Source organism: Pseudomonas gessardii, from assembly GCF_001983165.1.
GTDB lineage: Bacteria > Pseudomonadota > Gammaproteobacteria > Pseudomonadales > Pseudomonadaceae > Aquipseudomonas > Aquipseudomonas gessardii.
This window is the reverse complement of sequence record NZ_MNPU01000009.1, coordinates 1-56,860: the sequence shown is the minus strand read 5'-3', so window position 1 is coordinate 56,860 and position 56,860 is coordinate 1. Positions and strand designations below refer to the sequence as shown.

The following is a 56,860-nucleotide window of genomic DNA, read 5'->3' as shown; positions in this document are numbered from 1 at the left end:
AAGCCTTCGTTGACCTCCAGCAGCAGGCCATCGTGCTGGCGAGTCAGCAATAAGCCGTCGGGCGAGGCGTGGAAGGCTTTGGCGAATTTCTCTTCGGAGGTTTGCAGCCGTTGCTGGGTTTCTTTGAGCTGGGTGATATCCCGTACCACGACCACTAGCGCTTCGATGGTATCGAGCTGGAAGGGTTCGGCAGAAATCAGCCCGATAAACGCCTGGCCGTTACTGCGCAGGAACGGCATCTCCAGGTTGCGGATGCTGCTGCTCTGCACGCGCTTGAGCAGGTTGGGGCCCACTCCCGGGATGCCCCAGATGTTCAGCTCGGTGGCGGTCTTGCCGATGACGTCTACGGCGCTCAGGCCAATCTGGTCCTCGAAGGCTTTGTTGACCTCCAGCAGGCAGCCATCGGACAGGCGGGCGATCACCAATATGTCCGGGCATTGCTGGAACACCGAGGCAAACTTCTCTTGCGAAAGCTGCAGCGCTTCCTCGGTGCGCTTGGCTTCGCTGATATCGATCATCAGGCCACGCATGACGGGCTCATGCCCATGTTTGATCAGGCTGACAATGTCCCTGACCCACAGGCAACGGCCGTCGGCAGTGATCACCCGGTAATCGATGCTGTGATCACGGTGGGCGTGGGTTTCCTGCTGGCAGAAGGTATCGGCGCGGGTCAGGTCGGCGGGGTGGATGATGTTGCGCCAGAAACCGGGGATCAGCCAGTGAGCACGGGGGTAGCCCAGGAGTTCCTCGGCATGGGGTGACACATAGCTGTAGGTGAAGTCGCTGATGTCCGCTTCCCAGGCGATGGCGGACAGGCTTTCCACCAGTCCCCGGTAGTGGTATTCGCTGCTGCGCAGTTCTTGTTCGAGGGCCACCCGGCGGGAAATTTCCGAACTGAGCCGGCGGTTGATCCGAATGACGATGGCCAGCACGGTACTCAACAGCAGTACGGCAGGCAGGCCGTAGAGCAGCAAGTCGCTCCAGAAGGTCCGGTGATCGATGACATTGCCGACCCAGCGCTCCTGGATCTCGTCAACTTCGCTGAGGCTGAGGTCGGCGAGAACTTTATCCAGGATGCCAATCAGCATTTTGTTTTCTTGGGGCGCGGCCATTGCCAGTTGGTAGCGATAAGGCGTTTCGCCACTGACATATAAGCCGTCGAGCTTGAGTTGGCGCAGGCTCCAGACACTGGAGGCCAGGTCCCCGACAACGGCGTCCACCTCATCGGTGGCCAGGGCCTGCAAGGTCGAGCTGACGTTGGGCAGTGCTACCAGGTTCAGGTCGGGATGGTGGGTACGCAGCAGCTCGTGGGGCGCGTAGTTCTCCACCACGGCGATCTTCAGCCCATACAAGTCCTTGAGGGCGCGGGGCTGGGCACCGCCTTCGTGGGCGAGAATGACGATGGGAAAGTCGAGGTAAGGCCGGGAAAATGCCAGGAAACCCTGGCGCTCCGGGGTGGACATGATGCCCGGCAACAGGTCGAGCTGGTTGTTCTTGGCCTGCTCCAGAAGCGCGCTCCAGTTGGCGGGCTCGATCAATTTGATCTTGATGCCCAGACGTTCCTGGATCAGTCGTACATAGTCAGCGGCCAGGCCCTGGTAGCGGCCTTCTTCATCACGATACTCAAACGGCGGCCATGACGCATCAACGCCAAGGCGCAACTCAGGGTGGGCCGCCAACCAGCCATGCTCTTCATCTGTGAGAGTCAACGCGCCAGCCGTTGCGGTCCAGGTCAGCAGCGACAGCAGTAGCACGGCCGGCAGTCTGGGCATAACGGTCTCGTTATGGCACGGGGAATGTTTCGAGTGTAGACGGGCATTGCGAGGGGGAGTGAAGCGGGGAGGATTTAATCTGCACAAAGCAAAACCCCCAGGCCAGGGCCTGGGGGTTTTGTGATCACTCGTCGAGGAAGGAGCGCAAATGCTCGCTTCTCGTCGGGTGGCGCAACTTGCGCAGCGCCTTGGCTTCGATCTGGCGGATCCGCTCGCGGGTCACGTCAAACTGCTTACCGACTTCCTCAAGGGTGTGGTCGGTATTCATATCGATGCCGAAGCGCATGCGCAGTACCTTGGCTTCACGGGCAGTGAGGCCGGACAGTACGTCGCGCGTCGCTTCCTTGAGGCTCTCAACGGTGGCGACATCGATTGGCGACTGCATGGTCGAGTCTTCGATGAAGTCACCCAGGTGGGAGTCTTCGTCATCACCGATCGGGGTTTCCATGGAGATCGGCTCTTTAGCGATCTTCAATACCTTGCGGATTTTATCCTCAGGCATTTCCATGCGTTCGCCCAGCTCTTCCGGGGTCGGTTCACGACCCATTTCCTGCAACATCTGTCGGGAAATACGGTTGAGCTTGTTGATGGTCTCGATCATGTGCACCGGAATACGGATGGTGCGGGCCTGGTCGGCGATCGAGCGAGTGATCGCCTGACGGATCCACCAGGTGGCATAGGTCGAGAACTTGTAGCCGCGACGGTATTCAAACTTGTCCACAGCCTTCATCAAGCCGATGTTGCCTTCCTGGATCAGGTCGAGGAATTGCAGGCCACGGTTGGTGTACTTCTTGGCGATGGAGATCACCAGACGCAAGTTCGCTTCAACCATCTCTTTCTTCGCGCGGCGGGCCTTGGCCTCGCCGATCGACATGCGACGGTTGATGTCCTTGATCTCGGCAATCGTCAGACCGGTTTCGGTCTGCAATGCAGTCAGCTTCTGCTGGCAACGAACGATGTCGGCCTGGAAGCGACCAATGGCTTCAGCGTATTTGCTTTTGCCCTTGGCCAGTGCGTCGGTCCAGCTTTCGTCGACTTCATTGCCCGGGAACTGGCGCAGAAAGTCGGCACGCGGCATGCGCGCATCACGGACACAGAGCTGCATGATCGCCCGCTCTTGTGCACGCAGACGCTCAAGGGCGCTACGAACCCGCTCAACCAGGCCCTCGAATTGCTTCGGTACCAGTTTGATCGGCATGAACAGCTCGGCCAGGGCCAGCAGTTCGGCGGTTGCCTGCTTGCTACCACGACCGTGCTTCTTCAGGGCCTTGCGCGCCAGTTCCATCTGATCGGAGACCGCGCCAAAGCGCTGGGCTGCGATGATCGGATCCGGGCCGCTTTCGACTTCTTCTTCGTCGTCGGTGCTGGCTTCAGCCTCGTCGTCGTCGGTTTCGTCGTCCGCTTTCACGGCTTTCGGGTCGACAGGCGGCGGAATTTCGGCAGCCGGCGGCGTAATGCCGTCGTCCGGGTCGATATAACCGCTCAGGACGTCGGACAGGCGGCCACCTTCGGTGGTCACGCGGGTGTACTCGGAGAGAATGTGGTCAACCGTGCCTGGGAAGTGCGCGATCGCGCCCATCACTTCACGGATGCCCTCTTCGATACGCTTGGCGATTTCGATTTCGCCTTCCCGTGTCAGTAGCTCTACCGTACCCATTTCGCGCATATACATGCGCACAGGGTCAGTCGTGCGACCGATGTCGGTCTCCACCGCTGCCAGCGCGGCAGCTGCTTCTTCAGCGGCTGCCTCGTCGGTATCGGAGTCGGCCAACATAAGGGCGTCCGCATCCGGAGCACTCTCGTGTACGGGGATCCCCATGTCATTGATCATGCGGATGATGTCTTCCACCTGCTCTGGATCTGAAATATCTTCAGGCAGGTGGTCATTGACCTCTGCGTAAGTCAGATACTTCTGCTCACGACCAAGGAGGATCAAATCTTTGATACGAGACTGCTGTTGCGCTTTTCCGGACATAACACCCTATCCACTGAAGGTCTTGGCGGGCAAAAAACAAGCCGAGGATTATACCCGAGCTATGACCTCACACGCCAGCTGAGGTCGGGTTTGATGCGGAAACATTCTGTTTTAAGAGGTCGCGCATCTGTTTTGCTATCTGAATTTGCTCTTCAGCCGACAATCCCGGCTGCCTTGCTCTCTTGATGAGCTCATCGAGGGTCTGCGTATGTTGACCCGCAGATAACCTTGTAATGGTGTCTAAAAACTGTTGTTCAAGGTTGTCGCCGTCAATTAACCATTCCTTTTCTGCGAGTGCTTTCAAAAGACGCCCTTGCTCGGTGCCATGCCAGCGGGCCATCAACTGGATTGAGTTTAGCTTAGGATTTTTCTGCACGGCCTCGATCAGGGCAATCAGCACCTGGGCATAGGTATTGCTCTCATTGGCAAAATGTTCGGCGCTTTCCACCCGGCCCGCCAATTGCGGGTGGTGGATCAGGGTGCGCAGGGCAATCAGCGTCGGGGCCTCTACGGCCACCGGCGTGCGCGGGGCGTAGGCCTCGTCGCGGTCGCCACGCTTGCCGTTTTTGCTCCAGGGCTTTTTGTCCCATTTCTTGCCGCCGGCACCGGGTTTCTTCGGTGTCCAGTCCTGTTGAGGCACAAAGGCTTCTTGAGGCTGGTGAAAGTCGGCGTAGTCCGGCATGGCGTCGTAGTCAAAGCCCGGGTCGTAGGCCGGTGGTGCCTCCTGGGGCGCGCTATGCACCAGCTGGCTGACCGCCTCGCCGCTCAGGCCGGTGATTTCCAGCAGGCGCTGGCGCATCAGGGCCTTGAGGTTGGCGCCGGGCACCTTGTCGATCAGCGGTGCTGCGAGGGTGGCCATGTGGGCCTTGCCTTCGAGGGAGCGCGGGTCGGCCTCTTCGGTCAATTGCTGGAAAAAGTAATCGGCCAGCGGTTGTGCGTGCTGGTGGATACGTGCGCGAAACGCATCGGTGCCTTCGGAGCGCACCAGGGTGTCCGGGTCTTCGCCTTCGGGCAGGAACAGGAAGCGCGCGCGGCGCCCATCCTGCAGGCTCGACAGGGTGGCTTCGAGGGCACGCCAGGCGGCATTGCGGCCGGCCTGGTCGCCGTCGAAGCAGAACAGCACGCTGGGCACCACGCGAAACAGGCGCTTCATGTGTTCTTCGCTGGTAGCGGTGCCGAGGGTCGCCACGGCATTGCGCAGGCCTTGCTGGGCCAGGGCGATGACGTCCATATAGCCTTCGACCACGATGATTTCATCGAGGTTGCGGTTATTCTTGCGCGCTTCAAACAGGCCGTAGAGTTCCTGGCCCTTGTGAAACACCGGGGTTTCCGGGGAGTTCAGGTATTTGGGTTTGTCGTCACCCAGTACCCGGCCGCCAAAGGCGATGATGCGGCCACGGCTGTCGCGGATCGGGAACATCACCCGGTCGCGGAAACGGTCATAGCGCTTGCCGGTCTCGGCGTTTTCCACCAGCAGGCCGGCGTCGATCATGGCTTTTTGCTGCAGGGTGTCGCTGCTCAGGTGTTTGTACAGGTTGTCCCAGCCTGGCGGGGCGAAGCCCAGGCCGAAGTCGCGGGCGATTTCCCCGGTCAGGCCACGGCCCTTGAGGTAGTCCACGGCGGCCTTGCGTTGCGGATGGCTTTTCAGGGCCTGGCGATAGAACTCGGCGGCGGCGGTGAGCAGCGGGTACAGCGGCGAGTCGGTGGGTTGGCGCGGTTTGTGCGGTCGACCACTTTCTTCGCGGGGGATTTCCATGCCGGCGGCTTTGGCCAGTTCCTCGACGGCCTGGGGGAAGTCCAGGTTGTCGTGGTCCATGATAAAGCCCAGGGCATTGCCGCCCGCGCCGCAGCCGAAGCAGTAGTAGAACTGCTTGTCAGGGCTGACGCTGAACGATGGGGTCTTTTCTTTGTGGAACGGGCAGCAGGCGGTGTAGTTCTTGCCGGCCTTTTTCATTTGCACGCGCGAGCTGACAACATCGACGATGTCGGTGCGGTTCAGAAGGTCGTCAATAAAGCTCTGGGGAATTAGCCCGGCCATGGCGTTCTCGTCATCACTGCGTGTAAATGAGGGCCCGTGACGCACTCAAGGCGCCCGATAGCGGCGGCTTGATCATCGATTGTCTGTTTGGGCTGTCAGGAAGTGTATCTGTCGAGCATTCACTGACGTTAGTTCCAATCAGTCTTCGACGTGTTTGAAAGTGTTGCCCTGGAGTCCGGTCACGGCCAATGGCGGCCTCGGAAGCTCATCATGGGGCACAGTCGACCTATTGATCGCCTGCCTGGAAAATAAGTGTGCTCGTCAGTAGCCTTGATAGGCTCGTCAGAAGAGACGTGCACCGCTGGCAAAAGAGCCAGTCCTGACGTGTGAAGCTTTGTCTCGGTCGCATGGGCGGCGTCGACGGTGAAGCATCAAGCGATATCCGCAAATGCCAACAGCCCGGCTGAGGGCCGGGCTTGGCAGAAGCTTGCTACGAACGTCTGTGTATTAGTACAGACGAACGGCGCGGCGCTGTTCGCGCTGAACTTTCTTGGCGTGACGCTTAACAGCGGCTGCTGCCTTACGCTTACGCTCAGAAGTTGGCTTCTCATAAAATTCGCGGCTACGAACTTCAGCCAGAACACCGGCTTTTTCGCAGGAGCGCTTGAAACGACGCAGAGCTACGTCGAAGGGTTCGTTCTCTTTTACTTTGACGGCTGGCATCCAGAGCTACCTTCTTTCATTACCGGGAATCAACGTTCTCGTCGCAAAAAATTCGCGGCTGAGGTCGTCGGTTTTTAAGGGTTGCGGATGTTAACCCCTCATTGCCCGGAATGCAAAGCCTCTGATCGAAAACCGCTAGTCGGGAAGGGAAGTGGCGACTATTATGCGCGCCTTCAAATTCAGCCTCTACAAGGCGCAAACCCATGTTAGTACTGGGCTTAGAAACCTCCTGCGACGAGACCGGCGTCGCGCTTTACGACAGTGAACGCGGGCTTTTGGCCGATGCACTGTTCAGTCAGATCGACTTGCATCGGGCCTATGGCGGCGTGGTGCCGGAGCTCGCCAGCCGTGATCACGTCAAACGCATGTTGCCATTGATTCGCCAGGTGCTGGACGAGGCCGATTGCGTTGCCACCGAGATCGATGCCATCGCCTACACCGCCGGCCCAGGATTGGTCGGGGCCCTGCTGGTTGGGGCTTCCTGTGCCCAGGCGCTGGCATTTGCCTGGGGCATTCCAGCCCTTGGCGTGCACCATATGGAAGGCCATTTACTGGCACCGATGCTGGAAGAAAACCCGCCTGGGTTCCCGTTCGTCGCTTTGTTGGTTTCGGGAGGCCATACGCAGCTGGTTCAGGTCGACGGAATCGGTCAGTACACGCTTTTGGGCGAAACCCTGGACGATGCTGCCGGTGAAGCGTTCGACAAGACCGCCAAGATGATGGACCTCAATTATCCCGGCGGCCCGGAAATCGCGCGCCTTGCCGAAAAAGGCGTGCCCGGGCGCTATACCTTCCCGCGTCCGATGTGCGATCGCCCTGGCCTGATGTTCAGCTTCAGCGGCCTGAAAACCTTTGCCTTGAACACCTGGCAGCAAAGCGTCAGTGCCGGGGACGACGGCGAGCAAGCCCGTTGCGACATCTCTCTGGCGTTCCAGCAGGCGGTGGTGGAGACTTTGACCATCAAGTGCAAGCGCGCCTTGAAGCAGGCCGGCATGAAGCGCCTGGTCATCGCTGGAGGCGTCAGTGCGAACAAGGCGTTGCGCCTGTCACTGGAAAAGATGCTCGGCGACCTCAAGGGCGAGGTGTTCTACGCGCGCCCCGAGTTCTGCACCGATAACGGCGCGATGATTGCCTTCGCCGGCTGCCAGCGCTTGCAGGCTGGCCAGCATGAGAGCCTGGCCATCAGCGTGCAGGCGCGCTGGCCGATGGAGCAGTTGCCGCCGTTGTGAGCGACGAACATGAGCCGGGTTCAGCGGGCGTATTTAAAAATGCCGTTCGCGCCCGGCAAACAGGTCGCGTAAATTGCCGCGATGGCGCCATACAATCAGCAGGGTGAGTACGCTCATCGGCAGCAGGGCCGCAGGCTCCTGCCAGGCCAGCAATGGCAGGGTCAGGGGGGTGGCGATCAAAGCCGCGAGGGAGCTGGTGCGGGTCAGGTAGAACGTCAGCAGCCAGGCGAGCACCGCCAGCAGCGCCGCCGGTGGATAGATCCCCAGCAGCATGCCGGCCGCCGTCGCGACGCCCTTGCCACCGCGAAAGCGAAAGTACAGCGGGAACAGATGGCCGAGCACGGCACACACGCCGATCCAGGCCTGTTGTTGCAGGGAAAGGCCGGCGAGGTCGGCGATCAGTACGGGTAAAAGGCCTTTGCAGACGTCGCCAAGCAGCGTGAGTACGGCGAGTTTCTTGCCGGCCAGGCGCAACATATTGGTGGCGCCGGCATTGCCTGAGCCACCCATGCGCGGGTCGGGACTTCCCGTCAGGCGGCTGAGCAAGATGGCAAAGGACAGCGAGCCGAGCAGGTAGGCGAGGGTCGCCAGTAACCAAGACATGCTAACTATTCCGGGCGAGGACGCCTTGATTCTAACGGGGCATTGCGCCCTTGTCGTGCTGTGGAGAAGAGTGCTTGGACAGAGTGTTTATCGAAGGCCTGGAAGTCGACACCGTGATCGGGGCCTACGACTGGGAGCGAGGTATCCGTCAATGCCTGCGCCTGGACCTGAGTTTCGCCTGGGATAATCGCCCGGCCGCAGCCGGTGATGACCTGACCCTGGCCCTCGATTACGCCAGTGTTTCCACGCGCATCCAGGCCTTTGCCGCGCAGGCGCAATTCCAACTGGTGGAAACGTTCGCCGAACGCCTGGCGCAGGTCTTGATGGAAGAATTCCAGATCCCCTGGCTGCGCCTCAAGTTGACCAAGCCCGGTGCCGTCCCGGCTGCCAAGGGCGTGGGCGTGGAGATCGAGCGCGGATGTCGCTAACTCAGGTTTACCTTGGCCTTGGCAGCAATATCGAGCGCGAGCCCCATTTGCATGCGGGTCTTGAGGCGTTGGATGGCTTTTTGACCGATATGCGCTGTTCCGCCGTATTTGAAAGTCAGCCGGTGGGGATCAAGAGCGGGCCGTTCTTCAACCTGGTGGTCTCGGCGTACACCGATTTGCCGTTGATGGAGCTGGATCGCCGCTTGAAATCCATCGAGGCCGACAATGGCCGTTATGCGCCAGATCGCAAGGGCCTGCCCCTGGATATCGATGTGTTGCTGTATGGCGACCTGACGGGTAATTTCGATGGGCTGGTGTTGCCACGCGCAGAAATCCTGAAGAACGCCTTTGTGCTGTGGCCGCTGTCGTTGATGGCGCCCGAGCGCGTGCATCCCGAAGTGGGCAAGACGTTTGCCGCGTTGTGGCGCGACGCGCAGATCGATCAGGTGCTGGCCCCGGTTGCCTTCAAATGGCGCGACCAGCAGCTCACCCCGGACCTGTAGGCGTCGGCTTGCCGGCGATGGCGCCCGCTGGCTTGCGGTGATACTCCTGACGCCATCGCGGGCAAGCCCGCTCCTACACTGAATGCTGTTCTTTGTAGGCTTTCAGGGCGTTGAGCCGTTCGCGCTTGAGGGCTTCGCCCAGTTGCGGGCCCTTGAAGCCTTTCTCCAGCAGTGGCGCCACTGCAACGCCTCGTGCCACCTGTGCGGCACCCCGTAAATAATCCGCCTGTGGATAACTTCGCTGCTCAAGGCCCTTGCGGCCTCGCGCGTCCATTTCGCAGGCGACGACAAACTCTTCAAAGCGCTGTGGCCGGCGGAATACGTCAAAACTCTGCAGCAACTCCAGCAGGGTCGAGGCTTTCAGCTCCAGTGCCCGATGGCCATGGGTGTGATACTCGCCGACCAGTAGCGCCAGTTCCTGGCAGTCTTTTGGCACTTTGAAGCGTTCATTGATCGCCCTGATCAGCTTCAGGCCCCGCTGTTCGTGAGCGATATGCCTGGGTAACTTATCCACAGGGGTCAGGCCCTTGCCCAGGTCATGCAGCAGGCAGGCCCAGCGCACGGTCAGGGGTTGGGCGTGCAGGGCGGCCTGCTCCAGCACGCTCAGGGTATGGATGCCGGTATCGATCTCGGGATGGTGGGCTTCGGGTTGGGGTACACCGAACAGCGCATCCACTTCCGGCAGCAGGGTTTTCAGGGCATGGCAGTCGCGCAGTACCTGGATAAATACCTGCGGCTGATCTTCCATCAGGGCCCGGGAAATTTCCTTCCAACTGCGTTCCGGCGTCAGGGCTTCCAGTTCGCCGGAGTCACTGAGCTGGCGCATCAACTCCAGGGTTTCGGGGGCGATAGTAAAACCGAGGCTGGCATAACGTGCGGCAAACCGTGCAACCCGCAGTACACGCAGGGGATCTTCGGCGAACGCCGGGGAAACGTGGCGCAGCACCCGGGCTTGCAGGTCGCGTTGGCCGTTGTACGGATCGGTCAGGTTGCCGTCGTCGTCTTCGGCCATGGCGTTGATGGTCAGGTCGCGACGGATCAGGTCTTGTTCGAGGGTGACGTCAGGGCTGGCATGAAACACAAAGCCGCCATAGCCCCGGCCGCTTTTGCGTTCGGTACGGGCGAGGGCGTACTCCTCGTTGTTGTCTGGGTCCAGGAACACCGGAAAGTCAGAACCCACGGGCCGATAGCCCCTGGCGAGCATTTCTTCGGTGGTGGCCCCGACGACGACCCGGTCGATATCGGTCACGGGAATGCCCAGCAAGCGATCACGTACCGCTCCACCGACTGTGTAGATTTGCATGAAAAAGCCTCCATTAGCCCTACAGGATAACGCCTGCGCCAGGCCAATGGAGGCATTGCTGCGTCAAAGGTGAACCACGGCCAGGTCCAGGCGGCCGTAATCGTTGTCGTTGTGTTCGTTGCGCGGCGGAACATGGTGGGTCTTCATCACTTGGTCGCCTTGCAGGGTCTCCAGGTGGATATCGAAGCCCCATAGCCGGTGCAGGTGCTTGAGCACTTCGTCCGTGGACTCTCCCAGGGGTTTGCGGTCATGTTGCTGGTGGCGCAGGGTCAGGGAGCGATCCCCGCGCATATCGATGCTGTAGATCTGCACGTTGGGCTCGCGGTTGCCCAGGTTGTATTGGGCCGCCAGGGTTTCGCGGATGGTGCGGTAACCGGCTTCGTCGTGGATCGCGGGCACCAGCAGGTCGTCCTTGAGGTCGTCGTCCATAATGCTGAACAGCTTGAGATCGCGAATCACCTGGGGCGACAGGTACTGCAGGATAAAGCTCTCGTCCTTGAAGCTGCTCATGGCGAACTTGATGGTCGATAGCCAGTCGCTGCCGGCGATCTCCGGGAACCAGCGGCGATCCTCTTCGGTGGGGTGTTCGCACATGCGCCGGATATCCCGATACATGGCAAAGCCCAGGGCATAGGGGTTGATGCCGCTGTAGTAGGGGCTGTCGAAGCCTGGCTGGAAGACCACGCTGGTATGGGAGGTGAGGAACTCCATCATGAAGCCGTCGGTCACCAGGCCTTCGTCGTAGAGGTCGTTCATCAGGGTGTAGTGCCAGAACGTGGCCCAGCCCTCGTTCATCACCTGGGTCTGGCGTTGTGGGTAGAAGTACTGGGCGATCTTGCGCACGATCCGCACGATTTCCCGCTGCCAGGGCTCCAGCAGCGGCGCGTGTTTTTCCAGGAAATACAGGATGTTTTCCTGGGGTTCGACGGGGAAGCGTGCATTGTCCTTGTCGCTGTTCTTGTCGGCGCGTTTGGGGATGGTGCGCCACAGGTCGTTGATCTGCTTTTGCAAATGCTCTTCACGGTCCTTCTGCCGTAGCCGTTCTTCCTCGGCAGAAATGGGGTAGGGGCGTTTGTAGCGGTCCACGCCGTAGTTCATCAAGGCATGGCAGGAATCCAGCAGGTCTTCCACGGCGTCGATCCCGTGGCGCTCTTCGCATTGCATGATGTACTGCTTGGCGAACACCAGGTAATCGATGATCGAACTGGCGTCGGTCCAGGTGCGGAACAGGTAGTTGCCCTTGAAAAAGCTGTTGTGGCCATAGCACGCATGGGCCACCACCAGTGCCTGCATGCAGATGGTGTTTTCTTCCATCAGGTAGGCAATGCACGGGTCGGAGTTGATCACGATTTCATAGGCCAGCCCCATCTGGCCGCGGGTGTAGGACTTTTCGGTGCTGAGGAAGTGCTTGCCATAGGACCAATGGTGATAGCCCAGGGGCATGCCCACCGAGGCGTACGCGTCCATCATTTGCTCGGCGGTGATCACTTCGATCTGGTTGGGATAGGTATCCAGGGCATAACCGGCCGCAATGCGGCTGATTTCCCGGTCATAGGCCTGGATCAGTTCAAAAGTCCATTCGGACCCTGTGGAAATGGGTTGGCGCTTATGCTCTTTGGCGGTCATGTCACTAACCTGCGCTGGAAGAGTTCACGGAAGACCGGATAGATATCGCCGGCCGAGACCAGTTGTTGCTGGGCGAAGGTGTCGGCAAAGGCTTCACCGATGCGCTCGTATTCAAACCACAGGGCCTGGTGCTCGCGGGGGGTAATCTCCACATAAGTGTAGTACTGCACGAACGGCATGATCTGGTTGATCAGGATGTCGCGGCAGACGGGCGAGTCGTCGTTCCAGTTGTCGCCGTCGGAGGCCTGGGCGGCGTAGATGTTCCATTCGTTGGCTGGGTAGCGTTCAGCCATGATTTCCTGCATCAGCTTCAGCGCGCTGGACACGATAGTGCCGCCAGTCTCCCGCGAATAGAAAAACTCTTCTTCGTCGACCTCGCGGGCACTGGTGTGATGGCGAATGAAGACGACGTCGATCTTGTCGTAGTTCCGCTTGAGAAACAGGTACAGCAGGATAAAGAAGCGCTTGGCGATGTCCTTGGTCGCCTGGGTCATGGAGCCGGAAACGTCCATCAGGCAGAACATCACGGCCTTGGAGCTGGGGTTGGGTTGCTTGACCAGCAGGTTGTATTTCAAATCGAAGGTGTCGAGGAACGGCACGCGGTGAATACGTGCGCTGAGTTTCTCGATTTCCGTTTCGATTTCCTGGATATCGCCGAAGTTGTCTGGCTCTTCGCGCTTCAAACGCGCCAGTTCTTCCTTGGCCTCCCTGAGTTTGGCGCGGCTGCTGCCTGAGAGGGCAATCCGTCGCGCGTGGGCCGAACGCAGGGTGCGGATGATGTTGATCCGTGAGGGGTTGCCCTCGTTGCTGATGCCGGCGCGGACGGTCTTGAAGGTGTCGGTGCCGGTCAGGTTGCGTTTGACTAGGTTGGGCAGTTCCAGGTCCTCGAACATGAATTCGAGAAACTCCTCCTGGGTGATCTGGAATACGAACTCGTCCATGCCTTCGCCGGAGTTGCCGGCCTTGCCTGGGCCTTTGCCGCCGCCACCGCCTTGAGGACGCTGGATGTGTTCGCCGGAGGTGAATTCCTTGTTTCCCGGATGAACCACGGTCTGTTTGCCGCCACGGCCGTGATGCAGTACCGGTTCGTCGATATCCCGGCCGGGAATGCTGATCTGCTCGCCGTGCTCCATATCGGTAATGGAGCGGCGACTCACCGCCTCTTCGACGGCTTTTTTGATGTGGTCACGGTAGCGCCGCAGGAAACGCTGGCGGTTTACCGTGCTCTTGTTCTTGCCATTGAGGCGTCGGTCGATCACATAGCTCATAGGGAGCCCTCCGGGCAGCTTCACGTTACAAGCTTCAAGCCGCGAGCTGGAAGCTTAGAGACAAGCGGTCAGCTGCCAGGCCAGGGGCCCGGCAGCATGCGCTTGTCGCTGCCTTACTGCGATTTGCGAACCCGCAGGTACCACTCGGAGAGCAGGCGCACCTGTTTGTCGGTGTAGCCGCGCTCGACCATTCGTGTCACGAAGTCGTTGTGTTTTTGCTGGTCCTCCTTGCTGGCCTTGGCGTTGAAGCTGATGACCGGCAGCAGATCCTCGGTGTTGGAGAACATTTTCTTCTCGATGACCACCCGCAGCTTCTCGTAACTGAGCCAGGTAGGGTTCTTGCCGTTGTTGTTGGCCCGGGCGCGCAGTACGAAGTTGACGATTTCGTTGCGGAAATCCTTCGGATTGCTGATGCCGGCCGGTTTTTCGATCTTTTCCAGCTCTTCGTTGAGGGCTACGCGGTTGAGGATCTCGCCGGTCTCCGGGTCACGGTATTCCTGGTCCTGGATCCAGAAGTCGGCGTACAGCACATAGCGGTCGAAGATGTTCTGGCCGTATTCGCTGTAGGACTCCAGGTAAGCGGTCTGGATTTCCTTGCCGATGAACTCGATATAGCGTGGCGCCAGGTACTCCTTGAGGAAGCGCAGGTAGCGCTCGCGGGTTTCAGCCTGGAATTGTTCCTGTTCGATCTGCTGCTCCAGCACATAGAGCAGGTGCACCGGGTTGGCGGCGATCTCATGGGGGTCGAAGTTGAAGACCTTGGACAGGATTTTGAAGGCGAAGCGGGTCGACAGGCCGTTCATGCCCTCATCGACGCCCGCCGTGTCGCGGTATTCCTGGATCGACTTGGCCTTGGGATCGGTGTCCTTGAGGTTCTCCCCGTCATAAACGCGCATTTTCGAGTAGATATTCGAGTTTTCCGGTTCCTTGAGGCGCGACAGCACGGTGAACTGGGCGAGCATCTTCAGGGTGTCTGGCGCGCAATGGGCCTTGGCCAGGGAGCTGTTGAACAGCAGCTTGTCGTAAATCTTGATTTCATCGCTGACCCGCAGGCAGTACGGCACCTTGACGATATAGATCCGGTCGATGAAGGCTTCGTTGTTCTTGTTGTTGCGGAAGGTGTGCCACTCCGATTCGTTGGAGTGGGCCAGCAAGATGCCGGTGAACGGAATCGCCCCCAGGCCTTCGGTGCTGTTGTAGTTGCCTTCCTGGGTCGCGGTGAGCAGTGGGTGCAGCACCTTGATCGGCGCCTTGAACATCTCCACGAACTCCATCAGGCCCTGGTTGGCCCGGCACAGTGCGCCCGAGTAGCTGTAGGCGTCAGCGTCGTTCTGCGGGAACTCCTCCAGTTTGCGGATATCGACCTTGCCCACCAGCGCCGAAATATCCTGGTTGTTCTCATCCCCCGGTTCGGTCTTGGCCACGCCGATCTGGTTGAGGATCGACGGATAGAGTTTCACCACCCGGAACTGGCTGATATCGCCGCCAAACTCGGCCAGGCGCTTGGTGGCCCAGGGCGACATGATGGTGTTGAGATAGCGCCGTGGGATGCCGAAGTCCTCTTCGAGGATCGCGCCGTCTTCGGTGGCGTTGAACAGGCCAAGAGGCGACTCGAACACCGGAGAGCCCTTGATCGCGTAGAACGGCACCTTTTCAATCAGTTGCTTGAGTTTTTCGGCCAGGGAAGATTTACCGCCGCCCACGGGGCCGAGCAGGTAAAGGATCTGTTTCTTCTCTTCCAGGCCCTGGGCGGCATGGCGGAAGTAGGAGACGATCTGGTCGATGCATTCTTCCATGCCATGGAAGTCTTCAAAGGCCGGGTAGCGGCGGATCACCTTGTTGGAGAAGATTCGCGACAACCGCGAGTTGTTGGCGGTGTCTACCAGTTCCGGCTCGCCAATCGCCAGTAGCAGGCGCTCGGCGGCAGATGCGTAGGTGCTGCGGTCCTTTTTGCACAGCTCAAGATACTCTTGCAGCGTGAGCTCTTCTTGCTGTGTGGACTCGAAGCGTTGTTGGAAGTGGCTAAAAATACTCATGACGTCGTCACCTCGCTCGATACCTGGAGCCGACGCTGGATCAATCAGTCGATGCTGGCAGCCATTGGCGTTTGCCGTGGCCATTTCCCCCCAGAACACCCTGAAACGCTACCGATGACCCGCACGCCGGTGTACCGGCTCTCCCCTGTTTTGGATGGCCTGCGCTTAATGATAGTTGGGAATCCGGGAGGTCAAGGCGAGATGCCCAATTAGTTTGGGCGCGCCGTTCGTCAGAAACGGCGCGAGCCCAAGCGTCACGCGGGGTAGCGGGGTTTGAAAAAAATTATTGCGAATCGCCGCTAACCATTTCCGCAGGATACGTCGTACGCCACAGCTCAAAGCCGCCGTCCAGGCTGTAGACATCGGAGAAGCCCTGGCTGACCAGATAAGCCGCCGCACTCTGGCTGGAGTTGCCGTGATAGCAGGCCACGATCACGGGGGCGTCGAGGTTGGCGGCGCGGATGAAATCGGCAATGTTGTGGTTGTCCAGGTGCCGTGCGCCGGTGATGTGGTTCAGCGCGTAGGCCTGGGGATCACGGATATCCACCACCACGGCGCCTTGCTCACGCAGGGCCTGGGCTTGTTCGGGAGGGATACGTTTGAATTCGCTCATGGCGGGCTCCTTGGGCGGGCGGCAAGCGGCGTCTAGCGCTTGGCGGCAGCTGGTAGTGTAACGGGAAGGGGGGATTGGCACTGGCAGCTCAGGCGCTCGCCGGTGTCGATGTTCATCAGGGTCATGGCCCCGCCCCACACGCAACCGGTGTCGAGGGCAAATACGCCGGGTTCGTCGCAGTGCCCTTCAAGGGCGGCCCAGTGACCGAAGATGATCTTCGTGTCGCGGGTCTTGCGTTCTGGGTGGGCGAACCAGGGTTTGTAGCCGGGCAGGGCGGTTTCGGCGCCTTCCTTGCTCTTGAGGTCGAGTTTGCCTTCGGCGGTGCAGAAACGCATGCGCGTGAAGTAGTTGGTGATGACCCGCAGGCGGGCGGCGCCTGTCAGGTCGTTATCCCACTTCAGCGGTTCATTGCCGTACATGCCGTCCAGATAGGTGGCGAACAGGGTGTCATCGGCCAGGGCGGCTTCGACCTCGGCGGCACATTTAAGGGCTTTTTTCAGGGTCCATTGCGGTGAGATGCCGGCATGCACCAGGGCGGTATTACGGCTCTCATCGTAATGCACGAGCTTTTGCCGGCGCAGCCAGTCGAGCAACTCGGCGCGATCCGGGGCCTCGAGGACTTCCCGCAGGGTGTCGCCCTTTTTCAGGCGCTCGATATTATTGCCTGCCGCCAACAGGTGCAGGTCGTGGTTGCCCAGCACGCAGACCAGGGAATCGCGCAGGCGATACAGGTAGCGCAGGGTTTCCAGGGATTGCGGGCCGCGGTTGACCAGGTCGCCCACCAGCCACAGGCGATCCCTGGCCGGGTCGAAAGCTACCCGGTCAAGCAGGCGTTTGAGCGGCTCCAGGCAGCCTTGCAGGTCGCCGACAGCATAGGTTGCCATCAGTGCAGGGCTCCGGGCACCGCCAGGCGGAAGGGGGCAATGATGGCGTCGAAGTGCTTGCCGTCTTCGGCCAGCATCTGGTAGCTGCCTTGCATCGTGCCGACCTTGGAGGTCATCACGGTGCCACTGCTGTAGGTGTGGCTGGCGCCGCTGTCGATCAGAGGCTGTTGGCCGATGACACCGGCCCCGCGCACTTCCTCGACATGGCCGTCGCCGTCGGTGATGACCCAGTGCCGCGACAGGAGCTTGGCGGGCACCTGGCCATTGTTCTTCACCGTGACGGTGTAGGCAAAGGCAAAGCGATTCTGTTCGGGTTGCGATTGTTCCGCCAGGAAGCGGGTGACGACGCTGACGTCGATCTGATAGCGAGGATCGGACATGCAAGAGGCCTTAAGAGCAAAAGCGGAGGACAGCAGATGCGGCTCAGTCTAGGCCATGAGGTGGGCACTAGGCCAGATATGTGTCTGACCTGGTGCGCTCCCTTGTAGGGGCTGGCTGACGATGGCTCAGTCGGCGATGGGTGCAGGCTGAATCGCCAGCTGGTCCGCCAGGCGCACGAACGCCGCCAGGTCCAACTGCTCCGGGCGCAGGCTGCCGTCGACACCGGCGGCTTCGATCTCGGCGTTGCTCAGCAGGGCCTTGAGTGTATTGCGCAGGGTCTTGCGGCGTTGGTTGAACGCTTCGCGCACCACCCGTTCCAGCAGGCGATGATCCTTGGCCGGATGCGGAAGGACCGCGTGGGGCACCAGGCGCACAATCGCCGAGTCCACTTTTGGCGGCGGGTTGAACGCACCCGGACCGACATTGAACAGGTGCTCGACCCGGCAGTGGTACTGGACCATGATCGACAGGCGACCCCAATCACCACCGCCAGGGCCGGCCGCCAGGCGCTCGACCACTTCCTTCTGCAACATGAAATGCATGTCGCGGATGATCCCGGCGTTGTTCAGCAGGTGAAAGATCAGCGGTGTAGAGATGTTGTATGGCAGGTTGCCGACCACCCGCAGGCTGTGGGGGGCCGCATTGAGGCTGTTGAAGTCGAACTTCAATGCATCGCCCTGGTGCAGGTTGAAGTTGGACTTGCCGGCAAATTGCTGGTTGAGGATCGGGACCAGGTCCTTGTCCAGCTCAATCACATCCAGTTGCCCACCACTGTTGAGCAGGCCCTGGGTGAGGGCGCCCTGGCCCGGGCCGATTTCCAGCAGGCGGTCTTCAGGCTTGGCATGGATGGAGCGCAGGATGCGGTCGATAACGCCGGCATCGTGCAGGAAGTTTTGCCCGAAGCGCTTGCGCGCCCGGTGTTGGTAATGCTCGGTCATATACGGGTCTCGGCCATCTGATAGGCGGTTTCCAGGGCCACGTGCAGGCTGCCGGTATCGATCTTGCCGCTGCCCGCCAGGTCCAGGGCGGTGCCATGGTCGACGGAGGTGCGGATGATCGGCAGGCCCAGGGTCACGTTGACTGCGGCGCCGAAGCCTTTGTATTTCAGCACGGGCAGCCCCTGGTCATGGTACATCGCCAGCACTGCATCGCAGTGCTCCAGATATTTGGGGGTAAACAGAGTGTCCGCAGGCAATGGGCCACGCAGGTCCATGCCGTCTTGGCGCAGGCGCTCTAGTGTGGGTTCGATGATGTCGATTTCTTCATGGCCCAGGTGGCCGCCTTCACCCGCGTGGGGGTTGAGGCCACACACCAGGATTCGCGGCTGGGCGATGCCGAATTTGTGTTGCAGGTCGGCGTGCAGGATGCGCGTTACGCGCTCCAGGCGCTCCGGGGTGATGGCATCGGCAACCTGGCGCAAGGGCAGGTGAGTGGTCACCAGTGCCACGCGCAGGCCACGGGTTGCCAGCATCATCACCACTTGTTCGGTGTGCGTCAGCTCGGCCAGGAACTCGGTATGGCCGGAGAAGGCGATACCGGCTTCGTTGATCACGCCTTTGTGCACCGGCGCGGTGATCATCCCGGCGAAGTCGCCGTCGAGGCAGCCTTGCCCGGCGCGGGTCAGGGTGTGCAGGACGAAGGCGGCGTTGGCCTTGTCCAGTTGCCCGGCGACCACCTTGGCCTGTAGCGGGGTGTCCCACACGTACAGGCTGCCCGCGGGGGCCGGCTGGTCGGGCCAGTTGCCCGGTGAGACGGGCAGCAAGTCGACAGCCACGCCCAGTTGCGCGGCCCGCTCAAGGAGCAGGTCGCGGCTGGTAATGGCAATCAGGGGGTGAGGCTGGGCTTGCGAGGCGAGCAGCAGGCACAGGTCTGGACCTATGCCGGCCGGCTCGCCGGGTGTCAACGCGAAACGCTGGGGTTTCACTGGGCTGCCTGGTCGGTGCCTGTCGGTTCGGCGCCAGGCAGCTTGTTTTCCACGTAGGCTTCGTCACGGATCTGACGCAACCAAGTTTGCAGCTCTTCGTCGTATTTGCGGTTACGCAGTACGGTCAGCGCTTGTTGCTCACGGGCCTGGCTGGTGTTGTCGGTGGCGCGGCGGCCAAGGACTTCCAGGACGTGCCAGCCATATTGGGTCTTGAACGGCTTGGACAGCACACCTTGCGGCGTCTCGTTCATGACTTGCTGGAACTCGGGCACCAGGGCCCGTGGATCGATCCAGCTGAGGTCGCCGCCATTAAGGGCCGACCCCGGATCTTCCGAGAAGCTTTTGGCCAGGGTGGCAAAGTCTTCGCCGCCTTCGATGCGCTCATAGATCTTTTGCGCCAGCTCCTTGGTTTGTGCCTCGGTGCGGATTTCGCTTGGCTTGACCAGGATGTGACGGACATGCACTTCGTCTTTCAGCGAAGTCTCACCGCCGCGACGCTCCAGCAACTTGAGAATGATGAAGCCGCCAGGCGTGCGTGCAGGTTGGGTGATACCACCCACTTCCATGGCGCTCAGCTCACGGTCAAACGGTGGTGGCAATTGAGCGGCTTTACGCCAGCCCATATCACCGCCTTCGAGGGCGTTGTCGCTGCCGGACTGGGCAATGGCCATTTGGGCAAAGTCGGCGCCGGCCTTGAGACGGTCATAGATCGCCTGGGTCTTCGCGGCCGCGGCATTGAGTTGCTCGGCGTTGGCGCTGTCTGGCGTCGGGATCAGGATATTGGCCAGGCGCAGCTCTTCGGAGAGTTGCATCTTGCCCAGGTCCGAGGCCAGGAAGTTCTTCACTTCCTGCTCCGATACCTGCACGCGCTCGGCCACACGGCGCTGCCGCACACGGCTGATGATCATTTCGCGGCGGATCTGGTCGCGGGCGTCCTCATAGGACAAACCGTCGCGGGCCAGGGCGGCGCGGAACTGATCAATGCTCATGTTGTTGCGTTGAGCGATGGTGCCGACAGCCTGGTTCAGTTCTTCGTCGGTGATACGGATGCCCGAGCGGTCGCCAATCTGCAATTGCAGGTTTTCGACGATCAGGCGCTCTAGCACCTGCTGGTCCAGGACGCTGGTCGGTGGCACGCCACCGCCACGCTTGGCGATGGTTTGCTGAACTTCCTTGACCCGTTGGTCGAGTTGGCTCTGCATGATCACGTCGTTATCGACGATGGCCACCACCTTGTCCAACGGTTGCACGCCAGCGTGCGCCGCTGCAGTGCCCAGGAACAGCGCGCCCAGCATCAGCGGGCGCAGACAATCAGAAAGCTTGATCTTCACGTTCACGATAACCTTGGATGCCTTTTTCGAGGAAGCTCTCTACCTTGGCGCCAGTCAGGCCGCCGAGTCCCTTGAGGACGATTTGGAGGAAGAGCCCGTGGTCGCCTTTTTCGTTCAGCGGGGCGATCTGGGTGTATTCGTCGTTGGAAACCCAATAACGGTTGATTACACGCAGTTTCCAGCAGCAGTTGTCGTACTCGAAACCACCAAAGGCTTCCAGGGTACGGTTGCGTGCATAGTCATACTGCCAGCGGGTGATCAGGTTCCACTGTGGAATGATCGGCCACATCATCGAGAAGTCGTGTTGCTGGATTTTGTAGTAATCCTTCACGTAGTTCGCGGTGTCCGAAGGGACGCTGTAGTCGCCGCCAAACTGCCATTTGCCGGTCAGCTGGTTGTATACCACCTGGTCATTGCGATAGCGGTAACCAACGTTGATAACCTTGTTAGGGTTGTCTTCCGGCTGGTAGTGGAACATGGCGCTACCGGAGCGTGGAGCGTGCTCCTCGGTGTCCCAGTTGTAGTCGGCGGTGGCGCGCCAGTCGCGATTAAAGCGGAACTCGTAGTCCAGGGCGATTGGCGAGACGTCCGACCGTGAGTCAGCGCGATCGGCAGCCACGATCCCTGGCAGTTGCACTTCGCGATCCTTGAAGTACAGCGCCTGGCCGACGGAAACGCGTTGACGTTCAAAGCCGTTTTCTTCGATCCAGCGGCTGGTTACGCCCAGGGACAGTTTGTTTTCGTCGCCGATCCGGTCAGAACCCGAGAAGCGGTTGTCGCGAAAGAGCGAGCTGTAGCTGAACGAGGTTTCGCTGGTGTCGAACACCGGGATATCGTCCTGGTCTTTCTCTGGAACATAGAGGTAGAACAGGCGTGGTTCCAGGGTCTGGTTGTAGTTCTTGCCAAACCACTGGGTGCTGCGGTCGAAGTACAGGCCGCTGTCGACACTGGCAATCGGGATGGAGCGGTTTTGAGAGCTCTTGAACTCCTGGCCAGCAGCGACCATTTGTGCCTTGCCTGTACCGTCAAGATCAAGATCGTACTTGGTGTAGGCATACTTGAGCTTCGGCGTAATGAAACCGTAGCTTGAGGTCATCGGCAGCGAAACGCTTGGCGCCATATTCAACCGTGTGCCGTTGGCCCGGGTAAGCCCAGTGACATAGGTGTCAAGGCGCTGGGTATTGATGCCATATTTATCGGTAAAGTCCCCGGTCTCAAGATCCCGGTCAAACCTTACCGCTTCTGCGTCATAGGCAAAATTCAGCCCGCCAGGATGGTATGGCAGCGAACCGTTGAAAGTGATCTGCGGCAAGCGGTTGTACGGGGTGATCTGGGAGATCGTCGCCAACTTGTACGCTTGCAGGTTCAGGCGTGCGTTGAAGTTGTCACCGCGATAGTTCACGGCAGCTTGCTGATTAAGCGCATCGCGCCTTTCAACACCAATCTGGTCGGTCCGCAGATCCTGGAAGTAGTACGGGTCGCTGATGTCGGTGTAGTCGACTTCAGTCATGACGCGCGAATCCAGGCCGCCCTTGTGCTGCCAGTTAAGCATCCAGCGGGTTTTCTCGTAATCCGTCTGCTTGCGGCGCTCGTCGTTGTCGTCGTTCAGGTAGGCACCGCCGACCTGGCCTTCGCTGGACTTGGTGAGGTAGCGGAACTCGCCTTCCAACAGCATGCCGCGCTTGCCCATATAACGCGGGTACAACGTGGCATCGTAGTTCGGTGCCAGGTTGAAGTAGTAAGGCGTTACCAGGGTAAAGCCACTTTCCCCGCTAGAGCTGTAGCTCGGCGGCAGGAAACCGGACTGACGGCGATCGTCAATCGGGAAGTAGATGTACGGGGTGTACAGGATCGGGATGTTCTTGACCCGCAACGTCGCGTTGGTCGCCGTACCGAAACCGGTGGCCGGGTTCAACGTGATGTTGTTGCCGCGCAGTTGCCAGGCATTGCTGTCTGGCTCGCAGGTGGTGTACGTACCGTCCTTGAGACGGATGATCGCGTTTTCGGCGCGCTTGGCGTACAGCGCGTTACCGCGGATGCGCGATTTGTGCATCACGTATTCGGCGTTGTCGATCTGCGCGGCGCCGGTGTCCAGCTGGACCTGGGCATGGTCGCCGACGATCAGCGCGCCATTGTCGCGCATACGCACGTTGCCGTTGAGCTCGCCACGGTTTTCGGCCTGGTACAGGCTGGCCTCTTGGGCCTCGACCTGCATGCTGCCCTGACGCATGACCACGTCACCGGCCAGGGTTGCGACCTGGGTTTCCTGCTCGTAACGAGAGGCCTTGGCACCGATGAAGGTCGGTGCGTCGCTCTTGTCCGTCTTGTCGTTCATGCCGGGACGGATCGGCTCGATGTACGCACCGGCGCAATAAGGACCGGTTTCGGCCAGTTGCGCGGCGGTGAGTTTCTCGCGGGGGACCCAGTCCAGGTGGCTGTAGTCGGCACTGCGCGAACGCAGGCCACGGCCCTTGGATTCGGTGACCAGCTTGGTCTGCGGCACGGCTTCGGCACCCGCAGCTTCGCCTTGCGGCGTGCTGTTGGCCGAGCTGACGGCACTGCCGTCATGCACCGGACGCGGTGGCAAAGGGGCTGCGCTGGCCTTTGGCGCGCAATCCCAGGCACCCGAAGCAGAGACTGAGCAGTCATACTGTTCGGCGGCGACCACGAGTGAGGTGGCGAAAGGTTGCATGGCCAGCAGACTGCCGGTTACCAGCAACGGAAATTTTCTACGAAACGCGGGGGATTTCAATGCCATCTTATTAGTCCGGGCTTCCTGCGTGCCATCTGCCCGCGGTGTGGGCCGCACGCCTCTCGATGGTCTGAAAAAGATGCGTGATAATAAAGCATGACCCGCTTGACGGCTAGCGCCGTCGGAGACCCTTGTAATGCCCGACCAAGATCTACGTTTGCAACACCTGAAAGTCTGGCTTGATCAGCAGTTGCCCGAGCTTTTCCATACCCAGGGATGGGGCGCCGTACCCCCGGCTACATTGACTGCGGCCAGCAGCGACGCGAGTTTCAGACGGTACTTCCGTTGGCAGGGCGAAGGTCGCACATTGATCGTGATGGATGCCCCGCCCCCCCAGGAAAACTGCAAACCTTTCGTCGATATCGCTCGAATGCTGGCAAAATCTGGCATAAATGTTCCGCAAATATATGCCGAAGATCTGTCCCAGGGCTTTCTTTTGCTCAATGACCTGGGCAAAAACACCTACCTGGATGTGATTGACGGCGAAAATGCCGATCAATTATTTGCCCCTGCCATCGACGCGCTGTTGGCTTTCCAGCAATTGCCGATGGATGCCGGCTTGCCCAGCTACGACGTGCCGTTATTGCGCCGGGAACTGGAATTGTTCCCTGAGTGGTACGTGCGCCGGCACCTGGGCATCGAGTTCGACGACCAGCAGTCGGCCCTGTGGCAGCGGGTCAGCCAGGTGTTGATCGACAGCGCCCTGGCCCAGCCCAAGGTCCTGGTGCATCGCGACTATATGCCGCGCAACCTGATGATCAGCGTGCCGAACCCAGGCGTGCTGGATTTCCAGGATGCGGTCTACGGCCCCGTGACCTACGACATTACCTGCCTGTTCAAGGACGCCTTCCTCAGTTGGCCCCAGGCGCGGGTGCGTGAATGGCAGCGCAGTTACTGGGAGCGTGCTGGCCAATTGGGCATCCCGGTGCAGGCGGATTTTGAAGATTTCCTGCGGGCCAGCGACTTGATGGGGGTGCAGCGTCACCTCAAGGTCATCGGTATCTTTGCGCGTATCTGTCACCGTGATGGCAAGCCGCGCTACCTGGCGGACGTGCCGCGCTTCTTTGCCTATATAGAAGCGGTGCTGGCCGAGCGTGCGGAACTGGCCGACCTGGGCGAGTTGCTGGCCAGCCTGCGCCAACCGGCCGAGGTTGTTGTATGAAGGCCATGATCCTGGCGGCCGGCAAGGGCGAGCGCATGCGCCCGCTGACCCTGCATACCCCCAAGCCACTGGTCCAGGCCGGTGGCAAGCGCCTGATCGAGTACCACCTGGAGGCACTGGCCAAAGCCGGGTTCACCGAGATCGTCATCAACCATGCCTGGCTCGGCCAGCAAATCGAGGGTTACCTGGGGGATGGCGCGCAGTTCGGCCTGCGCATCCAGTATTCGCCCGAAGGCGAACCGCTGGAAACCGGTGGCGGGATTTTCCAGGCCTTGCCCCTGCTGGGAGACGAGCCGTTCCTGGTGGTCAATGGCGATATCTGGACCGACTACGATTTCTCCCGCCTCAAGCAGCCGCCCGCTGGCCTGGCGCACCTGGTGATGGTCGACAACCCGCCCCATCACCCCAGTGGTGGCGATTTCTATATCAAGGACGGTTTGCTTCATGATGCAGCGCCCGGTGCCGATAACCTGACCTTCAGTGGCATTTCGGTGCTGCACCCCAAGCTGTTCGCGGGTTGCAGCGCCGGTGCCTTCAAGCTGGCGCCCTTGTTGCGCACAGCGATGGCTCAAGGCTTGGTCTCGGGGGAGCACATGGATGGACGCTGGATTGACGTCGGTACGCTGGAGCGCCTGGCGCAGGTTGAAACGCTGCTGACCGTGGGCCAGTAAGATGCTGTGGCCAGGGACTCTGATCGGCGCCGGGGCGGGGTTTGCCATCGCCAGCATTCCGGGGGCCATGTTGGGCGGGCTATTGGGCCAGGCGCTGGATCGGCGCCTGCAATTGCACAGTTGGGCGCAACTGCGCGAGCGCCTGGGCGGCCGTCCGGCGCTGCGTAATGACGAACTGCTGTTTGTGTTGCTGGGCCGCCTGGCCAAAAGCAATGGGCGGGTGGTGGACGGGCATATCCAGCAGGCGCGGGTGGAAATGCGCGCGCTGGACATGACCGAGCCGGCCCAGCGCCGGGCGATTGCTGCGTTCAACCGGGGCAAATCGGGGACGGATCGCGTGCGCAGTTACCTGCGTGTGCTCAAGGCCCAGCCCCATGCAGCGGAAGGCGTGCTGCGCGCCTGTTGGCGCATGGTCTGGGCCGACGGCAAGGCCAGTCTTGCAGAACGCGACCTGATTGAGCTCTGGGGCAAATGGCTGGGATGGACGCCGCAACAGCTCCAGGCCCTGGCCCACGACTACGAACCGGAGCGCAGGCCCCTGGCCACTCGCGCTAGCACCTACCAGGAAGCCTTGCGGATTCTCGGGGTGAGCGCCACGACAGAGCCTGCGGTCATCAAGCGTGCATACCGACGGCTGCTCAGCCGCCATCACCCGGACAAGATCGCCGGCAACGGCGCCAGCCCGGCGCAAGTGCGCGAGGCCACGGAGCGCACGCGGGAGCTGCATAGCGCTTACACGATCATTCGCGAACAGCGGGATTTCCGCTGACTCGCCACAACCACCGACGGGGCGGCTGGGTATCAGCTACCACTGCCTTGCGGGCTCAACCAGCCGCGAATGCGCCGGTACAACTGCTCCTGGGCTGCCGGACTATTGTCGGGGAGCGTCTTTAAGGACACCTGCCTGTAGTGGTCATTCTTCAGGCGCTTGCTCGCCTGGCTGCGCTCCAGCGCCATTTTGCCGGTCAGGGCGTTGTCCTGGTAGAAGATATCGGCGGTCGCCAGCTTCAAGGTTGGTGCCAACTGTTGCAGGTCTGGCTGACGGCCCACCGGTGTTTGCGCCGCGACCATGATGAACTTCTGCACCTGGGCTGGTTGTTTTTCGCTCAGGTAGCGCGCTGCCCACCAGGCCCCGGTCCCGTGCCCGAGCAACACGACTGTGCGGGCGTTCTGGGTCTGGGCATAGGCGACGGCGGCATCGATACGGGCGAAGATCCGTGTTGCGTCGGTCTTGTCCTGTTCATCCACGCCGGGGACCACGGCCGGGTCGGTGCCTTCGGCTTCGGCGCTGGCTGCCTGTTCGATCGGCTTGGGCGCGGCAGTGCTGGCATCCTTGCTGCTGGTGTCGATGGCCGCCTCGGGGGCCTGGATGACCCGGGGTGGCAGGGTGTCCAGGCTCTGGTCGGGCAGTGACAGGCTCAGGCTGGCCCACTGTGCATCCGGCAACTTCTGACGCAAAGGCCCGATGGCTTGCGGCCAGTCAGCGGTTTCCCCGGCGCCGGGGACGAGAATCACCACCCCTTGCGGCTCGGCGCTGTTGGCCGGTTTCCACAGGGCCAGGAACGACTCATCGCCGGCCTGCAATTGTTGCTGTTCCTGGGGCGGCAGTTGTCGCTCCAGGGCGCTGGCTTCCTCCTGGCTGCGCTCGGGCAAAGGCTGGCGCTCGGGTGGTTTTTCGGCGGCAGCCGGCGCGGTATCCGCCGCCTGCACGCAAAAGGTGCTGGTAAACAGCAGCGACAGGCACAATGCTGGCAGTGTCGAACGGTGAAGCAGGGGCATAGTGCAATTCCGGCCAGAAGTGATTCCGGCAGCCTAATGGGTTGGATGTGAGATGTGAATGATGATTTTTCGCTGTCTGCTGGTTATCGGCGCTCTGTGCTTTCCCTTGATGGCAAGTGCCGCGCCTGCGTCCGTGGTGCCGTCGGCGGTGCTCAGCCCCCAGCAGCGTGAGTGGCTGGCGCAGCACCCGCCATTGCGGGTCGGCGTGGTGTTGCAGGCGCCCTACGCGCAATATGACCGGCGCCTGCAGCGGTTGTCCGGGGCCAATATCGAGCTGATGCAGGCGCTGGCCAAGGCGTTGAATATTGAGCTGAGCTGGCGCAACTTCCCCACGCAAGAGCAGTTGGAGGACGCCCTGCGCGAGGACGCGGTCGACCTGGCCCCGGGCCTGCTGCAAACCCCGGCCGGCCTGCGCCTGTGGTTGTTCTCCGACCCTTACATGCGCGTGCCCCAGCACATTGTGGGCATCCGCGACGGCAGCGGCGCGGTGGACCTGGAAAAACTCGACGAACACTCGCGGGTTGCGGTGCGTATGCCCAGTGCCGTGGCGGACTACTTGCGCAGCAATTACCCCAACCTGAACCTGCAAGGCGTGCCGCTGGAGCGCCAGGCCCTGCAATTGTTGGTCAGCCAGCAGGCGCGCTATGCGGTGATCGATGAGGCGCAGTTGAGCCGGCTGTCGGTCGAGCCCGAATTCGCCGGCCTGGCGGTGGTCGGCGATATTGGCCTGCCGCAACTGCTGCGGGTGGCCACCCGGCGAGACTGGCCGGTCTTGGCGGACATTGTCGAGAGCGGCCTGCGGGCCATTCCTGCCCGTGAGCTGGAGCAATTGCACGCTCGCTGGCTGCAACCCAAATACCCACGGTTGTCGGAGTCACCGGGGGTTTGGCAAAACCTCAGCCTGCTGCTGAGCCTGCTGTTGCTCGCGTGCCTGGCGGTTGCCCTGTGGCAGCGTCGGCAAAAACAGGTCCTGGAGCACCAGTTGCTGGCCGCGCGTGAGGAAAGCGCCGCCCGTGCCGCGAGCGCCGAAGCCTTGCGCCTGACCCAGTTCTCCATCGATCAAAGCACCGTCGGCATTCTCTGGGTCAATTGGGACAGCCATGTGCGCTACGCCAACGTCGCCGCCGAAAGCATGCTCGGCTACGCCCCGGGCGCGTTGATCGAGCGCCCGCTGATCGAGTTCGAGCCCAACCTGAGCATGGACCGCTGGCTGAGCCTGTGGAAACGTGCGCGCGCCAGCGAGGACGGGCCACAGAGCTTCGCCACCCAGTGCCTGCGCGCGGATGGCAGCCTGTTGCCCACGGATGTGTCCCTGAGTTTCCTGCGTTTTGCCGGTGGCGAATACCTGGTGGTGTACCTCAATGACGTCACCGAGCGGCGACGGGCCTTGGCCGCGTTGCAGGAAAGTGAAGCGCGCCTGCAAGGCATCGCCGCCAATGTGCCGGGGCTGGTGTTTCGCCTGGAGCGCCTGCCGTTGAGCGCCGCCATCGACTTTGCCTATATCAGCGAAGGCAGCGAACGTCTGGTGGGCTATTCGCCGGCCGTGCTCAGCCATCGTGATGTGGGGCTGCGTAGCCTGGTACACCCGCAGGATCGCGCCAGTTATCACCAGACCCAGGACCAGGCCATCGACACCGAGAGCAATTGGTCGTGGCAAGGCCGGATCCTGACCCGGCAGGGCGAGCAGCGCTGGGCCGAGATCAAGGCAGTCACCCGGCGCCTGGACGACGGCGCGGTGGTCTGGGACGGGATCGTCTGGGACATCAGCGACAGCAAACGCATCGAACTGGAGCTGGACGCCTCGCGAGCGCAACTGCGCGAACTGTCGGCCCACCTGGAAACTGTGCGTGAGGAAGAGAAAGCGCGGATCGCCCGCGAAGTCCACGATGAGCTGGGGCAGATGCTGACGGTGCTGAAGCTGGAAACGTCCATGTGCGAGCTGGCCTACGCGCACATGGACCCTGGCCTGCACGAGCGCCTCAATAGCATGAAGCGCCTGATCGCCCAATTGTTTCAACTGGTCCGCGATGTGGCCACCGCGTTGCGCCCGCCGATTCTCGACGCGGGGATCGCCTCGGCCATCGAGTGGCAGGCGCGGCGGTTTGAGGCCCGCACGCAGATTCCCTGCCTGGTGCAAGTGCCGGACAACCTCTCGACCTTGAGCGACGCCAAGGCCATCGGCCTGTTCCGCATCCTGCAAGAGGCACTGACCAATGTGATGCGCCATGCCCAGGCGCATACGGTGGAGCTGACCCTGGCGGTGGAGGGCACCAATCTGCGGTTGACCATCAGTGACGACGGCGCAGGCTTCGTCCCCGCGCCGGGGCGCCCGGTGTCGTTTGGCCTGGTGGGCATGCGCGAGCGGGTGCTGATCATGGGCGGGCAGTTGACGTTGGACAGTGAGCTGGGGGAGGGCACCACCCTGAGCGTTACAGTGCCGTTGGATTCGCCATAGACCCCTTGTGGGAGCGGGCTTGCCCGCTCCCATATTTTGAATGTCGGCGTTTAATCGCTATATAGAGAGGAAAGTCCCGTGATCCGCATATTGGTAGCCGAAGACCACACCATCGTCCGTGAAGGCATCAAGCAGTTGATCGGCCTGGCCAAGGACCTGCTGGTGGTCGGCGAGGCGGGGAACGGCGAACAGCTGTTGGAAGCCTTGCGCCATATTCCGTGCGAGGTGGTGTTGCTGGATATTTCCATGCCCGGGGTCAATGGCCTGGAAGCCATTGCCCGGATCCGCGCGCTGAACAATCCACCGGCCATCCTGGTGTTGTCGATGCATGACGAGGCACAAATGGCCGCCCGGGCGCTGAAGGTTGGCGCGGCAGGGTATGCCACCAAGGACAGCGACCCGGCGCTGTTGTTGACGGCAATCCGCAAAGTAGCCGCGGGCGGGCGCTATATCGACCCGGACCTGGCGGACCGCATGGTGTTTGAAGTCGGCCTCACCGATGCCCGGCCCTTGCACTCGCTGTTGTCCGAGCGTGAGTTCTCGGTGTTCGAGCGTTTGGCCCAGGGGGCTAACGTGAACGATATCGCTCAGCAACTGGCCTTGAGCAGCAAGACCATCAGCACTCACAAGGCGCGCTTGATGCAAAAGCTCAACATCACCTCCCTGGCGGAACTGGTGAAGTACGCGCTGGAGCACAAACTCCTGTAGGGACGTATCTATTCGCGACATCGCCCAAACCCCGGGAAGCCCGTGCTTGCGGCTTGTGGCTTGAAGCTTGCCGCTCAACTGTCCCCAGCCCGCCATCCGTGTAGGGCAATCCCTACCCCGAACCTTCCACCCGGCTGATGCCAATCTCTCCTGCGCCCCGATTTCCGGGGGCTTGCGCCTGGACTACGCTAGCGCCACAGCAGTCCAAAACACAAAGGTGCGGGTATGAGCGAGGTGGATGCAAATGATGTGCTGGTCAGCTTTCGTGGTGTGCAGAAGAGCTACGACGGCGAGAACCTGATCGTCAAAGACCTCAACCTGGACATCCGCAAGGGCGAATTCCTCACCCTGCTGGGCCCGTCCGGCTCGGGCAAGACCACCAGCCTGATGATGCTCGCCGGCTTTGAGACGCCGACCGCCGGGGAAATCCTGCTGGCCGGGCGCTCAATCAATAATGTGCCGCCGCACAAGCGCGACATTGGCATGGTGTTCCAGAACTATGCGCTGTTCCCGCACATGACCGTGGCCGAGAACCTGGCGTTCCCCCTGACGGTGCGCGGCTTGAGCAAGACCGATGTCAGCGAGCGGGTCAAGCGCGTGCTGAGCATGGTCCAGCTCGACGCCTTCGCCCAGCGCTACCCGGCGCAACTCTCCGGCGGCCAGCAGCAGCGGGTGGCCCTGGCCCGCGCCCTGGTGTTCGAGCCGCAACTGGTACTGATGGACGAACCCCTCGGCGCCCTCGATAAACAGCTGCGTGAACATATGCAGATGGAGATCAAGCACCTGCACCAGCGCCTCGGTGTGACGGTGGTCTACGTGACCCACGACCAGGGTGAAGCCCTGACTATGTCCGACCGGGTGGCGGTGTTCCACCAGGGCGAGATCCAGCAGATCGCCCCGCCGCGCACCTTGTATGAGGAGCCGAAAAACACCTTCGTCGCCAACTTCATCGGCGAGAACAACCGCCTTAACGGCCGCCTGCACAGCCACACCGGCGAGCGTTGCGTGGTCGAGCTGGCGCGGGGCGAGAAGGTCGAGGCGCTGGCGGTGAATGTCGGGCAGATCGGCGGCCCGGTGACCCTGTCGGTGCGCCCGGAGCGGGTCAGCCTCAACGGTTCCAGCCAGAGCTGCAACAACCGCTTCTCGGGCCGGGTGGCCGAATTTATCTACCTGGGCGACCACGTGCGCGTGCGCCTGGAAGTCTGCGGCAAGGCCGATTTCTTTGTGAAACAACCGATCGCCGAGCTGGACCCGGCGCTGACGGTCGGCGATGTGGTTCCGATTGGCTGGCAAGTCGAGCACGTTCGCGCACTCGACCCACTTCTAGAGGCGAATTGATCGCCCCCTTGGCTTCACCCAACCCTGCACGTGGAGAGAACAATAAATGTTGAGATCCCTGAAATTGACCGCCCTGGCCATTGGCCTGGCAGGTGCTTCACAGGTCATGGCCGGCCCGGACCTGACGGTGGTGTCGTTTGGCGGCGCGAACAAGGCGGCCCAGGTCAAGGCCTTCTATGCCCCGTGGGAAAGTGCGGGCAACGGCAAGATCATCGCGGGTGAATACAACGGCGAGATGGCCAAGGTCAAAGCCATGGTCGACACCAAGAGCGTGTCCTGGGACTTGGTGGAGGTCGAGTCGCCGGAATTGTCCCGTGGCTGTGACGAAGACATGTTCGAGCCGTTGGACCCGAAGCTGTTCGGCAACCCCGATGACTATGTGAAAGGCGCGATCCAGCCTTGCGGCGTGGGTTTCTTCGTGTGGTCCACGGTGATGGCGTACAACGCCGACAAATTGAAGACTGCGCCCACCGGTTGGGTGGATTTCTGGGATACCAAAAACTTCCCGGGCAAGCGTGGCCTGCGCAAAGGCGCCAAGTACACCCTGGAATTTGCCCTGATGGCCGACGGTGTGGCGCCCAAGGATGTCTATAAAGTGCTGGCCAGCAAAGATGGCCAGGACCGCGCCTTCAAGAAACTCGATGAGCTCAAGCCGTCGATCCAGTGGTGGGAAGCCGGCGCACAACCGCCGCAGTACCTGGCCTCGGGCGATGTGGTGATGAGTTCGGCCTACAACGGCCGGATCGCCGCCGTGCAAAAAGAGAGCAACCTGAAAGTGGTGTGGAACGGTGGCATCTACGATTTCGATGCCTGGGCGATCCCCAAGGGCCTCGGCAAGGAGCGCGCCGAGGCAGCGAAGAAATTCATCGCCTTCTCCGTCGCCCCGCAACAACAGAAAACCTACTCGGAAAACATCGCCTACGGCCCGGCCAATACCCAGGCTGTGCCGCTGCTGGCCAAGGACATCCTCAAGGATATGCCGACCACCCCGGAAAACATCGCCAACCAGGTGCAGATCGATGTGAGCTTCTGGGCGGATAACGGCGAGCAGTTGGAGCAGCGCTTCAATTCCTGGGCTGCCAAATAACAAGCCCCACCGCTTAACCCCTGTGGGAGCTGGCTTGCCTGCGATGGCATCACCTCGGTACACCTGACACACCGAGGCGCTGCCATCGCGGGCAAGCCCGGCTCCCACAAGGGGGCCTTTCACACGGGTTCCAACTGTAGATTTTCCGGAGTTTGCCATGGCCATCGCCGTTCCCTCGAACGAGGTCACCACCCCCAGCTTGAAACAGCGTCTGGCCCGTGCCGAGCGGCTTAACCGCTGGAAAGCCCAGGCGTTGATTGCGCCACTGGTGGTGTTTTTGCTGCTGGTGTTCCTGGTGCCCATCGTTGCGCTGCTCTATAAAAGCGTCGGTAACCCGGAAGTGGTCGCCGGCCTGCCGCGTACCGTGGTGGCGGTGACCGCCTGGGATGGTCGCGGCCTGCCCGACGAGCTGGTGTATCAGGCTATCAGCGAGGACCTGGGCGAAGCCCGTAAAAACCAGACCTTGGGCGACCTGTCCAAGCGCCTGAACATGGAACTGGCGGGCTATCGCAGCCTGTTGACCAAAACTGCGCGGGCGCTGCCGTTTAGCGAAGTGCCGGCCTCTTATAAAGAAGCGCTGGAAAACCTCGACGAGCGCTGGGGCGACCCCGCGTACTGGCAGGCCATCCGGCGCAACACCAGCAACCTGACGCCGTATTACCTGCTGGCGGCGGTCGATCACCGGATCGACGACCTCGGCGAAGTCGCCCCGGCCACGCCGGACCAGGCGATCTACCTCGATATCTTCGCCCGCACCTTCTGGATGGGCCTGGTGATTACCGTGTGCTGCCTGCTGCTGGCCTATCCGCTGGCGTACCTGCTGGCCAACCTGCCGGCGCGGCAAAGTAACCTGCTGATGATCCTGGTGCTGTTGCCCTTCTGGACTTCGGTACTGGTGCGCGTGGCCGCGTGGATTGTGTTGCTGCAGTCCGGCGGGCTGATCAACGGCGCGCTGATGGGCCTGGGCATCATCGATAAACCCCTGGAGTTGGTGTTCAACCGGCTTGGGGTCTACATCTCCATGGTGCATATTCTGTTGCCGTTCATGATCCTGCCGATCTACAGCGTGATGAAGGGCATTTCACCGACCTATATGCGTGCGGCGATCTCTTTGGGTTGTCATCCATTCGCCAGTTTCTGGCGGGTGTACTTCCCACAGACCTACGCGGGCGTCGGCGCCGGTTGCCTGTTGGTGTTTATTCTGGCGATTGGCTATTACCTCACCCCGGCCCTGCTGGGCAGCCCGAACGACCAGATGGTCAGCTACTTCGTGGCGTTCTACACCAACACCAGCATCAACTGGGGCATGGCCACCGCGCTGGGCGGCTTGCTGCTGTTGGCGACCGTGGTGCTGTACCTGATCTACAACTGGCTGGTGGGCGCCAGCCGCCTGCGCCTGAGCTGAGGAGCGCCTGAAATGTCCAGTAGTCCTTATAGGTCACCCATCGAGCGGGTGTGGTTCTACAGCTTGCGGATCCTCTGCGGCTTGATCCTGTTGTTCCTGATCCTGCCAGTGCTGGTGATCATCCCGCTGTCATTCAACTCCGGGAGTTTCCTGGTGTACCCGCTGCAAGGGTTTTCGCTGCATTGGTACCAGGACTTCTTCGCCTCGGCGGAATGGATGCGGGCCTTGAAGAACAGCATCATCGTCGCGCCGGCGGCCACCGTACTGGCGATGGTGTTTGGCACGCTGGCGGCCATCGGCCTGACCCGTGGCCATTTTCCTGGCAAGGCGCTGGTGATGGCCCTGGTGATTTCGCCGATGGTGGTGCCGGTAGTGATTATCGGCGTGGCGAGCTACCTGTTCTTCGCCCCGCTGGGGCTGGGCAACAGCTTTTTTTCGTTGATCGTGGTGCATGCGGTGCTGGGCGTGCCCTTTGTGATCATTACCGTGTCGGCGACCTTGCAGGGCTTCAACCATAACCTGGTGCGGGCCGCAGCCAGCCTGGGGGCGTCGCCGTTGACCGCGTTTCGCCGGGTGACGCTGCCGCTGATTGCGCCGGGGGTGATTTCCGGGGCGCTGTTTGCCTTTGCCACCTCGTTTGATGAGGTGGTGGTGACCCTGTTTCTCGCCGGCCCCGAGCAGGCCACCTTGCCTCGGCAGATGTTCAGCGGCATCCGCGAAAACCTCAGCCCGACCATTGCCGCTGCGGCCACCTTGCTGATCGCCTTCTCGGTGGTGTTGTTGCTGACCCTGGAGTGGTTGCGTGGGCGCAGCGAAAAACTGCGTACGGCGCAGGTTTAAAGCCAAGCGCAGAGCAAAATGTGGGAGCGGGCTTGCTCGCGATGGCGGTGTATCAGTCAGCCTATCCATTGGCTGATACACCGCCATCGCGAGCAAGCCCGCTCCCACATGGATATCTGTGTACACCTGACCATTCAGCCGCTCAATGGCAGACAACCCTTATCCCTCAGCTATTCTTGTGCCAGCCCCACAATTTACAAGAGGCCGCGCACATGAGTACCTCCTCATTCAAGATCGCCCACAAATTGCTCACCGGCCCAGGCGCCATCGAGCAGTTGGCCGCCGAGCTGACCCGGCTGGATATCGATAACCCGTTGATCGTCACCGATGCCGCGCTGATCAAGTCTGGCACGGTGCAGCTGGCGTTGGCGCAGTTGGGCGATCGTCCCTACGAGATCTTCGACCGGGTGTTGCCCGACCCGGAGCTCGCGATCGTTGAAGACTGCATGCAGGCCTACCGTGACGGCGGGCATGACGGCCTGATCGGCCTGGGCGGTGGCAGCGCCATCGATATCGCCAAGAGCGTCGCCGCCTATGCCGGTTATCACGGCGCCCTGGCGGACCTGTTTGGCGTGGACCAGGTGCCGCGCAAGGGCCCGCCGCTGATCGCCATCCCGACCACGGCCGGCACCGGTTCGGAAGTGACCAATGTGGCGATCCTCTCGGACAAGTCCGCGCAATTGAAAAAAGGCATCGTCAGCGACTACCTGCTGCCGGATGTTGCGCTGATCAGCCCGCAAATGACCCTGACCTGCCCGCGTGGTGTCACGGCGGCCAGTGGCGTGGATGCCCTGGTGCATGCCATCGAGTCCTATCTGTCCCTGAATGCCTCGCCGATCACCGATGCCCTGGCCATTGGCGCGATCAAGTTGATCGCCAAGGCCTTGCCCAAGGCCTACGCCAACCCGGCCAACCTGCAGGCGCGTGACGATATGGCCACTGCCAGCCTGATGGCCGGCATGGCCTTCGGCAATGCCGGGGTGGGCGCGGTGCATGCGTTGGCCTACCCGTTGGGCGGGCGTTTCAATATTGCCCATGGGGTGGGCAATGCGTTGCTGCTGCCCTATGTGATGCACTGGAACAAGTTGGCCTGTGTCGAGCGTATGCAGGATGTCGCCCAGGCCATGGGGGTGAATATCACAGGCTTGAGCGTCAACGAGGCGGCCGACCAGGCGGTGGAGGCCATGACGCGACTGTGTGCCGCAGTGGAGATCCCATCCGGCCTGCGCAGCTTCGGCGTGCCCGAGGACGCGATCCCGGCCATGGCGCTAGAGGCGGCGGGTATCGAGCGGCTGATGCGCAACAACCCACGCAAGCTCAGCGCGGCGGATATCGAAAAAATCTACCGTGCTGCCTACTAGCCATTGAGTCAGGTCACGGTGCGCGCAGCAAAGCATGAGGTATACAATGCGCGCCATCGTGATTTAGCTCAGAAAAGGTGCGTCATGCAGCCCTTCGTTATTGCTCCATCGATCCTCTCCGCCGACTTCGCCCGCCTGGGTGAAGAAGTGGACAACGTGTTGGCCGCCGGTGCCGACTTCGTACACTTCGATGTCATGGACAACCACTATGTGCCGAACCTGACCATCGGCCCGATGGTATGCGCGGCGCTGCGCAAGTACGGCGTGACCGCGCCCATCGATGTGCACCTGATGGTCAGCCCGGTGGACCGCATCATTGGCGACTTCATCGAGGCCGGTGCGACCTACATCACCTTCCACCCGGAAGCCACGCTGCATATCGACCGTTCCCTGCAACTGATCCGCGAAGGTGGCTGCAAGGCCGGCCTGGTGTTCAACCCGGCGACCCCGCTGGACACCCTCAAGTACGTGATGGACAAGGTCGACATGGTCTTGTTGATGAGCGTCAACCCAGGCTTTGGCGGGCAGAAGTTCATCCCCGGCACCCTCGACAAGCTGCGTGAAGCCCGTGCGCTGATCGATGCCTCTGGCCGCGATATCCGCCTGGAGATCGACGGTGGGGTCAATGTCCACAACATCCGCGACATCGCGGCGGCGGGCGCCGATACCTTCGTCGCCGGCTCGGCGATCTTCAACACCCCTGACTACCAGGCCGTGATCGGCAACATGCGTGCAGAACTGGCGCTGGCGCGTCCATGAGCGGTTTTGAGCAACTGTTTCCCGGTAAATTGCCGCGGCTGGTGATGTTCGACCTGGACGGCACCCTGGTCGATTCGGTGCCGGACCTGGCGGCTGCGGTGGATCACATGTTGCTCAAGCTGGGGCGCAAACCGGTTGGCATCGAGCCGGTGCGCGACTGGGTCGGCAACGGTGTGCACATGCTGGTGCGTCGGGCCCTGGCCAATCACATCGATGCCGAAGGCGTCGATGAGGTGGAGGCCGAGCACGCGCTGGAACTGTTCAACGCCGCCTACGAAGACGGCCACGAGCTGACCGTGGTTTACCCCGGCGTGCGCGATACCCTCAAGTGGCTGCACAAGCAGGGCGTGGAAATGGCCCTGATCACCAACAAGCCGGAGCGCTTCGTCGCACCGTTGCTGGACCAGATGAAGATCGGCCGGTATTTCCGCTGGATCATTGGCGGCGATACCCTGCCGCAGAAAAAGCCCGATCCGGCGGCGCTGTTCTTTGTGATGAAAATGGCCAATATCCCGGCCTCCCAGTCGTTGTTTATCGGCGATTCGCGTAGCGATGTGCTGGCCGCAAAAGCCGCGGGCGTGCAGTGCGTGGCCCTGAGCTACGGCTACAACCATGGCCGACCGATTGCCGAAGAGTCACCGGCGCTGGTCATTGATGACCTGCGACAGCTAATCCCCAGTTGCCTGGGAGCGGGCGCTGAGATAACGTTGCCCGACGCTGTCCCATCCCCTTCTGGAAATCCCATCGTGGTGGTCACTCGCAAACTCTGGATGAAAGTCATCAAGGCCCTGGCCCGCTGGCGTTGGCGCGCCTGACTGATCCTGGCCGCGCTGCGGCACGTTTGCCTACCTGACTGTTAGACCCTCACGCCACGAGGCACCTCATGATCCGCGAAGAATTCCTGCGTTTGGCCGCTGCCGGCTACAACCGCATCCCCATGGCCCGGGAAACCCTGGCCGACTTCGATACGCCGCTGTCGATCTACCTGAAACTGGCCGACGAGCCCAATTCCTACCTGCTGGAATCGGTGCAGGGCGGCGAGAAGTGGGGGCGTTACTCGATCATCGGCCTGCCGTGCCGCACGGTTTTGCGGGTGCACGACCATCACGTCAGCATCACCCATGACGGCGTCGAGATCGAAAGCCACGATGTGCAAGACCCGCTGGCCTTCGTCGAAGATTTCAAGGCGCGCTACAACGTGCCGACCATCCCTGGCCTGCCGCGGTTTAATGGCGGCCTGGTGGGGTATTTCGGCTACGACTGCGTACGTTACGTGGAACAGCGCCTGGGCAAATGCCCGAACCCCGATCCGTTGGGCGTGCCGGACATCCTGCTGATGGTGTCCGACGCGGTCGTGGTGTTCGACAACCTGGCCGGCAAGATGCACGCGATCGTCCTGGCCGACCCGGCCCAGGCCGATGCGTTCGAGCAAGGCCAGGCCAGCCTCGAAGCCCTGCTGGACAAGCTGCGCCAGCCGATCACCCCGCGTCGCGGCCTGGACCTCAGCCGTCCGCCGGCGGCCGACCCGGTGTTTCGCTCCAGCTTTACCCAGGATGACTACGAGCGCGCAGTCGAGACCATCAAGCAATACATCCTCGCCGGTGACTGCATGCAAGTGGTGCCGTCGCAGCGCATGTCCATCGACTTCAAGGCGGCGCCCATCGACCTGTACCGGGCGCTGCGCTGTTTCAACCCGACGCCGTACATGTACTTCTTCAACTTTGGCGACTTCCACGTGGTGGGCAGCTCGCCGGAAGTGCTGGTGCGCGTCGAAGACAACCTGATCACCGTGCGCCCGATTGCCGGTACGCGCCCCCGTGGCGCGACCGAAGAGGCCGACCTGGCGCTTGAAGAAGACCTGCTGTCGGACGACAAGGAAATCGCCGAGCACTTGATGCTCATCGATCTTGGGCGTAACGACACCGGGCGCGTTTCGGAAATTGGCTCGGTGAAACTCACCGAGAAGATGGTGATCGAGCGTTATTCCAACGTGATGCACATCGTGTCCAACGTCACCGGCGAGCTGAAGGCCGGCCTGACGGCGATGGATGCGCTGCGCGCCATTCTGCCGGCGGGCACCTTGTCTGGCGCGCCGAAGATCCGCGCGATGGAAATCATCGACGAACTGGAGCCGGTCAAGCGTGGTGTCTACGGCGGCGCCGTGGGCTATTTCGCCTGGAACGGCAACATGGACACCGCCATTGCGATCCGCACGGCGGTGATCAAGGACGGCGAACTGCATGTGCAGGCGGGCGGCGGGATCGTGGCTGACTCGGTGCCGGCCCTTGAGTGGGAAGAAACCCTGAACAAGCGCCGGGCGATGTTCCGTGCGGTGGCGTTGGCTGAGCAGACGCCGCAAGACTGACGGTCGATCCTGATCTAAATGTGGGGTTGGGCTTGTGTGGGAGCGGGCTTGCCCGCGATGGCGGTCTGCCAGTCACCGATGCAGTGACTGAACCACCGCTATCGCGGGCAAGCCCGCTCCCACATGGGTTTTATGTTGTTTTTAAGGCCGTATTAGAAATCCAGGCTCACCCCGACACTGACCCCTTGCTGGGTCAGGCTGTCATCCTTCCTAACGTTATACGCCGCGCGCAACGCCAGTTCCTCAGTCAGCTTGTGGCTGACCCCGAGACTCAAGCGCTCCGAATTGCTGCGAGGCGTGTAGCCGTCCAGCTTGAAATCGATCCCCTGCACGCTGTTGAGCGAAATATTCACCTTTTGGGTGTCATTCTCGAACTCATGCTCGTGAGCCACTTCGCCAAACACCTGGGTGTGCGGGGTGACGCGGTAGCTGCCCTGCAGGCCAACGCCCAGGCGCCTGGAGTCGCGCTGCTGATCATCAAAGGTCAGCGCGGTGGAGCGGTTGCCTTTTTCCCCGTAGCCATCGACTTCGACCCGCGCATAGTCAGCGCTGATGAACGGTGACAGGTGCCAATCGCTACCGACCCCGGCAATGTCATAGCCCACGCGGCCGCTCAAGGCCCAGAGCCAGCCATCGGTGTCGCCTTTTTCTGAGCCTTCGCTGACGCCCAGGGCGAACTTGCGCTTGAGGCTGTCGAAGTCCAGCCGGCCGCCGGTCAGCGCGGCATCGGCCCACCAGTGATTGTGCTGATATTGCGCGAATGCACTGCCCATGTAGCTGTTGAGCTTGTAGTCCGAGTCGCTGGCGCCGGCTTCGAGCGTCTGGCGATAGAGCCCGGCCGCCACGCCTACGCGCCAACTCTCGTCGAGGCGATAGCTGGTGCCGACATTCAGGTTGTAGCCACTGCCGTCGCCACTGGCCGAGCGGCCTTGACCGTCGAAGTCCAGGCGCTGGCCACCACCGGCGACAATCGCGCGCCATTGGCCAACGGCCTGCCAGTTGCCGTTGTCCGCCTGCCATTGGTTGCGCAATTCATCCTGATGGGCGCGCAGGGTGCCTTGGGCCATCTCTGGCAGCAAGGTCAGTTCCCAGGGGGCGGCGAGCAGCGAATAGGCGTAGTCGGCGATCAAGCGTTGCCCGGCAATGGTCGGGTGGACCGAGTCGTTGTAGATCAGCTTGGTCGGGTCCGGTTGGGTGCCGCCAATGCCATAGGTCGGGTTGGCGGTGCAGCCGTTCCCACTGAAGCAGGTGCCGGTCAGGTTCTGCCCGGTCGCCAGGCCAAATCGGCCCGGGTCGGCGAAGGACTCCTGCAACAGCAGTGGGATATTCAATGGGATGATCTGGGCATCGATCTGCGACAGGCGCTGGACCAGGGCCTGATTGAAAATAGTGCTCAGGGCGGAGGTTGCTGCCTGCTGCGGCGTGCCGTTGATGGCGGGTGTCAGGCCCAGGTCGGGCAGCATCCACACCATGATGTAGCGTGCGCCGGCTTGTTGCAGGGCCTGGGCGCTGTCGGCCAGGCGCCCGCCGGCGGCTACGGCCTGGCCTGGGCTAAGGACGCGTTGTTGCAGGAAGTCATTACCGCCACCGGACAGAAAATACAGCGCATTGGGGTCGGCGCGGCCCCCGTTTGCGGGCAGATAACCCTGGCGACTGCGCAACACCGTGCCCGCGCCCGTATTGCCGGGAGGGATCGCGGTGTTGGAGACCTGGGTGATGGAATCGAGGATGTTGTCGGTACGGTAGCCGCCGACCGCCCAGTTGTTGCCGTCAGGCAAGCCTTGCACCGCGCGAACCGGTGAGGTCGAGGCATTCAGGTCGTTTGGCGCGACCCCCAGTTTCGAGCCCAGCAGGGTCGATGAAACCAGGCCATAGTCACCCTGGAATGTAGGGCCGGTGCGGTTGGTAAAGCGCAGGGTCGCGCCGGACACCCCATCGGGAAACTGGCCCGCGTCTGCCAGGCTATCGCCGAAAACGACCATGGTTGAATAAGGTGAAGGCGCTGCAAACGCTTGTGCGCAGGCCAGTGACAAGAGGCAGCCGGTCAGGGGCGCAACAAAAGAGGGTCTGGGCATAGGGCATTCCATGTGATTGTTTTTGTATCGGAAGTGAAACACTAGCAATGTAGTGGGAGTTCCCTGTGGGGAAAATCGTTTTTTCCTACAAACCCTTGGTCATAGCCCCCGTATTTGCTGCTCCATATTGCACCGTCGGCGAGGCTACGTTACTGTGCCTGAACGTATGAATGAGACCCTCCCCGTGTTGATCATCAGCAAACTCTTGATGCGAGTAGTCAAGGCACACGCCCGTTGGCGTTGGCGCGCCTGAATTTTCTCTGCCGGCCCGGCCGGACCTGTACCGATTTGCCTTCTTCACCCGTTGTTCGACGCCTCTTGCCGGCTGACCCCGGCAATCGGAACGTGCGTCTGGCAGCGGGTCACGCTCTTGGAAGGCAGTCATCCAAAATCAGTGAATTCAAGAGGTTTGAACCCACATGTTGCTGATGATTGATAACTACGACTCCTTTACCTACAACGTTGTGCAATACCTGGGCGAGCTTGGTGCCGAGGTCAAGGTGGTGCGCAACGATGAAATGACAGTGGCGCAGATTGCCGCCCTGAATCCTGAGCGCATCGTGGTTTCCCCCGGCCCCTGCACGCCGACCGAAGCGGGCATCTCCCTGGACGCCATCCGCTTTTTTGCCGGCAAGCTGCCGATTCTCGGGGTTTGCCTGGGCCACCAGTCCATCGGCCAGGCGTTTGGTGGCGACGTGGTGCGCGCCCGCCAGGTGATGCACGGCAAGACCAGCCCGGTGTTCCATAATGATCAGGGCGTGTTCCAGGGCCTGAACCTGCCGGTGACGGTGACCCGTTACCACTCACTGGTAGTCAAGCGCCAGACCTTGCCCGAGTGCCTGGAACTGACGGCCTGGACCCAGCTGGAAGACGGCTCGGTCGACGAGATCATGGGCCTGCGGCACAAGACACTGAATGTCGAAGGGGTGCAGTTTCACCCCGAATCAATCCTGACCGAGCAGGGCTACGAGCTGTTCGCCAACTTTCTCAAGCAGAGCGGCGGCACGCGCTAAGGACTTTCCATGGATATCAAGACTGCCCTGAGCCGTATCGTCGGCCATCTGGACCTGAGCACCGCTGAAATGAGCGATGTCATGCGCGAAATCATGACCGGCCAATGCACCGATGCGCAGATTGGCGCCTTTATGATGGCCATGCGTATGAAGAGCGAGAGCATCGACGAAATCGTCGGCGCCGTCTCGGTGATGCGTGAACTGGCGGACAAGGTCGAGCTCAAGACCCTCGACGGTGTGGTCGATGTGGTTGGCACCGGCGGCGATGGTGCGAATATTTTCAACGTCTCGACGGCGTCCTCCTTCGTGGTGGCGGCTGCCGGCTGCACCGTGGCCAAGCACGGCAACCGTGCCGTCTCCGGCAAGAGCGGCAGTGCCGACCTGCTGGAAGCGGCCGGGATCTACCTGAACCTGACACCGGTGCAGGTGGCGCGCTGCATCGACAACGTCGGCATCGGCTTTATGTTTGCCCAGTCCCACCATGGGGCGATGAAGCACGCCGCCGGCCCGCGCAAGGACCTGGGCTTGCGCACCCTGTTCAACATGCTTGGCCCGCTTACGAATCCGGCCGGTGTGAAACATCAGGTGGTGGGCGTGTTCAGCCAGGCGCTGTGCCGGCCATTGGCCGAAGTTCTGCAGCGCCTGGGCAGCAAGCATGTGCTGGTGGTGCACTCCAAGGATGGCCTGGACGAGTTCAGCCTGGCGGCCCCGACCTTTGTGGCCGAGTTGAAGAACGATCAGGTCACCGAATACTGGGTCGAGCCAGAAGACCTCGGCATGAAGAGCCAGAGCCTGCATGGCCTGGCGGTGGACAGCCCGGCGGCGTCCCTGGAATTGATTCGCGATGCCCTGGGGCGTCGCAAGACCGAAAACGGCCAGAAAGCGGCCGAGATGATTGTTCTGAATGCTGGCGCGGCACTTTATGCAGCCGATCACGCCTATAGTCTTACAGAAGGTGTCGCCTTGGCCCACGATGCGCTGCATACGGGTCTGGCTCGCGAAAAGCTCGAAGAGCTGGGAGCATTCACGGCCGTATTCAAGATGGAGAATGAAGGATGAGCGTGCCAACAGTTCTGGAAAACATCCTCGCCCGCAAAGTTGAAGAAGTGGCCGAACGCCGCGCACGGGTGAGCCTGGCCGAGTTGGAAAGCCTGGCAAAAAGCGCCGATGCACCCCGCGGTTTTGCCAATGCCCTGATCACCCAGGCCAAGCTCAAGCAGCCAGCGGTGATCGCCGAGATCAAAAAGGCCTCGCCGAGCAAAGGCGTGATCCGCGAGCACTTCGTGCCAGCAGAGATTGCTGCCAGCTATGAGAAGGGCGGGGCGACTTGCCTTTCGGTGCTCACCGACATCGACTACTTCCAGGGCTCCGACGCTTACCTGCAACAAGCCCGCGCCGCGTGCAAGTTGCCGGTGATCCGCAAGGACTTCATGATCGACCCGTACCAGATCGTCGAGGCGCGGGCGTTGGGCGCGGATTGTGTGTTGCTGATCGTGTCGGCGTTGGACGACGGGCAGATGGCCGAGCTGGCGGCAGTTGCCAAAGGCGTGGGCCTGGATGTACTGGTCGAAGTCCACGACGGTGACGAACTGGAGCGTGCGTTGAAAACCCTCGATACACGGCTGGTGGGAGTCAATAACCGCAATCTGCACACCTTTGAAGTCAACCTGGAAACCACCCTGGATCTGCTGCCGCGCATTCCCCGCGACCGCCTGGTGATTACCGAGAGCGGGATCGTCAATCGCGCGGATGTGGAGTTGATGGAAATCAGCGACGTCTACTCGTTCCTGGTCGGCGAGACCTTTATGCGTGCGGAGAATCCTGGGGCGGAGTTGCAGCGCCTGTTTTTCCCGGAGCGTGGCCTGCCGGTCAGTGGTTCGACGCTGGATTGATCCAAAAGGGGCTCACTTTGGGAGCTGGCTTGTGTGGGAGCTGGCTTGCCTGCGATAGCGAATGTATCAGTCGCCAATGCGTTGACTGGCAGTCCGCTATCGCAGGCAAGCCAGCTCCCACATTTGGTTTTGTGTTTATTCCGAGAGGTAGGTGTTGCATGACTCAGCCCGTAGCGATGACCGTTGAAGCAGGCCTTGCCGCCGAGCAGGACTTGCTGGCTGCCGTCTGCGCGGGTGAGCAATCCTTCGGCCTGCTGTTCTGGCAACCCAGCGACCAGGCACTGGTGATGCCTCGTCGCCTGAGCCGCTTGCCTGCGTTTGAAGCGGCGAGCCAGGTATCGGCCGCCCACGGTTGGCCGGTGTTGTTGCGGGAAACCGGCGGTGAACCGGTGCCGCAATCGAGCGCCACGGTCAATATCGCCCTGGTCTACGCACCGCCGCGCAGTGAGGGCGACCAGGGCCGGATTGAAACCGGCTACTTGCGTCTGTGCCAACCCATCTGTGACCTGCTGACCGAATTGGGTGGCGATGCCTCCGTGGGCGAAATCGACGGGGCCTTTTGCGATGGCCGCTATAACGTCAACCTCGACGGGCGCAAGATGGTCGGTACGGCCCAGCGCTGGCGCCAGAGTGGTGGGCGCCCGGTGGGCCTGGTGCATGGCGCGCTGTTGCTGGATAACCATCGCGAGGAACTGATTGCGGCGGTCAACCGCTTCAATCAGGCGTGCGGCCTGGAGCAGCGGGTGCGCGCCGACAGCCATATCGCCTTGCATGAAGCTTTTGCTGCGCCGGATGCCATCAGCCGCCTCGACGGTTTATACCGGCAGATGCTGGCGCAGGTCTTTGCGCCCTAGCGAGTACCGAACACTACCATCGTCTTGCCTTTGACGTGCACCAGGTTGCGCTCTTCCAGATCCTTGAGCACTCGACCGACCATCTCCCGCGAACAACCGACGATCCGCCCGATCTCCTGGCGAGTGACCTTGATCTGCATGCCGTCGGGATGGGTCATGGCATCGGGCTGCTTGCACAGTTCCAGCAGGCAGCGGGCCACGCGCCCGGTGACGTCGAAGAACGCCAGGTCGCCGACTTTGCGCGTGGTGTTGCGCAAGCGCTGGGCAATCTGGCCGCTCAGGGCGTAGAGGATGTCGGGGTCCTGTTGGGCCAGCTCGCGAAACTTCGTGTAGCTGATTTCTGCGACCTCGCACTCGATCTTGGCCCTTACCCAGGCGCTGCGTTCCTGTTCTTTCCCGGCTTGCTCAAACAGGCCCAGCTCCCCGAAAAAATCACCGGTATTGAGGTAGGCGATGATCATTTCGCGGCCGTCTTCATCCTCGATCAGGATCGTGACTGAACCTTTGATAATAAAGAACAGGGTTTCCGAGCGTTCCCCGGCGCAGATGATGTTCTGCTTGGCCGGATAGCGCCGACGCTGACAATGGGTCAGCAACTTATCGAGGTTCTTGATCTTGGGTGTGGGGGGGGTAATAGCAACCATGGTTGTATCCCGAAAAGACTGCACGGTGTGGTTGGACGTGTATTTTTTATCGAGCGAGGTCCATCCAGTGGATGGCAATGCGCCATTGATTTGGCGCCAGCTTAACAGACACATTCTGACTCGATCAGGGAATTTACCTATCAACGCCCACTGTTGATCGTGTTCCGGCAGAACACTGCGCTCGCGGGGGCCTGTGATAAGCTGACGCCCCTTTTTTAGCAGTGGAGTCTGGGCGATGAAGGCACGCATCCAATGGGCGGGCGAAGCCATGTTCCTCGGTGAGTCGGGCAGTGGTCATGTGGTGGTCATGGACGGCCCGCCAGAAGCCGGTGGCCGCAATCTGGGGGTACGTCCCATGGAAATGCTCCTGCTCGGCGTGGGTGGCTGCAGCAACTTCGATGTGGTCAGTATCCTGAAGAAGTCGCGCCAGGCAGTGGAAAGCTGCGAAGCCTTTCTGGAGGCCGAGCGCGCGACTGAAGACCCGAAGGTATTCACCAAGATCCATATGCATTTTGTGGTCAAGGGGCGTGCGCTGAAGGAAGCGCAGGTCAAGCGGGCCATCGAACTGTCGGCGCAGAAGTACTGCTCGGCCTCGATCATGCTCGGCGCGGCCGGTGTGGCCATTACTCATGATTACGAGATCATTGAGTTGGGTTGATCACAGGACCTGCTGGCAAAAAGAAAGGGCGCTTTGCAAGCGCCCTTTTTTGCAGTTCAGATTCGGTAGGTGCTCTTGGTCATGACCTTGGCCATCAGGCTCATGCCAAACCTCACTGGCGCCGGGAAGCGGAAACCGCCGGCATCCAGCGCGCTTTCTGCGTGCTGCTCTTCATCGATACGCATCTGCTCAAGAATCGCCCGGGATTTTTCGTCCGCGGCCGGCAGTTGTTCCAGATGCTCATCCAGGTGCTTGCACACCTGATGTTCGGTGGCGGCGACAAAACCCAGGCTGACCTTGTCGCTGATCAAGCCAGCAGCGGCACCGATACCAAACGACAGCCCATAAAACAGCGGGTTCAGCACACTGGGGTGGCTGCCCAACTGGCGGATACGTTGCTCGCACCAGGCCAGGTGGTCGATTTCTTCCTCGGCCGCATGCTCCATGGCTGCGCGCACTTGCGGCAGCTTGGCGGTCAGGGCCTGGCCCTGGTACAGCGCCTGGGCACAGACTTCACCGGTATGGTTGATACGCATCAGGCCAGCGACATGCCGGGTATCCGTCTCGCTCATTTGTGCTTCGGGTTGCACGATGGCCGGTGATGGGCGATACGGCTGGCCGCTGAAGGGCAGCAACGTACGCATGGCGGTGTCGGCTTGCAGCAACAGTCGGTCAATCGGCGAGTAGTGACGCTGGGTAGTCATGCTGACCTCCGGGAAAAATCTCGGCGGCCAGTTTACCGCAAGAGAGGGGTGTGCGTTTGCGCTGGGTCATGCTTCTTGCAGGGGCCGGCAAGCCGGCTCCTGCAATGGGGGGCCTCAGCCCGGTGGCCAGTTCATCTGGCGTTGACCCAACACGTGCATATGAATGTGATAGACGGTCTGGCCGCCATCCTCATTGCAGTTCATCACCACGCGAAAGCCTTTTTCACAGCCTTGTTCCACGGCCAGGCGCTGGGCGGTGAACAGGATATGCCCAGCCAGGCCCTTGTCTTCTTCCGTCAGGTCGTTGAGGGTGCGGATCGGTTTTTTCGGAATCACCAGGAAATGCACGGGGGCCATTGGCGCAATATCGTGGAAGGCCAGGACCTGGTCATCCTCGTAGATAATCCTCGCGGGTATTTCTCTGTTGATGATCTTGGTGAACAGAGTATCCACAGCTGTTTCTCCATTATGAAAGTGCAGGGTGAGTGTACTCAGCAGGTCAGCGCGGGCAATAGGCTTTGTTGATGGCGCCGGCAATCTTGCGGGTCAACCAGCGCGGGCTCAAGCGCGGGCTGAATGCCAGCCAGCGGTTACGGCGACCGGGAATAATGATCGCTTTGTTCTTTGCCAGGGCACGCACGGTGTGCAGCGCCACTTCTTCCGGGCTCATCAGTTGTTGACGGTCCAGCTTGGCAGTGTCCATCTGCGCGGTGCCGAAGAAGGCGGTGTGTGTCGGGCCGGGGCAGAGCACTGAAACCTTGATGCCACAGCTCTTCAGCTCTTCGCGCAGGCCTTCGGAAAAGTGCAGCACATAGGCCTTGCTGGCGTAATAGGTGCTCATCCACGGCCCCGGCTGGAAGGCCGCGACCGAGGCGACGTTGAGGATCTGCCCCCCACCGTGCAGGGCCATGGCGTTACCCAGCGCGTGGCACAGGCGGGTCAGGGCCAGGATGTTGACCTCGATCAGGTCCTGCTCGGTCATCCAGTCCTGGGCCAGGAACGGGCCGCTGGTGCCCATGCCGGCGCAGTTGACCAGCAAGTCGATCTGCCGCTCGCCTTCTTCCAGCTCCAGCAGGAACCCCGAAAGCCGCAATGGCTCACCCAGGTCGCAGGCGCGGAACAACACTTCGACGCCAAAGCGTTGGGTCAGCTCTATGGCAATACTTTCCAACTGATCACGCTGGCGGGCCACCAGAATCAAGCTGCGGCCGCGACGGGCCAGTGCTTCGGCCAGGGCCAGGCCGATGCCGCTGGAGGCGCCGGTGATCAGAGCGTAACGGGTCATGCGTTTCTCCATCGCAACGCCACCGGGCCTGCGACAGATGCGTCACAGGCGTGGGGCGTTTCTTCATTCTTCTGGAGAGTCTACAGGTTCGGCTGCTTCGGCAGCACTTTGCACATCTTCTTCACCGGCGATGACGCTCTGGTCAGCTTCATCATCGGTGCTCATGGCGCTGCTTTCGTAGCCACTGTCCACGCTGGTTTCCAGTTGGTCCAGATAACCACTCATGCCCAGCATCACTGCGGCGGCGAATATCAGCGGGATGATTGCCAGCCACAGAGTGGCCAGGACTTTCACGGCGGTGGAGTTGCGTGGCGGTGGCGCACCATATTGGTTGGCGCCCGCATTGCCTGGCAGCACAATCAGCAGGATCGGGAAAATGCTGCCTACGATCGGCACCAGGTTCAGGAACCATAACCACCCGGACCAGCCCAGGTCATGCAGGCGTTGCACGGTGATCTGGACACTGATCCACACAGAGGCCACGAACAGGGCGGTACCGAGCAGTGAGCCAATGATGATTGCGGCCGTGGGGGAGACGGCCGCAACACCCAGGCCAACCGTGAACAGGGCGCCAACGATGGCCGACAAGACCATACTCAAGACCAGCGTCCAGGCGAGGAAGCGCAGGCGACCTATCCGCCCGTTGATGGTGAAGACCTTTAGGGTGGAAAACTCAGGAAGGTTATCCCCCACGGCTGCGCGCGGCGGTGCATACGGCGACGCGGCCGGGCGCGAAAAGTCAGAGGCGCCGGAATCGGTCTCGTGTGTTTCGGCCAGGTTGAAGGCCACGGGTTGTTCGGCTTCGATACGTGCATCAACCCCGGCGTTTTTCAAGGCGGCCAGGTAGGTTTCGGCATCGGGGCGAGACAGGTCGCGTTTGAGCGCAACCGGGCGCCCGGTGAAGAGCTTTTCGATCGCCTCGACTTCGCTTTTGAACAGTTCGGCCAGGTTCAGCTTGGCGGTGGTGCTTTCGACACCCGGGAGCAGGGCTCCATCAAACACAATCTTGAAACGGTTGTCGCTCATGCGGGCATCCTTGTCACTTTTCAGGGGGTAATGCAGGCCTGCTTCAATGGGCAGGCCTGGCGGGTATGTCAGCGTGGCCAGCGCAATTGTGCTGCTTGCTCGCGGGCCTTGCGGTATTCGGCATCGAGGCGGGCAACCAGTTCATCGACACTGGGTAAATCGTCAATCTCACCCACGCCCTGGCCGGCGGACCAGACCGTCTTCCAGGCTTTTGCCTCGTCGCTGAGGGGCTTGAGCTTGGCGCCAAAGTTGACTTCACCCTTGCCTTGCAGGGCGGCGAGGTCGAAACCGGCGTTTTCCAGGCTCTGACGCATAAAGCTCGCCGGCACGCCGGACACCGCCGGAGTGTGCACGATATCGGCCGCGCGCGATGTGAGCAGCATCTCTTTATAGGCATCGGGGGCGTGGCTTTCAGTGGTGCCGATAAAGCGCGTGCCGAAATACGCGAGGTCAGCCCCGAGCAATTGCGCGGCGAGGATTTCGTGCCCATGGTTCAGGCAGCCGGCCAGCAGCAGGGTCTTGTCGAAGAACTGGCGGATTTCGGCGATCAGCGAGAACGGACTCCAGGTGCCGGCGTGGCCACCGGCTCCCGCTGCCACGGCGATCAGCCCGTCGACACCGGCTTCGGCAGCTTTTTCGGCATGGCGCCGGGTGGTGACGTCATGGAACACCAGGCCGCCGTAGCTGTGTACGGCGTCTACCAATTCTTTGACCGCGCCCAGGCTGGTGATGACGATCGGCACCTTGTGCTCGACACAGATCGCCAGGTCAGCCTCAAGGCGCGGGTTGCTGTGGTGCACGATCAGGTTGACCGCGTAGGGCGCGGGGTTGTCCAGCAGCGCCAGGCCCGCCTCGATTTCTTCCAGCCAGGCCTTGAAACCACTGCTTTCGCGTTGGTTGAGTGCCGGGAAGCTCCCGACCACGCCATTGCGGCAGCACGCCAGGACCAGTTGTGGGTTGGAAATCAGGAACATCGGCGCAGCCACCACGGGCAGGCGCAGACGTTGTTCTAGCAAAGCGGGCAGCGACATTGGAAGTACCCCGGATTAAGTGCAACTGATGAGAGTTAGAACGGCTTTACGACGACCAAAATTACAATAGCCAGCAATATCAGAACTGGCACTTCATTGAACCAGCGATAAAAGACATGGCTGCGGGTGTTTTCGCCACGGGCAAAACGTTTTACCTGGGCGCCACACATATGGTGGTAGCCGATCAGGATCACCACCAGGGTCAACTTGGCGTGCATCCAGCCACCCTGGCTGAAGACGCTCGGGTTAAGGCTGATCAACCAGATACCGAAGACCAGCGTGGCGATCATCGCCGGCAGCATGATGCCCTTGTACAGCTTGCGCTCCATGAGGCTGAAGCGCTCCTGGCTGACGGCATCCTGGCTTTGTGCGTGGTAGACGAACAGGCGCGGTAGGTAAAACAGCCCGGCAAACCAGCAGACAATGCTGACGATATGAAAGGCTTTGAGCCATAGATAAAGCATTTTTAGTTATTCCCAGGTTCACGGTAACTGGAGATAGTAGAGGTTAGAGTGTGCGCACGTCACCTTGACGGTTGTCGCAGAACGATACGGCCCCTATTATCGACGGCTTTCCAGTGGTTCGTTGAGGGCAGGTTTATGGTCAAGGTCGGTATCGTCGGCGGCACGGGTTACACCGGTGTCGAATTGCTGCGTCTGTTGGCTCAGCATCCGCAAGCTGAGGTGGTGGTCATCACCTCCCGATCCGAGGCCGGCCTGGCCGTTGCCGATATGTATCCCAACCTGCGCGGTCATTACGACGGGTTGGCGTTCAGCGTTCCGGATATCAAGACCCTGGGTGCCTGCGACGTGGTGTTCTTTGCCACGCCGCACGGGGTTGCCCATGCCTTGGCCGGCGAGTTGCTGGCGGCCGGGACCAAGGTCATCGACCTCTCGGCGGACTTCCGCCTGCAGGATGCCGATGAGTGGGCCAAGTGGTACGGCCAGCCCCATGGTGCTCCAGAGCTGCTCGAAGAGGCGGTGTATGGTTTGCCCGAGGTCAATCGCGAGCAGATCAGGCAGGCGCGCCTGATTGCCGTGCCGGGTTGCTATCCGACGTCGGCCCAGTTGGGTTTCCTGCCGTTGCTGGAAGCCGGCCTGGCTGATGCTTCGCGCCTGATTGCCGACTGCAAGTCGGGGGTCAGTGGCGCAGGTCGCGGGGCGGCCGTAGGCTCCTTGTACTCCGAGACCTCGGAAAGCATGAAGGCGTATGCCGTCAAAGGTCATCGTCACCTGCCGGAAATTCGCCAGGGCCTGCGCCGTGCGGCCGGCCGTGACGTTGGCCTGACGTTTGTGCCGCACCTGACCCCGATGATCCGTGGGATTCACTCGACACTGTATGCAACCGTTACGGATCGCTCGGTGGATCTGCAGGCATTGTTCGAGAAGCGTTATGCCAATGAGCCGTTCGTCGATGTGATGCCGGCCGGCAGCCACCCGGAAACCCGCAGCGTGCGCGGTGCCAACGTGTGCCGGATTGCCGTGCATCGTCCGCAGGATGGCGACCTGGTGGTGGTGCTGTCGGTTATCGATAACCTGGTCAAGGGCGCGTCGGGCCAGGCTGTGCAGAACTTGAACATCTTGTTCGGCCTGGATGAGAAGCTCGGCTTGTCCCACGCCGGCATGCTGCCTTAAGGCTTTGGCTGCTGTGCAAAAGGCCCGTTGATCGGGCCTTTTGTGTTTTTAAGGGGTACCGGGCAGATTGATATACCGTAACAATAGTTGACCGCTTTTCTAGGAGAAGCGGATAATGGCCGCCATCACGCATATGGCGGCGCTACGCCGGGAGATTATCAGCATGAGCGTTGAATCCTTCACCCCCACGGCTTTGCAATTCACCCACGGTGCTGCGCACAAGGTGAAGAGCCTGGTCGATGAAGAGGGTAATGATCGCTTGAAGCTGCGCGTATTCGTTACGGGCGGCGGTTGTTCAGGGTTTCAGTACGGCTTTACCTTCGATGAAGATGTGGCCGATGACGACACCATCGTCGAGCGCGAGGGCGTAAGCCTGGTCGTGGATCCGATGAGCTTCCAGTACTTGGCGGGTGCCGAGGTGGATTACCAGGAAGGTTTGGAAGGCTCGCGCTTTGTGATCAAAAACCCGAATGCCACCACGACTTGTGGTTGCGGTTCGTCGTTTTCGATCTGATCGATAGCGGGTAGGCAAAACGCCGCTTGGCTCTTATGGGGCAAGCGGCGTTTTGCTATCTGCGATTCAGGCGGGGTAGATCGCGCCCAGTACGCGAAGGCCGCGGGCACCGGTCACGCTTGGGCGGTTGGCGGCGATGCCTTCAAGGCAGCAATGGGCCAGCCAGGCGAAGGCCATGGCTTCCACCCAGTCAGGATCTACGCCGTAGGTGGCGGTGCTGCTGACGCGGGTGGCCGGTAGCATGGCGGCGAGGCGGTTCATCAGCGTGGTGTTATGCGCGCCGCCGCCACACACCAGCAGGGTTTCGGTGTGCGGTTGCGCGGATTTCAATGAGGCAACGATGGTCTGCGCCGTCAGTTCCAGCAGCGTGGCCTGGACATCCTGGGCATGCAGTGATGGCAGTCGGCCGAGGTGCTGTTCCAGCCAGGGCAGGTTGAAGACTTCGCGCCCTGTGCTTTTTGGGCCTTGGGTCAGGAAGAAAGGGTCACTGAGCAACGCGCTGAGCAGCTGTGGCTCGACCTTTCCTGTCGCCGCCCATTGGCCGTCGCGGTCAAAGGTTGCGCCCCGTTGCTGGTGAATCCAGGCGTCCAGCAGGACATTGCCCGGGCCGCAGTCAAAACCCGCTACCGGTTTGCCGGTCTCGATCAGGCTCAGGTTGCTGAAGCCGCCGACATTCAGTACTGCGCGGTTGCCGTCGGCCTCGCCAAACAGCGATTCGTGAAAGGCTGGCACCAGCGGCGCACCCTGACCACCGGCGGCCACATCGCGGCTACGAAAGTCACTGACCACGGTGATTCCGGTCAGCTCAGCCAGTAAGGCGGGGTTGCCGATCTGTACGGTGAAACCGCGGGCAGGCTCGTGGCGAATGGTTTGTCCGTGGCTGCCAATTGCGCGGATGTTGTGGTGAGTGAGCTGCTGTTGCTCCAGCAAAGCATGAATGCCCTGGGCGGCGAGTGTTACCCAGTTTTGCTGGGCAATCGCCGAACGTGCAATCTCGTCCGGGCCGCTGGCGCAAAGGCCCAGCAGTTCAACACGCAGGGGGGCGGGCATGGGGATGTAGTGCGTGGCGATCAGCTTGACCGCCGTTTCCTGCTCGATCAGCGCAATATCCAGGCCATCGAGGCTGGTCCCGGACATCACACCTATATAGAGCGCCATCGCTTAGCGCTTCGCCGAAGCCAGCATGGTGGCGCGTTCCTGGTCCATGCGTGCCATCAGCGGTTGGCTTTGCTGAAGGAAGCGGGCGCGCTCGGCCTTGGCGATCGGGTCGGCCATTGGCAGCTTCTGGCCCAGCGGGTCGACGTGCACACCGTTGACCTGGAACTCATAGTGCAGGTGCGGGCCGGTGGACAGGCCAGTGGTGCCGATATAGCCGATCACTTGGCCTTGCTTGACGTTGCCGCCGGTCTTCACACCTTTGGCAAAGCCTTGCATGTGACCGTAGAGCGTACGGTAGCTGTTGCCGTGCTGGATGATAACGGTGTTGCCGTAGCCGCCGCGGCGCCCGGCCAGCAGCACCTTGCCGTCGCCGGCAGACTTGATCGGCGTGCCGCGCGGTGCGGCATAGTCCACGCCTTTGTGGGCGCGGATTTTGTTCAGAATTGGATGCTTGCGGCCCATGGAGAAACGCGAGCTAATACGGGCGAAGTCAACCGGAGTACGGATGAAGGCCTTGCGCATGCTATTGCCGTCGGCGGTGTAGTAGCTGCTATTGCCTTGTTTGTTGGTGTAGCGCACGGCGGTGTAGGTCTTGCCGCGGTTGGTAAAACGCGCCGACAGGATATTACCGGTGCCGACGACCTTGCCGTTGGCTACCTTTTGCTCGTAGATCACGTCGAACTCGTCACCCTGGCGAATATCCTGGGCGAAGTCGATGTCGTAGCCAAATACGCTGGCCATGTCCATGGTCATGCTGTGGGACAGGCCCGCGCGCGCTGCGGACTGGGACAATGAGCTGTTGATCACGCCATGAATGTAGGCCGAGCGCATCACCGGCTTGGTGGTCACGCGATTGAAGGCAAAGCCCTTGGCGCCCTTGGTCAGGGTGATGCTTTCGAGGTCATTGAGGTTGCTGTGCAGGGTGGTCAGTTGGCCGTCCGGGGTCAGCTCGAACTGAAGCTTCTGGCCACGCTTGAGTTGGGTGAACTGTTTGGCTTGCTTATCGCTGGCCAGCACCTCATTAACAGTCGTGGCTGGAAGGCCGACCTTTTCAAACAGCGTCGATAGCGTGTCACCTTTGCCCACGATGACTTCACGATGCTCCGGGCCCTTTGCGATCTGGGGTGTAGGTGCTGCCTGGGCGGTTTGCTGGGTGTCGTCCGCACTGTCTTCGATCTGTGCAAATGGTGACTCGACGCTTGCGGTTGTGGCTTGTTGCGCGTCAGAGGCGTCTTGATCTTGTGTCAATTGTTCAATCGGGCTCTCCAAGTCAAGGCTCAGAGTCGTTCGTTTGGCTTCTACGTCACTGGAAGGGAATACCAGGAGTGCCAGGCTGAGAAGGGCGGCGATACCACTTGCGGCGAGCAGGTGGGTCTTCGGGTAAAGCGGCGGCGCTTTAGACGGTTCAGTGGTCATAGGTAATTTTGACTTTGAAAAGATGAAATGGAAAAGATGAATGACATGATGAAGATGAAATAACTGTATAAAATATAACCAAATCATCTGTGGTGCAAGCTTGCGAATGCCGGGCTCGCCGAATGGTGTCTGTTTACAGGGCAAAACTTGTAATTAGTCCCTGATCTTGTATGGTTGGTTCCCTTTGAATCTGAGCCTTGCGGGTCTGTTATGAAGTCGGTTGAAGAGCAGCTAGCGCTGATCAAACGTGGTGCGGAAGAACTGTTGGTCGAGGCCGAGCTGATCGAAAAGCTCAAGCGTGGCCAACCCCTGCGTATTAAGGCTGGCTTTGATCCGACAGCGCCGGATCTGCACCTGGGTCATACCGTGCTTATTAATAAGCTGCGCCAGTTCCAGGAGCTGGGGCACCAGGTGATCTTCCTTATAGGTGACTTCACCGGGATGATCGGCGACCCGAGTGGTAAGAGCGCCACGCGCCCGCCGCTGACCCGTGAGCAGGTTCTCGATAATGCCGAGACCTACAAGACCCAGGTCTTCAAGATTCTCGATCCGGCCAAGACCGAGGTGGCGTTCAACTCCACATGGATGGATCAAATGGGCCCGGCGGACTTTATTCGCCTGACATCCCAGTACACCGTTGCGCGGATGCTTGAGCGCGATGACTTCGATAAGCGCTACTCCACCAATCAGCCTATTGCGATTCACGAGTTCCTATATCCGTTGGTTCAAGGTTATGACTCGGTGGCGCTGCGTGCGGATGTCGAGCTGGGCGGTACTGATCAGAAGTTCAACCTGTTGATGGGGCGTGAGCTGCAGCGCGCGTATGGTCAGGAGGCCCAGTGCATTCTGACCATGCCATTGCTGGAAGGGTTGGATGGCGTGAAGAAGATGTCCAAGTCGTTGGGCAACTATGTCGGGATCCAGGAAGCACCGGGCGTGATGTACGGCAAGCTGGTTTCTATTCCGGATGCGCTGATGTGGCGTTACTTCGAGCTGTTGAGCTTCCGCTCGATGGATGAGATCAATGCGTTGCGTGCCGACGTAGAGGCGGGTGCGAATCCGCGGGACGTCAAGATCAAGCTCGCGGAAGAGATTGTTGCGCGCTTCCATGGCGAGGAGGCTGCGGCCAGTGCTCACCGTGCGGCGGGCAATCGCATGAAGGATGGCGAGCTGCCGGATGATCTGCCTGAGATTGAGCTGACTGCTGGCGAGGCGATGCCGATCGCGGCTGTCCTTAATAAGGCAGGCCTGGTGAAGAACTCGGCGGTTGCTCGTGACCTTCTGGGTTCTGGTGGTGTGCGTATAGATGGTGAGGTTGTCGATCGCACCTTTATATACGAGCTGGGCGCGACCCACGTTTGCCAGGCCGGCAAGAAGGCATTTGCACGTATTACGCTTAAATCCGAATAAACCTGAAATTAAGGGTTGACGGCGATTTATATCTGTCTATAATTCGCCCCACTTCCGGCGCAGTCGAAACGGAAAACTCCTTGGTAAACAAAGAGTTACGCAGAATTCGACAGCGAGTTGCTTCAGTCCATCGAAGCCCAGAAGGAGTTGGTAGGGCAATGTTGTTTGGCTCTATTAACGTTTCGATCCTCTCGGTCGAAAGCGGAGAAAAAGAGGTGTTGACAGCAGCGTGTAACGCTGTAGAATTCGCCTCCCGCTAACGAGAGATCGGAAGCGCAAGTGGTTGA

51 protein-coding genes (1 of these 51 cut by a window edge) are annotated in these 56,860 nt (G+C 60.9%); 24 read left to right on the top strand and 27 right to left on the bottom strand.

What is annotated here, in order from left to right:
• The 4 genes from BLL38_RS09030 to rpsU all read right to left on the bottom strand — a co-directional run.
• Positions 1-1,772, bottom strand: the beginning of a protein-coding gene (locus BLL38_RS09030) for an EAL domain-containing protein (protein ID WP_076962245.1). The gene continues 1,972 nt to the left of window position 1, outside the view; the window shows 1,772 of its 3,744 coding nt (coding positions 1-1,772); its start codon is at positions 1,770-1,772; its stop codon lies beyond the left edge, outside the window.
• A 124-nt stretch (positions 1,773-1,896) separates the two neighbouring features.
• Positions 1,897-3,747 carry an RNA polymerase sigma factor RpoD gene (gene rpoD, locus BLL38_RS09025; protein WP_076962244.1) on the bottom strand — a complete coding sequence of 617 codons (1,851 nt, stop codon included), beginning with the start codon at positions 3,745-3,747 and terminating at the stop codon, positions 1,897-1,899.
• A 67-nt stretch (positions 3,748-3,814) separates the two neighbouring features.
• A complete protein-coding gene (gene dnaG, locus BLL38_RS09020) occupies positions 3,815-5,785 on the bottom strand; it encodes a DNA primase (RefSeq protein WP_076962243.1) in 1,971 nt (656 codons plus the stop codon).
• A 447-nt stretch (positions 5,786-6,232) separates the two neighbouring features.
• Positions 6,233-6,448 (bottom strand): 30S ribosomal protein S21, encoded by a 216-nt coding sequence (gene rpsU / locus BLL38_RS09015; RefSeq protein ID WP_002551877.1) that lies wholly within the window; start codon positions 6,446-6,448, stop codon positions 6,233-6,235.
• Between the two features lie 203 nt (positions 6,449-6,651).
• Between rpsU and tsaD the strand changes: the two genes are divergently transcribed.
• Positions 6,652-7,677, top strand: a complete 1,026-nt coding sequence (tsaD, locus tag BLL38_RS09010; protein WP_076962242.1) for a tRNA (adenosine(37)-N6)-threonylcarbamoyltransferase complex transferase subunit TsaD — start codon at positions 6,652-6,654, stop codon at positions 7,675-7,677.
• A gap of 33 nt (positions 7,678-7,710) precedes the next feature.
• Here the strand turns inward: tsaD and plsY are convergent, their stop codons facing one another.
• Entirely contained in the window at positions 7,711-8,280 is a 570-nt protein-coding gene (plsY, locus tag BLL38_RS09005; protein ID WP_076962241.1) for a glycerol-3-phosphate 1-O-acyltransferase PlsY, read from the bottom strand.
• A gap of 74 nt (positions 8,281-8,354) precedes the next feature.
• On the opposite strand from plsY, the gene folB reads away from it, so the two are divergent.
• The gene (folB, locus tag BLL38_RS09000; protein ID WP_076962240.1) at positions 8,355-8,708 is read left to right on the top strand and encodes a dihydroneopterin aldolase; all 354 of its coding nucleotides are present in this window, start codon (positions 8,355-8,357) and stop codon (positions 8,706-8,708) included.
• The gene (gene folK, locus BLL38_RS08995) at positions 8,699-9,211 is read left to right on the top strand and encodes a 2-amino-4-hydroxy-6-hydroxymethyldihydropteridine diphosphokinase (protein ID WP_076962239.1); all 513 of its coding nucleotides are present in this window, start codon (positions 8,699-8,701) and stop codon (positions 9,209-9,211) included. Before folB ends, folK begins: the two co-directional genes overlap by 10 nt.
• 73 nt (positions 9,212-9,284) lie before the next feature.
• Here the strand turns inward: folK and BLL38_RS08990 are convergent, their stop codons facing one another.
• The 11 genes from BLL38_RS08990 to BLL38_RS08940 all read right to left on the bottom strand — a co-directional run bounded on the left by BLL38_RS08990 (position 9,285) and on the right by BLL38_RS08940 (position 23,335).
• Entirely contained in the window at positions 9,285-10,514 is a 1,230-nt protein-coding gene (locus BLL38_RS08990; RefSeq protein WP_076962238.1) for a multifunctional CCA addition/repair protein, read from the bottom strand.
• A gap of 63 nt (positions 10,515-10,577) precedes the next feature.
• Positions 10,578-12,140, bottom strand: coding sequence for a SpoVR family protein (locus tag BLL38_RS08985; RefSeq protein ID WP_038443818.1), 1,563 nt, complete (start codon positions 12,138-12,140; stop codon positions 10,578-10,580).
• Positions 12,137-13,408: a YeaH/YhbH family protein gene (locus BLL38_RS08980; RefSeq protein WP_076962237.1), complete on the bottom strand. Its 1,272-nt coding sequence runs from the start codon at positions 13,406-13,408 to the stop codon at positions 12,137-12,139. Before BLL38_RS08980 ends, BLL38_RS08985 begins: the two co-directional genes overlap by 4 nt.
• Positions 13,409-13,521: 113 nt before the next feature.
• Positions 13,522-15,444: a PrkA family serine protein kinase gene (locus BLL38_RS08975; RefSeq protein ID WP_076962236.1), complete on the bottom strand. Its 1,923-nt coding sequence runs from the start codon at positions 15,442-15,444 to the stop codon at positions 13,522-13,524.
• 283 nt (positions 15,445-15,727) lie between these two features.
• Positions 15,728-16,057, bottom strand: a complete 330-nt coding sequence (gene glpE, locus BLL38_RS08970) for a thiosulfate sulfurtransferase GlpE (protein ID WP_076962235.1) — start codon at positions 16,055-16,057, stop codon at positions 15,728-15,730.
• A 32-nt stretch (positions 16,058-16,089) separates the two neighbouring features.
• Entirely contained in the window at positions 16,090-16,941 is an 852-nt protein-coding gene (locus BLL38_RS08965; RefSeq protein ID WP_076962234.1) for a symmetrical bis(5'-nucleosyl)-tetraphosphatase, read from the bottom strand.
• Complete coding sequence (apaG, locus tag BLL38_RS08960) at positions 16,941-17,321, bottom strand: Co2+/Mg2+ efflux protein ApaG (protein WP_076962233.1); 381 nt, start codon at positions 17,319-17,321, stop codon at positions 16,941-16,943. Before apaG ends, BLL38_RS08965 begins: the two co-directional genes overlap by 1 nt.
• A 126-nt stretch (positions 17,322-17,447) precedes the next feature.
• Positions 17,448-18,260 (bottom strand): 16S rRNA (adenine(1518)-N(6)/adenine(1519)-N(6))-dimethyltransferase RsmA, encoded by an 813-nt coding sequence (rsmA, locus tag BLL38_RS08955; RefSeq protein WP_076962232.1) that lies wholly within the window; start codon positions 18,258-18,260, stop codon positions 17,448-17,450.
• Entirely contained in the window at positions 18,257-19,246 is a 990-nt protein-coding gene (pdxA, locus tag BLL38_RS08950; protein WP_076962231.1) for a 4-hydroxythreonine-4-phosphate dehydrogenase PdxA, read from the bottom strand. Before pdxA ends, rsmA begins: the two co-directional genes overlap by 4 nt.
• The gene (locus BLL38_RS08945) at positions 19,243-20,577 is read right to left on the bottom strand and encodes a peptidylprolyl isomerase (protein WP_169865948.1); all 1,335 of its coding nucleotides are present in this window, start codon (positions 20,575-20,577) and stop codon (positions 19,243-19,245) included. Before BLL38_RS08945 ends, pdxA begins: the two co-directional genes overlap by 4 nt.
• Positions 20,558-23,335 carry an LPS-assembly protein LptD gene (locus BLL38_RS08940; protein WP_076962229.1) on the bottom strand — a complete coding sequence of 926 codons (2,778 nt, stop codon included), beginning with the start codon at positions 23,333-23,335 and terminating at the stop codon, positions 20,558-20,560. The genes BLL38_RS08945 and BLL38_RS08940 overlap by 20 nt, the downstream gene beginning before the upstream one ends.
• A 130-nt stretch (positions 23,336-23,465) precedes the next feature.
• Between BLL38_RS08940 and BLL38_RS08935 the strand changes: the two genes are divergently transcribed.
• From BLL38_RS08935 to BLL38_RS08925, 3 genes are read left to right on the top strand one after another with little or no spacing between them, the layout of a single operon-like run.
• The gene (locus tag BLL38_RS08935) at positions 23,466-24,491 is read left to right on the top strand and encodes an aminoglycoside phosphotransferase family protein (protein ID WP_076962228.1); all 1,026 of its coding nucleotides are present in this window, start codon (positions 23,466-23,468) and stop codon (positions 24,489-24,491) included.
• Positions 24,488-25,162: an N-acetylmuramate alpha-1-phosphate uridylyltransferase MurU gene (gene murU / locus BLL38_RS08930; protein WP_076962227.1), complete on the top strand. Its 675-nt coding sequence runs from the start codon at positions 24,488-24,490 to the stop codon at positions 25,160-25,162. The genes BLL38_RS08935 and murU overlap by 4 nt, the downstream gene beginning before the upstream one ends.
• Before the next feature lies 1 nt (position 25,163).
• On the top strand, positions 25,164-25,931 hold the full coding sequence (locus BLL38_RS08925; protein WP_076962226.1) for a DnaJ domain-containing protein: 768 nt from the start codon (positions 25,164-25,166) through the stop codon (positions 25,929-25,931).
• Between the two features lie 32 nt (positions 25,932-25,963).
• Here the strand turns inward: BLL38_RS08925 and BLL38_RS08920 are convergent, their stop codons facing one another.
• Positions 25,964-26,941, bottom strand: a complete 978-nt coding sequence (locus tag BLL38_RS08920) for an alpha/beta hydrolase family protein (RefSeq protein WP_076962225.1) — start codon at positions 26,939-26,941, stop codon at positions 25,964-25,966.
• 58 nt (positions 26,942-26,999) lie between these two features.
• Between BLL38_RS08920 and BLL38_RS08915 the strand changes: the two genes are divergently transcribed.
• From BLL38_RS08915 to trpE, 10 genes are all read left to right on the top strand, one after another.
• Complete coding sequence (locus BLL38_RS08915; protein ID WP_076962224.1) at positions 27,000-29,396, top strand: PAS domain-containing sensor histidine kinase; 2,397 nt, start codon at positions 27,000-27,002, stop codon at positions 29,394-29,396.
• Between the two features lie 78 nt (positions 29,397-29,474).
• Entirely contained in the window at positions 29,475-30,104 is a 630-nt protein-coding gene (locus tag BLL38_RS08910; RefSeq protein ID WP_076962223.1) for a response regulator, read from the top strand.
• A gap of 225 nt (positions 30,105-30,329) precedes the next feature.
• Positions 30,330-31,442, top strand: coding sequence for an ABC transporter ATP-binding protein (locus BLL38_RS08905; protein ID WP_076962222.1), 1,113 nt, complete (start codon positions 30,330-30,332; stop codon positions 31,440-31,442).
• A gap of 46 nt (positions 31,443-31,488) precedes the next feature.
• On the top strand, positions 31,489-32,529 hold the full coding sequence (locus BLL38_RS08900; protein ID WP_076962221.1) for an ABC transporter substrate-binding protein: 1,041 nt from the start codon (positions 31,489-31,491) through the stop codon (positions 32,527-32,529).
• Between the two features lie 157 nt (positions 32,530-32,686).
• Positions 32,687-33,934: an ABC transporter permease gene (locus tag BLL38_RS08895; RefSeq protein WP_076962220.1), complete on the top strand. Its 1,248-nt coding sequence runs from the start codon at positions 32,687-32,689 to the stop codon at positions 33,932-33,934.
• 12 nt (positions 33,935-33,946) lie between these two features.
• A complete protein-coding gene (locus BLL38_RS08890) occupies positions 33,947-34,774 on the top strand; it encodes an ABC transporter permease (RefSeq protein ID WP_076962219.1) in 828 nt (275 codons plus the stop codon).
• A 212-nt stretch (positions 34,775-34,986) separates the two neighbouring features.
• On the top strand, positions 34,987-36,135 hold the full coding sequence (locus tag BLL38_RS08885; protein ID WP_076962218.1) for an iron-containing alcohol dehydrogenase: 1,149 nt from the start codon (positions 34,987-34,989) through the stop codon (positions 36,133-36,135).
• An 84-nt stretch (positions 36,136-36,219) separates the two neighbouring features.
• Complete coding sequence (rpe, locus tag BLL38_RS08880) at positions 36,220-36,894, top strand: ribulose-phosphate 3-epimerase (RefSeq protein ID WP_076962217.1); 675 nt, start codon at positions 36,220-36,222, stop codon at positions 36,892-36,894.
• Complete coding sequence (locus tag BLL38_RS08875) at positions 36,891-37,709, top strand: phosphoglycolate phosphatase (RefSeq protein ID WP_076962216.1); 819 nt, start codon at positions 36,891-36,893, stop codon at positions 37,707-37,709. The genes rpe and BLL38_RS08875 overlap by 4 nt, the downstream gene beginning before the upstream one ends.
• Positions 37,710-37,777: 68 nt before the next feature.
• A complete protein-coding gene (gene trpE, locus BLL38_RS08870; protein ID WP_076962215.1) occupies positions 37,778-39,259 on the top strand; it encodes an anthranilate synthase component I in 1,482 nt (493 codons plus the stop codon).
• A gap of 152 nt (positions 39,260-39,411) precedes the next feature.
• Here the strand turns inward: trpE and estP are convergent, their stop codons facing one another.
• On the bottom strand, positions 39,412-41,334 hold the full coding sequence (gene estP, locus BLL38_RS08865; protein WP_076962214.1) for an esterase EstP: 1,923 nt from the start codon (positions 41,332-41,334) through the stop codon (positions 39,412-39,414).
• A 419-nt stretch (positions 41,335-41,753) separates the two neighbouring features.
• On the opposite strand from estP, the gene BLL38_RS08860 reads away from it, so the two are divergent.
• From BLL38_RS08860 to BLL38_RS08845, 4 genes are all read left to right on the top strand, one after another.
• Positions 41,754-42,347, top strand: a complete 594-nt coding sequence (locus BLL38_RS08860; protein WP_076962213.1) for an aminodeoxychorismate/anthranilate synthase component II — start codon at positions 41,754-41,756, stop codon at positions 42,345-42,347.
• 9 nt (positions 42,348-42,356) lie between these two features.
• Positions 42,357-43,406, top strand: a complete 1,050-nt coding sequence (gene trpD, locus BLL38_RS08855; RefSeq protein ID WP_076962212.1) for an anthranilate phosphoribosyltransferase — start codon at positions 42,357-42,359, stop codon at positions 43,404-43,406.
• Positions 43,403-44,239 carry an indole-3-glycerol phosphate synthase TrpC gene (gene trpC / locus BLL38_RS08850; protein WP_076962211.1) on the top strand — a complete coding sequence of 279 codons (837 nt, stop codon included), beginning with the start codon at positions 43,403-43,405 and terminating at the stop codon, positions 44,237-44,239. Before trpD ends, trpC begins: the two co-directional genes overlap by 4 nt.
• Before the next feature lie 158 nt (positions 44,240-44,397).
• Positions 44,398-45,093 carry a lipoate--protein ligase family protein gene (locus BLL38_RS08845; protein ID WP_076962210.1) on the top strand — a complete coding sequence of 232 codons (696 nt, stop codon included), beginning with the start codon at positions 44,398-44,400 and terminating at the stop codon, positions 45,091-45,093.
• Here BLL38_RS08845 and crp read toward each other — a convergent pair.
• Positions 45,090-45,737, bottom strand: a complete 648-nt coding sequence (gene crp / locus BLL38_RS08840) for a cAMP-activated global transcriptional regulator CRP (protein WP_076962209.1) — start codon at positions 45,735-45,737, stop codon at positions 45,090-45,092. The two genes, BLL38_RS08845 and crp, sit on opposite strands and share 4 nt — an antisense overlap.
• 235 nt (positions 45,738-45,972) lie before the next feature.
• On the opposite strand from crp, the gene BLL38_RS08835 reads away from it, so the two are divergent.
• Positions 45,973-46,395: an OsmC family protein gene (locus BLL38_RS08835; protein WP_029296755.1), complete on the top strand. Its 423-nt coding sequence runs from the start codon at positions 45,973-45,975 to the stop codon at positions 46,393-46,395.
• 56 nt (positions 46,396-46,451) lie between these two features.
• On the opposite strand, the gene coq7 is transcribed toward BLL38_RS08835, so the two are convergent.
• From coq7 to hemJ, 6 genes are all read right to left on the bottom strand, one after another.
• Positions 46,452-47,099: a 2-polyprenyl-3-methyl-6-methoxy-1,4-benzoquinone monooxygenase gene (coq7, locus tag BLL38_RS08830; protein WP_076962208.1), complete on the bottom strand. Its 648-nt coding sequence runs from the start codon at positions 47,097-47,099 to the stop codon at positions 46,452-46,454.
• A 114-nt stretch (positions 47,100-47,213) separates the two neighbouring features.
• Positions 47,214-47,552: a histidine triad nucleotide-binding protein gene (locus BLL38_RS08825; RefSeq protein ID WP_032858506.1), complete on the bottom strand. Its 339-nt coding sequence runs from the start codon at positions 47,550-47,552 to the stop codon at positions 47,214-47,216.
• A gap of 46 nt (positions 47,553-47,598) precedes the next feature.
• The gene (locus BLL38_RS08820; RefSeq protein ID WP_076962207.1) at positions 47,599-48,384 is read right to left on the bottom strand and encodes an SDR family NAD(P)-dependent oxidoreductase; all 786 of its coding nucleotides are present in this window, start codon (positions 48,382-48,384) and stop codon (positions 47,599-47,601) included.
• 63 nt (positions 48,385-48,447) lie between these two features.
• Positions 48,448-49,410, bottom strand: a complete 963-nt coding sequence (locus BLL38_RS08815; RefSeq protein WP_076962206.1) for a DUF805 domain-containing protein — start codon at positions 49,408-49,410, stop codon at positions 48,448-48,450.
• Between the two features lie 68 nt (positions 49,411-49,478).
• Positions 49,479-50,441 carry an NAD(P)H-dependent flavin oxidoreductase gene (locus BLL38_RS08810; RefSeq protein WP_076962205.1) on the bottom strand — a complete coding sequence of 321 codons (963 nt, stop codon included), beginning with the start codon at positions 50,439-50,441 and terminating at the stop codon, positions 49,479-49,481.
• Positions 50,442-50,476: 35 nt separating this feature from the next.
• The gene (gene hemJ / locus BLL38_RS08805; protein WP_029296744.1) at positions 50,477-50,905 is read right to left on the bottom strand and encodes a protoporphyrinogen oxidase HemJ; all 429 of its coding nucleotides are present in this window, start codon (positions 50,903-50,905) and stop codon (positions 50,477-50,479) included.
• A gap of 135 nt (positions 50,906-51,040) precedes the next feature.
• Here hemJ and argC point away from each other — a divergent pair, with 135 nt between their 5' ends.
• Both argC and erpA read left to right on the top strand, forming a co-directional pair.
• Positions 51,041-52,075, top strand: a complete 1,035-nt coding sequence (gene argC, locus BLL38_RS08800; RefSeq protein WP_076962204.1) for an N-acetyl-gamma-glutamyl-phosphate reductase — start codon at positions 51,041-51,043, stop codon at positions 52,073-52,075.
• A gap of 163 nt (positions 52,076-52,238) precedes the next feature.
• Positions 52,239-52,589, top strand: coding sequence for an iron-sulfur cluster insertion protein ErpA (erpA, locus tag BLL38_RS08795; RefSeq protein WP_003176443.1), 351 nt, complete (start codon positions 52,239-52,241; stop codon positions 52,587-52,589).
• 66 nt (positions 52,590-52,655) lie between these two features.
• Here the strand turns inward: erpA and BLL38_RS08790 are convergent, their stop codons facing one another.
• Both BLL38_RS08790 and BLL38_RS08785 read right to left on the bottom strand, forming a co-directional pair.
• The gene (locus tag BLL38_RS08790) at positions 52,656-53,747 is read right to left on the bottom strand and encodes an anhydro-N-acetylmuramic acid kinase (RefSeq protein ID WP_076962203.1); all 1,092 of its coding nucleotides are present in this window, start codon (positions 53,745-53,747) and stop codon (positions 52,656-52,658) included.
• A 3-nt stretch (positions 53,748-53,750) separates the two neighbouring features.
• Positions 53,751-55,163, bottom strand: coding sequence for an OapA family protein (locus BLL38_RS08785; protein WP_076962202.1), 1,413 nt, complete (start codon positions 55,161-55,163; stop codon positions 53,751-53,753).
• Positions 55,164-55,373: 210 nt separating this feature from the next.
• Between BLL38_RS08785 and tyrS the strand changes: the two genes are divergently transcribed.
• Positions 55,374-56,573 (top strand): tyrosine--tRNA ligase, encoded by a 1,200-nt coding sequence (tyrS, locus tag BLL38_RS08780; protein WP_076962201.1) that lies wholly within the window; start codon positions 55,374-55,376, stop codon positions 56,571-56,573.
• Positions 56,574-56,860: the final 287 nt, after the last annotated feature.

Excerpts from the sequence above, each read along its gene's own strand:
- BLL38_RS08990 (WP_076962238.1), bottom strand. The coding sequence starts at position 10,514 with ATGCAAATCTACACAGTCGGTGGAGCGGTACGTGATCGCTTGCTGGGC.
- BLL38_RS08785 (WP_076962202.1), bottom strand. The coding sequence starts at position 55,163 with ATGACCACTGAACCGTCTAAAGCGCCGCCGCTTTACCCGAAGACCCAC.
- rpsU (WP_002551877.1), bottom strand. The coding sequence starts at position 6,448 with ATGCCAGCCGTCAAAGTAAAAGAGAACGAACCCTTCGACGTAGCTCTG.
- plsY (WP_076962241.1), bottom strand. The coding sequence starts at position 8,280 with ATGTCTTGGTTACTGGCGACCCTCGCCTACCTGCTCGGCTCGCTGTCC.
- BLL38_RS08935 (WP_076962228.1), top strand. The coding sequence starts at position 23,466 with ATGCCCGACCAAGATCTACGTTTGCAACACCTGAAAGTCTGGCTTGAT.
- BLL38_RS08895 (WP_076962220.1), top strand. The coding sequence starts at position 32,687 with ATGGCCATCGCCGTTCCCTCGAACGAGGTCACCACCCCCAGCTTGAAA.
- argC (WP_076962204.1), top strand. The coding sequence starts at position 51,041 with ATGGTCAAGGTCGGTATCGTCGGCGGCACGGGTTACACCGGTGTCGAA.
- glpE (WP_076962235.1), bottom strand. The coding sequence starts at position 16,057 with ATGAGCGAATTCAAACGTATCCCTCCCGAACAAGCCCAGGCCCTGCGT.
- BLL38_RS08925 (WP_076962226.1), top strand. The coding sequence starts at position 25,164 with ATGCTGTGGCCAGGGACTCTGATCGGCGCCGGGGCGGGGTTTGCCATC.
- BLL38_RS08900 (WP_076962221.1), top strand. The coding sequence starts at position 31,489 with ATGTTGAGATCCCTGAAATTGACCGCCCTGGCCATTGGCCTGGCAGGT.
- erpA (WP_003176443.1), top strand. The coding sequence starts at position 52,239 with ATGAGCGTTGAATCCTTCACCCCCACGGCTTTGCAATTCACCCACGGT.
- BLL38_RS08940 (WP_076962229.1), bottom strand. The coding sequence starts at position 23,335 with ATGGCATTGAAATCCCCCGCGTTTCGTAGAAAATTTCCGTTGCTGGTA.
- crp (WP_076962209.1), bottom strand. The coding sequence starts at position 45,737 with ATGGTTGCTATTACCCCCCCCACACCCAAGATCAAGAACCTCGATAAG.
- BLL38_RS08965 (WP_076962234.1), bottom strand. The coding sequence starts at position 16,941 with ATGGCAACCTATGCTGTCGGCGACCTGCAAGGCTGCCTGGAGCCGCTC.
- trpD (WP_076962212.1), top strand. The coding sequence starts at position 42,357 with ATGGATATCAAGACTGCCCTGAGCCGTATCGTCGGCCATCTGGACCTG.
- BLL38_RS08890 (WP_076962219.1), top strand. The coding sequence starts at position 33,947 with ATGTCCAGTAGTCCTTATAGGTCACCCATCGAGCGGGTGTGGTTCTAC.
- hemJ (WP_029296744.1), bottom strand. The coding sequence starts at position 50,905 with ATGCTTTATCTATGGCTCAAAGCCTTTCATATCGTCAGCATTGTCTGC.
- BLL38_RS08885 (WP_076962218.1), top strand. The coding sequence starts at position 34,987 with ATGAGTACCTCCTCATTCAAGATCGCCCACAAATTGCTCACCGGCCCA.
- tsaD (WP_076962242.1), top strand. The coding sequence starts at position 6,652 with ATGTTAGTACTGGGCTTAGAAACCTCCTGCGACGAGACCGGCGTCGCG.
- BLL38_RS08820 (WP_076962207.1), bottom strand. The coding sequence starts at position 48,384 with ATGACCCGTTACGCTCTGATCACCGGCGCCTCCAGCGGCATCGGCCTG.
- tyrS (WP_076962201.1), top strand. The coding sequence starts at position 55,374 with ATGAAGTCGGTTGAAGAGCAGCTAGCGCTGATCAAACGTGGTGCGGAA.
- estP (WP_076962214.1), bottom strand. The coding sequence starts at position 41,334 with ATGCCCAGACCCTCTTTTGTTGCGCCCCTGACCGGCTGCCTCTTGTCA.
- BLL38_RS08845 (WP_076962210.1), top strand. The coding sequence starts at position 44,398 with ATGACTCAGCCCGTAGCGATGACCGTTGAAGCAGGCCTTGCCGCCGAG.
- BLL38_RS08875 (WP_076962216.1), top strand. The coding sequence starts at position 36,891 with ATGAGCGGTTTTGAGCAACTGTTTCCCGGTAAATTGCCGCGGCTGGTG.
- murU (WP_076962227.1), top strand. The coding sequence starts at position 24,488 with ATGAAGGCCATGATCCTGGCGGCCGGCAAGGGCGAGCGCATGCGCCCG.
- BLL38_RS08810 (WP_076962205.1), bottom strand. The coding sequence starts at position 50,441 with ATGTCGCTGCCCGCTTTGCTAGAACAACGTCTGCGCCTGCCCGTGGTG.
- coq7 (WP_076962208.1), bottom strand. The coding sequence starts at position 47,099 with ATGACTACCCAGCGTCACTACTCGCCGATTGACCGACTGTTGCTGCAA.
- BLL38_RS08915 (WP_076962224.1), top strand. The coding sequence starts at position 27,000 with ATGATGATTTTTCGCTGTCTGCTGGTTATCGGCGCTCTGTGCTTTCCC.
- apaG (WP_076962233.1), bottom strand. The coding sequence starts at position 17,321 with ATGTCCGATCCTCGCTATCAGATCGACGTCAGCGTCGTCACCCGCTTC.
- BLL38_RS08835 (WP_029296755.1), top strand. The coding sequence starts at position 45,973 with ATGAAGGCACGCATCCAATGGGCGGGCGAAGCCATGTTCCTCGGTGAG.
- BLL38_RS08980 (WP_076962237.1), bottom strand. The coding sequence starts at position 13,408 with ATGAGCTATGTGATCGACCGACGCCTCAATGGCAAGAACAAGAGCACG.
- BLL38_RS08985 (WP_038443818.1), bottom strand. The coding sequence starts at position 12,140 with ATGACCGCCAAAGAGCATAAGCGCCAACCCATTTCCACAGGGTCCGAA.
- trpC (WP_076962211.1), top strand. The coding sequence starts at position 43,403 with ATGAGCGTGCCAACAGTTCTGGAAAACATCCTCGCCCGCAAAGTTGAA.
- BLL38_RS08920 (WP_076962225.1), bottom strand. The coding sequence starts at position 26,941 with ATGCCCCTGCTTCACCGTTCGACACTGCCAGCATTGTGCCTGTCGCTG.
- BLL38_RS08790 (WP_076962203.1), bottom strand. The coding sequence starts at position 53,747 with ATGGCGCTCTATATAGGTGTGATGTCCGGGACCAGCCTCGATGGCCTG.
- BLL38_RS08975 (WP_076962236.1), bottom strand. The coding sequence starts at position 15,444 with ATGAGTATTTTTAGCCACTTCCAACAACGCTTCGAGTCCACACAGCAA.
- rpe (WP_076962217.1), top strand. The coding sequence starts at position 36,220 with ATGCAGCCCTTCGTTATTGCTCCATCGATCCTCTCCGCCGACTTCGCC.
- rpoD (WP_076962244.1), bottom strand. The coding sequence starts at position 3,747 with ATGTCCGGAAAAGCGCAACAGCAGTCTCGTATCAAAGATTTGATCCTC.
- rsmA (WP_076962232.1), bottom strand. The coding sequence starts at position 18,260 with ATGACCGAGCATTACCAACACCGGGCGCGCAAGCGCTTCGGGCAAAAC.
- BLL38_RS08905 (WP_076962222.1), top strand. The coding sequence starts at position 30,330 with ATGAGCGAGGTGGATGCAAATGATGTGCTGGTCAGCTTTCGTGGTGTG.
- folK (WP_076962239.1), top strand. The coding sequence starts at position 8,699 with ATGTCGCTAACTCAGGTTTACCTTGGCCTTGGCAGCAATATCGAGCGC.
- BLL38_RS08860 (WP_076962213.1), top strand. The coding sequence starts at position 41,754 with ATGTTGCTGATGATTGATAACTACGACTCCTTTACCTACAACGTTGTG.
- dnaG (WP_076962243.1), bottom strand. The coding sequence starts at position 5,785 with ATGGCCGGGCTAATTCCCCAGAGCTTTATTGACGACCTTCTGAACCGC.
- trpE (WP_076962215.1), top strand. The coding sequence starts at position 37,778 with ATGATCCGCGAAGAATTCCTGCGTTTGGCCGCTGCCGGCTACAACCGC.
- BLL38_RS08815 (WP_076962206.1), bottom strand. The coding sequence starts at position 49,410 with ATGAGCGACAACCGTTTCAAGATTGTGTTTGATGGAGCCCTGCTCCCG.